This is a genomic window from Lacisediminihabitans sp. FW035, assembly GCF_054880895.1.
This window is the reverse complement of the sequence record NZ_CM142187.1, coordinates 1,977,140-2,033,800: the sequence shown is the minus strand read 5'-3', so window position 1 is coordinate 2,033,800 and position 56,661 is coordinate 1,977,140. Positions and strand designations below refer to the sequence as shown.

Annotated in this window: 52 protein-coding genes and 1 pseudogene (2 of these 53 only partly in view); 31 read left to right on the top strand and 22 right to left on the bottom strand. The window is 67.2% G+C overall.

What is annotated here, in order from left to right:
- The 4 genes from ACVXZ4_RS09745 to ACVXZ4_RS09730 form a co-directional block, all read right to left on the bottom strand.
- Nucleotides 1-1,905: the 5' portion of a glycoside hydrolase family 65 protein gene (locus ACVXZ4_RS09745; RefSeq protein WP_461794659.1), read on the bottom strand. 471 nt of this gene lie to the left of the window's left edge; only the first 1,905 of its 2,376 coding nucleotides appear in the window; it begins with the start codon at nt 1,903-1,905; its stop codon lies beyond the left edge, outside the window.
- Nucleotides 1,902-2,660 (bottom strand): HAD family hydrolase, encoded by a 759-nt coding sequence (locus ACVXZ4_RS09740; RefSeq protein ID WP_461794658.1) that lies wholly within the window; start codon nt 2,658-2,660, stop codon nt 1,902-1,904. Before ACVXZ4_RS09740 ends, ACVXZ4_RS09745 begins: the two co-directional genes overlap by 4 nt.
- 47 nt (nt 2,661-2,707) lie before the next feature.
- A complete protein-coding gene (locus ACVXZ4_RS09735; protein ID WP_461794657.1) occupies nt 2,708-4,099 on the bottom strand; it encodes an NAD-dependent succinate-semialdehyde dehydrogenase in 1,392 nt (463 codons plus the stop codon).
- A gap of 110 nt (nt 4,100-4,209) precedes the next feature.
- Complete coding sequence (locus tag ACVXZ4_RS09730) at nt 4,210-5,208, bottom strand: zinc-dependent alcohol dehydrogenase family protein (RefSeq protein ID WP_461794656.1); 999 nt, start codon at nt 5,206-5,208, stop codon at nt 4,210-4,212.
- Nucleotides 5,209-5,385: 177 nt separating this feature from the next.
- Here ACVXZ4_RS09730 and ACVXZ4_RS09725 point away from each other — a divergent pair, with 177 nt between their 5' ends.
- The 9 genes from ACVXZ4_RS09725 (at nt 5,386) to ACVXZ4_RS09685 (ending at nt 13,393) form a co-directional block, all read left to right on the top strand.
- Nucleotides 5,386-6,663 carry a Rossmann-fold NAD(P)-binding domain-containing protein gene (locus ACVXZ4_RS09725; protein ID WP_461794655.1) on the top strand — a complete coding sequence of 426 codons (1,278 nt, stop codon included), beginning with the start codon at nt 5,386-5,388 and terminating at the stop codon, nt 6,661-6,663.
- A complete protein-coding gene (locus ACVXZ4_RS09720) occupies nt 6,660-6,989 on the top strand; it encodes an NAD(P) transhydrogenase subunit alpha part 2 (RefSeq protein WP_461794654.1) in 330 nt (109 codons plus the stop codon). Before ACVXZ4_RS09725 ends, ACVXZ4_RS09720 begins: the two co-directional genes overlap by 4 nt.
- Nucleotides 6,986-8,407 carry an NAD(P)(+) transhydrogenase (Re/Si-specific) subunit beta gene (locus ACVXZ4_RS09715; RefSeq protein ID WP_461794653.1) on the top strand — a complete coding sequence of 474 codons (1,422 nt, stop codon included), beginning with the start codon at nt 6,986-6,988 and terminating at the stop codon, nt 8,405-8,407. The genes ACVXZ4_RS09720 and ACVXZ4_RS09715 overlap by 4 nt, the downstream gene beginning before the upstream one ends.
- Nucleotides 8,408-8,455: 48 nt before the next feature.
- Entirely contained in the window at nt 8,456-9,529 is a 1,074-nt protein-coding gene (locus ACVXZ4_RS09710; protein WP_461794652.1) for a 2,3-butanediol dehydrogenase, read from the top strand.
- Nucleotides 9,519-9,965: a pyridoxamine 5'-phosphate oxidase family protein gene (locus ACVXZ4_RS09705; RefSeq protein WP_461794651.1), complete on the top strand. Its 447-nt coding sequence runs from the start codon at nt 9,519-9,521 to the stop codon at nt 9,963-9,965. The genes ACVXZ4_RS09710 and ACVXZ4_RS09705 overlap by 11 nt, the downstream gene beginning before the upstream one ends.
- 125 nt (nt 9,966-10,090) lie before the next feature.
- Nucleotides 10,091-10,777 (top strand): MSMEG_4193 family putative phosphomutase, encoded by a 687-nt coding sequence (locus tag ACVXZ4_RS09700; RefSeq protein WP_461794650.1) that lies wholly within the window; start codon nt 10,091-10,093, stop codon nt 10,775-10,777.
- Nucleotides 10,778-10,812: 35 nt separating this feature from the next.
- Complete coding sequence (locus tag ACVXZ4_RS09695; protein WP_461794649.1) at nt 10,813-11,376, top strand: DUF3090 domain-containing protein; 564 nt, start codon at nt 10,813-10,815, stop codon at nt 11,374-11,376.
- A gap of 2 nt (nt 11,377-11,378) precedes the next feature.
- Nucleotides 11,379-12,146, top strand: coding sequence for an SCO1664 family protein (locus tag ACVXZ4_RS09690; protein ID WP_461794648.1), 768 nt, complete (start codon nt 11,379-11,381; stop codon nt 12,144-12,146).
- Nucleotides 12,147-12,181: 35 nt separating this feature from the next.
- A complete protein-coding gene (locus ACVXZ4_RS09685; RefSeq protein WP_461794647.1) occupies nt 12,182-13,393 on the top strand; it encodes an ankyrin repeat domain-containing protein in 1,212 nt (403 codons plus the stop codon).
- On the opposite strand, the gene ACVXZ4_RS09680 is transcribed toward ACVXZ4_RS09685, so the two are convergent.
- The 6 genes from ACVXZ4_RS09680 to ACVXZ4_RS09655 form a co-directional block, all read right to left on the bottom strand.
- Nucleotides 13,387-15,426 carry a vWA domain-containing protein gene (locus ACVXZ4_RS09680; protein WP_461794646.1) on the bottom strand — a complete coding sequence of 680 codons (2,040 nt, stop codon included), beginning with the start codon at nt 15,424-15,426 and terminating at the stop codon, nt 13,387-13,389. The genes ACVXZ4_RS09685 and ACVXZ4_RS09680 overlap by 7 nt on opposite strands.
- Nucleotides 15,419-16,804 carry a MoxR family ATPase gene (locus ACVXZ4_RS09675; protein ID WP_461794645.1) on the bottom strand — a complete coding sequence of 462 codons (1,386 nt, stop codon included), beginning with the start codon at nt 16,802-16,804 and terminating at the stop codon, nt 15,419-15,421. The genes ACVXZ4_RS09680 and ACVXZ4_RS09675 overlap by 8 nt, the downstream gene beginning before the upstream one ends.
- 48 nt (nt 16,805-16,852) lie before the next feature.
- A complete protein-coding gene (locus tag ACVXZ4_RS09670; protein WP_461794644.1) occupies nt 16,853-17,782 on the bottom strand; it encodes an aldo/keto reductase in 930 nt (309 codons plus the stop codon).
- A gap of 31 nt (nt 17,783-17,813) precedes the next feature.
- Entirely contained in the window at nt 17,814-18,239 is a 426-nt protein-coding gene (locus tag ACVXZ4_RS09665) for a GNAT family acetyltransferase (protein WP_461794643.1), read from the bottom strand.
- Nucleotides 18,240-18,570: 331 nt separating this feature from the next.
- Nucleotides 18,571-19,212 (bottom strand): response regulator, encoded by a 642-nt coding sequence (locus ACVXZ4_RS09660; RefSeq protein ID WP_461794642.1) that lies wholly within the window; start codon nt 19,210-19,212, stop codon nt 18,571-18,573.
- The gene (locus ACVXZ4_RS09655; RefSeq protein WP_461794641.1) at nt 19,209-20,927 is read right to left on the bottom strand and encodes a sensor histidine kinase; all 1,719 of its coding nucleotides are present in this window, start codon (nt 20,925-20,927) and stop codon (nt 19,209-19,211) included. The genes ACVXZ4_RS09660 and ACVXZ4_RS09655 overlap by 4 nt, the downstream gene beginning before the upstream one ends.
- Nucleotides 20,928-21,108: 181 nt before the next feature.
- On the opposite strand from ACVXZ4_RS09655, the gene ACVXZ4_RS09650 reads away from it, so the two are divergent.
- Genes ACVXZ4_RS09650 through ACVXZ4_RS09625 form a run of 6 tightly spaced genes read left to right on the top strand, consistent with a single transcriptional unit; the run spans nt 21,109 to nt 28,298 of the window.
- On the top strand, nt 21,109-22,020 hold the full coding sequence (locus tag ACVXZ4_RS09650) for a universal stress protein (protein ID WP_461794640.1): 912 nt from the start codon (nt 21,109-21,111) through the stop codon (nt 22,018-22,020).
- Nucleotides 22,017-23,426, top strand: coding sequence for a cytochrome ubiquinol oxidase subunit I (locus ACVXZ4_RS09645; protein ID WP_461794639.1), 1,410 nt, complete (start codon nt 22,017-22,019; stop codon nt 23,424-23,426). The genes ACVXZ4_RS09650 and ACVXZ4_RS09645 overlap by 4 nt, the downstream gene beginning before the upstream one ends.
- Before the next feature lie 9 nt (nt 23,427-23,435).
- Complete coding sequence (cydB, locus tag ACVXZ4_RS09640) at nt 23,436-24,470, top strand: cytochrome d ubiquinol oxidase subunit II (protein WP_461794638.1); 1,035 nt, start codon at nt 23,436-23,438, stop codon at nt 24,468-24,470.
- Nucleotides 24,471-24,474: 4 nt separating this feature from the next.
- Nucleotides 24,475-26,112: a thiol reductant ABC exporter subunit CydD gene (cydD, locus tag ACVXZ4_RS09635; protein ID WP_461794637.1), complete on the top strand. Its 1,638-nt coding sequence runs from the start codon at nt 24,475-24,477 to the stop codon at nt 26,110-26,112.
- Nucleotides 26,105-27,814 carry a thiol reductant ABC exporter subunit CydC gene (gene cydC, locus ACVXZ4_RS09630; protein ID WP_461794636.1) on the top strand — a complete coding sequence of 570 codons (1,710 nt, stop codon included), beginning with the start codon at nt 26,105-26,107 and terminating at the stop codon, nt 27,812-27,814. The genes cydD and cydC overlap by 8 nt, the downstream gene beginning before the upstream one ends.
- 40 nt (nt 27,815-27,854) lie before the next feature.
- Nucleotides 27,855-28,298 carry a pyridoxamine 5'-phosphate oxidase family protein gene (locus ACVXZ4_RS09625; protein WP_461794635.1) on the top strand — a complete coding sequence of 148 codons (444 nt, stop codon included), beginning with the start codon at nt 27,855-27,857 and terminating at the stop codon, nt 28,296-28,298.
- Nucleotides 28,299-28,322: 24 nt separating this feature from the next.
- On the opposite strand, the gene mgtA is transcribed toward ACVXZ4_RS09625, so the two are convergent.
- The 5 genes and pseudogenes from mgtA to ACVXZ4_RS09600 all read right to left on the bottom strand — a co-directional run.
- Entirely contained in the window at nt 28,323-30,755 is a 2,433-nt protein-coding gene (gene mgtA, locus ACVXZ4_RS09620; protein WP_461794634.1) for a magnesium-translocating P-type ATPase, read from the bottom strand.
- Between the two features lie 189 nt (nt 30,756-30,944).
- The gene (locus ACVXZ4_RS09615) at nt 30,945-31,490 is read right to left on the bottom strand and encodes a universal stress protein (RefSeq protein WP_461794633.1); all 546 of its coding nucleotides are present in this window, start codon (nt 31,488-31,490) and stop codon (nt 30,945-30,947) included.
- 41 nt (nt 31,491-31,531) lie between these two features.
- A complete protein-coding gene (locus tag ACVXZ4_RS09610; RefSeq protein WP_461797953.1) occupies nt 31,532-32,308 on the bottom strand; it encodes an ABC transporter permease in 777 nt (258 codons plus the stop codon).
- Between the two features lie 26 nt (nt 32,309-32,334).
- The gene (locus ACVXZ4_RS09605; protein WP_461794632.1) at nt 32,335-33,105 is read right to left on the bottom strand and encodes an alkaline phosphatase family protein; all 771 of its coding nucleotides are present in this window, start codon (nt 33,103-33,105) and stop codon (nt 32,335-32,337) included.
- A 64-nt stretch (nt 33,106-33,169) separates the two neighbouring features.
- Nucleotides 33,170-33,679, bottom strand: a pseudogene (locus ACVXZ4_RS09600) (alkaline phosphatase family protein); the annotation flags it as partial.
- A gap of 282 nt (nt 33,680-33,961) precedes the next feature.
- Between ACVXZ4_RS09600 and ACVXZ4_RS09595 the strand changes: the two are divergent.
- From ACVXZ4_RS09595 to ACVXZ4_RS09565, 7 genes are all read left to right on the top strand, one after another.
- On the top strand, nt 33,962-35,233 hold the full coding sequence (locus ACVXZ4_RS09595) for an APC family permease (protein WP_461794631.1): 1,272 nt from the start codon (nt 33,962-33,964) through the stop codon (nt 35,231-35,233).
- A gap of 51 nt (nt 35,234-35,284) precedes the next feature.
- Complete coding sequence (locus ACVXZ4_RS09590) at nt 35,285-36,013, top strand: VIT1/CCC1 transporter family protein (protein WP_461794630.1); 729 nt, start codon at nt 35,285-35,287, stop codon at nt 36,011-36,013.
- A gap of 52 nt (nt 36,014-36,065) precedes the next feature.
- Nucleotides 36,066-36,710: a response regulator transcription factor gene (locus ACVXZ4_RS09585; RefSeq protein WP_461794629.1), complete on the top strand. Its 645-nt coding sequence runs from the start codon at nt 36,066-36,068 to the stop codon at nt 36,708-36,710.
- 2 nt (nt 36,711-36,712) lie between these two features.
- Nucleotides 36,713-38,062, top strand: coding sequence for a sensor histidine kinase (locus tag ACVXZ4_RS09580; protein ID WP_461797952.1), 1,350 nt, complete (start codon nt 36,713-36,715; stop codon nt 38,060-38,062).
- Between the two features lie 65 nt (nt 38,063-38,127).
- A complete protein-coding gene (locus ACVXZ4_RS09575; RefSeq protein WP_461794628.1) occupies nt 38,128-39,549 on the top strand; it encodes a ferredoxin reductase family protein in 1,422 nt (473 codons plus the stop codon).
- Nucleotides 39,546-40,040, top strand: coding sequence for an FMN-binding protein (locus ACVXZ4_RS09570; RefSeq protein ID WP_461794627.1), 495 nt, complete (start codon nt 39,546-39,548; stop codon nt 40,038-40,040). Before ACVXZ4_RS09575 ends, ACVXZ4_RS09570 begins: the two co-directional genes overlap by 4 nt.
- A gap of 4 nt (nt 40,041-40,044) precedes the next feature.
- A complete protein-coding gene (locus ACVXZ4_RS09565; protein ID WP_461794626.1) occupies nt 40,045-40,800 on the top strand; it encodes an FAD:protein FMN transferase in 756 nt (251 codons plus the stop codon).
- Nucleotides 40,801-40,977: 177 nt separating this feature from the next.
- Here the strand turns inward: ACVXZ4_RS09565 and ACVXZ4_RS09560 are convergent, their stop codons facing one another.
- On the bottom strand, nt 40,978-41,838 hold the full coding sequence (locus ACVXZ4_RS09560; RefSeq protein WP_461794625.1) for a TetR/AcrR family transcriptional regulator: 861 nt from the start codon (nt 41,836-41,838) through the stop codon (nt 40,978-40,980).
- Nucleotides 41,839-41,991: 153 nt separating this feature from the next.
- Between ACVXZ4_RS09560 and ACVXZ4_RS09555 the strand changes: the two genes are divergently transcribed.
- The 3 genes from ACVXZ4_RS09555 to ACVXZ4_RS09545 all read left to right on the top strand — a co-directional run bounded on the left by ACVXZ4_RS09555 (nt 41,992) and on the right by ACVXZ4_RS09545 (nt 43,923).
- Nucleotides 41,992-42,453, top strand: coding sequence for a MarR family winged helix-turn-helix transcriptional regulator (locus ACVXZ4_RS09555; protein ID WP_461794624.1), 462 nt, complete (start codon nt 41,992-41,994; stop codon nt 42,451-42,453).
- Between the two features lie 131 nt (nt 42,454-42,584).
- Nucleotides 42,585-43,445 carry a universal stress protein gene (locus ACVXZ4_RS09550; RefSeq protein ID WP_461794623.1) on the top strand — a complete coding sequence of 287 codons (861 nt, stop codon included), beginning with the start codon at nt 42,585-42,587 and terminating at the stop codon, nt 43,443-43,445.
- 34 nt (nt 43,446-43,479) lie between these two features.
- Complete coding sequence (locus ACVXZ4_RS09545) at nt 43,480-43,923, top strand: DUF2269 family protein (protein WP_461794622.1); 444 nt, start codon at nt 43,480-43,482, stop codon at nt 43,921-43,923.
- A 40-nt stretch (nt 43,924-43,963) separates the two neighbouring features.
- Here the strand turns inward: ACVXZ4_RS09545 and ACVXZ4_RS09540 are convergent, their stop codons facing one another.
- Nucleotides 43,964-44,245, bottom strand: a complete 282-nt coding sequence (locus ACVXZ4_RS09540; protein WP_461794621.1) for a hypothetical protein — start codon at nt 44,243-44,245, stop codon at nt 43,964-43,966.
- Between the two features lie 151 nt (nt 44,246-44,396).
- Nucleotides 44,397-45,086, bottom strand: a complete 690-nt coding sequence (locus ACVXZ4_RS09535; protein ID WP_461797951.1) for an endonuclease/exonuclease/phosphatase family protein — start codon at nt 45,084-45,086, stop codon at nt 44,397-44,399.
- A 239-nt stretch (nt 45,087-45,325) separates the two neighbouring features.
- On the opposite strand from ACVXZ4_RS09535, the gene ACVXZ4_RS09530 reads away from it, so the two are divergent.
- On the top strand, nt 45,326-45,505 hold the full coding sequence (locus ACVXZ4_RS09530) for a hypothetical protein (protein WP_461794620.1): 180 nt from the start codon (nt 45,326-45,328) through the stop codon (nt 45,503-45,505).
- Nucleotides 45,502-45,687, top strand: coding sequence for a hypothetical protein (locus ACVXZ4_RS09525; protein WP_461794619.1), 186 nt, complete (start codon nt 45,502-45,504; stop codon nt 45,685-45,687). Before ACVXZ4_RS09530 ends, ACVXZ4_RS09525 begins: the two co-directional genes overlap by 4 nt.
- A 55-nt stretch (nt 45,688-45,742) precedes the next feature.
- On the opposite strand, the gene ACVXZ4_RS09520 is transcribed toward ACVXZ4_RS09525, so the two are convergent.
- Together ACVXZ4_RS09520 and ACVXZ4_RS09515 are read right to left on the bottom strand one after the other, a co-directional pair.
- Complete coding sequence (locus ACVXZ4_RS09520) at nt 45,743-49,150, bottom strand: TM0106 family RecB-like putative nuclease (protein ID WP_461794618.1); 3,408 nt, start codon at nt 49,148-49,150, stop codon at nt 45,743-45,745.
- Between the two features lie 82 nt (nt 49,151-49,232).
- Complete coding sequence (locus ACVXZ4_RS09515; protein ID WP_461794617.1) at nt 49,233-50,075, bottom strand: phosphotransferase; 843 nt, start codon at nt 50,073-50,075, stop codon at nt 49,233-49,235.
- Nucleotides 50,076-50,216: 141 nt separating this feature from the next.
- Between ACVXZ4_RS09515 and ACVXZ4_RS09510 the strand changes: the two genes are divergently transcribed.
- Both ACVXZ4_RS09510 and ACVXZ4_RS09505 read left to right on the top strand, forming a co-directional pair.
- Nucleotides 50,217-51,842: a DUF2510 domain-containing protein gene (locus ACVXZ4_RS09510; protein ID WP_461794616.1), complete on the top strand. Its 1,626-nt coding sequence runs from the start codon at nt 50,217-50,219 to the stop codon at nt 51,840-51,842.
- A 36-nt stretch (nt 51,843-51,878) separates the two neighbouring features.
- Nucleotides 51,879-52,562, top strand: coding sequence for a DUF2510 domain-containing protein (locus ACVXZ4_RS09505; protein WP_461794615.1), 684 nt, complete (start codon nt 51,879-51,881; stop codon nt 52,560-52,562).
- A 26-nt stretch (nt 52,563-52,588) separates the two neighbouring features.
- Here ACVXZ4_RS09505 and ACVXZ4_RS09500 read toward each other — a convergent pair whose 3' ends face one another.
- Nucleotides 52,589-53,506 carry a J domain-containing protein gene (locus tag ACVXZ4_RS09500; protein ID WP_461794614.1) on the bottom strand — a complete coding sequence of 306 codons (918 nt, stop codon included), beginning with the start codon at nt 53,504-53,506 and terminating at the stop codon, nt 52,589-52,591.
- A gap of 223 nt (nt 53,507-53,729) precedes the next feature.
- Between ACVXZ4_RS09500 and ACVXZ4_RS09495 the strand changes: the two genes are divergently transcribed.
- Nucleotides 53,730-54,227, top strand: coding sequence for a glutathione peroxidase (locus tag ACVXZ4_RS09495; RefSeq protein WP_461794613.1), 498 nt, complete (start codon nt 53,730-53,732; stop codon nt 54,225-54,227).
- A 48-nt stretch (nt 54,228-54,275) separates the two neighbouring features.
- Here ACVXZ4_RS09495 and ACVXZ4_RS09490 read toward each other — a convergent pair whose 3' ends face one another.
- Nucleotides 54,276-54,728: a hypothetical protein gene (locus tag ACVXZ4_RS09490; protein WP_461794612.1), complete on the bottom strand. Its 453-nt coding sequence runs from the start codon at nt 54,726-54,728 to the stop codon at nt 54,276-54,278.
- Nucleotides 54,729-54,913: 185 nt separating this feature from the next.
- On the opposite strand from ACVXZ4_RS09490, the gene ACVXZ4_RS09485 reads away from it, so the two are divergent.
- Nucleotides 54,914-56,661, top strand: the 5' portion of a protein-coding gene (locus tag ACVXZ4_RS09485; RefSeq protein WP_461794611.1) for a RecQ family ATP-dependent DNA helicase. The gene runs 349 nt beyond the window's last position; only the first 1,748 of its 2,097 coding nucleotides appear in the window; it begins with the start codon at nt 54,914-54,916; its stop codon lies beyond the right edge, outside the window.

Here is a 56,661-nt window from a genome sequence, read left to right as displayed (position 1 = left end):
CGATTGCACACTCGACGACAGCGACGAGTCCCGCACCGTGATGGCCTCGTAGTACTCGAAATTCCGCACCTTCTGATCGGCAGTGAATGCGTCCGATCGAACATGCATCGCAAAGACGAGATCGGCCTGTTTGACCACCTGCTTGCGATACAGGTCGAAATAGGGAAAGTGCAACAGCAGCGGATACTGATCCGCGCCGGTGTGCTCGAAGTCCCACTTCTCGTGTCGGGTGAATCCCTCGGACTGAGGATGCACGCCCAATTGGGCGTCGTACGGAATGAACATCTGCCCTGCCGCTCGAGCCCACGTTTCCAACTCGTCCGCGGTGATTTCCAGGCTATCGGCAAGATCCTGATGGCGGCCGACCGCATCGACCGCCGCCGTCAGGTTTCTTTGGGCCATCAGGTTGGTATACACATTGTTGTCCGCAACCGCACTGTATTCGTCAGGCCCGGTGACACCGTCGATACGAAACGCGCCGGATCCGTCGAAGTAGCCCAGCGAGGCCCACAGCCGCGCGGTGTGAACGAGAAGGTCAACTCCCACGGCTCGCTCGAAGGGGGTATCGCCGGTCGCATTCATGTAGCGCAGCACAGCGTCGGCGATGTCGGCATTGACATGGAATGCGGCTACTCCTGCCGGCCAATACCCGGAGCATTCCTCTCCGTGGATGGTGCGCCAGGGAAAGGACGCGCCGCGAAGGCCCAGTAGCCGAGCGCGGATGATCGCTGCAGGCAGCGTTCCGTGGCGCCATCGCAAGGCATGCGCGGCTGCGTCCGGTGCGAGGTAGGTCAGAGCACCCAGCACGTAGCTCTCCATGTCCCAGAAGACATGCCCGTCATACCCCGGGCCGGTCAGCCCCTTCGCGGGGATGGCGACTTCCTCGGCCCGTGCGCCTGCCTGCAGAACGTGGAAGAGCGCGAAACGTGCCGCCTGCTGCATGCGAATATCGCCCCCGATCTCGACGTCGCAGTGTTGCCAGAAATCGTCGAGATAGTTGCATTGCTCGGCAAGGAGCCCGATCCAGCCCGTGGATACCGCGCCCGTCAGCGCAGCGTCCGCTTCGGCCTGCACCGCGGGGAGGGAGCGGGTTCCAGACCAGGCGAAAGCCACTACTTTGAGCAGCCGGAGCTTTTGTCCAGGAACGAGGCTCGCCGCGATGTTCACCCGCCCCAGGTTTGCTGAGCTCTCGCAACTCACCTCGATGCCCTCTGGCCCGAACACCTCATGATCCATCGTGGCAGCGACGGTCAACCCGCTGCGACGAGTTCGGTGAGTCAAGGCCACCCGCAGCCCTTCGCAGCGATCGGAGACACCGGTCAGCACATCGGTCAAGCCCCAGTAACCACGCGGATCGGACTCTGAAGAAGGCAGGGGCTCGTTAGCGACCAACTCCGACTGCAGCACCACCCGAGCGGCACCTCCCAGAACCTCGACCTCGTAGTTCACCGCGGCGACCGAACGCTGGCTGAACGAGATGATTCGTGACGATGTGATCCGGATCGCTCGACCCGCCGGAGACGCCCACTCCGCTTGGCGACGCAACTCGCCGGTACGAAAGTCCAGAGTCATCCGGTGAGCGTAGAGGATGCCGGAGCGCACATCGAACGGCTCCCCGTCGACCGACAGTCGGATCAGCTTGCCGTTCGTCACATTGACGACACTCTGCCCGGACTCCGGATAGCCGAATCCCGCCTCGGCATACGGGAGCGGATGCGTCTCGAATACGCCATTGAGGTACGAGCCCGGTAGCCCGTGCGGCTCCCCCTCGTCGAGATTGCCGCGCCACCCGAGATAGCCGTTCGACAGGGCGAAGATCGATTCGAGCTGGGCCAGCACGCCCAGATCCAGGGCATCCGCGCTCAGGCTCCACGGCTCTGGCGTGAAATCCGGGTGGTTGATCACTGTGAGACCAGTAGCTCGGCAAGGTCGGTCACCACGATCGAGGCACCGTGGGCGCGCAACGCCTCTGCTTGCCCCACCCTGTCTACCCCGACCACTTGGCCGAAACGCCCGGCACGGCCTGCTTCCACCCCGGCGATCGCGTCCTCGAAAACCACGCAGTGCTTCGGGCTCACCCCGAGTGATCGTGCGGCGAACAGAAAGGTGTCTGGCGCGGGCTTCCCCGGGAGATTCTCCCGCCGAGACGTTACGCCATCGACCTCGAGCGCGAACAGACTAGTGATACCCGCGGCCTGCAGCACAAGGGTGCAGTTGGTGCTCGACGATACGACGGCGCACGGGATTCCCAGACTGCGGACGGCGTGCAGATACTTCACCGATCCCGGGTAGACCGTCACGCCATGCTCGCGCAGGCGCCGCTGCAGAAGCTCATTTTTTCGGGCACCCAGCGCTCGTACGGTCTGTGCGCCGGGGTCCTCGCCGAGCTGTCCATCGGGCAAAACGATCGCTCGCGATGCGAGGAAGGAGCGGATGCCTTGTTCCCGTGGTTTGCCATCAACGTAACGGTCGTAGTCACCGTGCGCGTCGAACGGCGCGAAACGCACACCGTCGCTGCGGGATCGCTCGCGCAGAAAGGCGTCGAAGGTCTCCTTCCAGGCGGCCGCGTGAACTGACGCCGTCTGCGTCACCACCCCATCAAGATCGAAGAGGCACCCGCCGATATCGCCTGCAAGGCCGATCGACCCGAGGTCGGCCACCCGGCCCACTGAAACTGCACCGTCCATCTGCACTCCCCTGGCCCGGATCAGAACCCGGCGTTGATGTCGACGACGTCGATGACCTTCTTGTTGATGAATTCCTGGATACCCAGGTTGGTCAACTCGTGACCGTAGCCGGAATGCTTCACTCCGCCGAACGGGATATCGGCCTTGACCATCGTCGGGTGGTTCACGTAGACCATTCCGGTCTCGATCTTGCGGGCCACCTTCTCCCCGTTCACGGTGTCCGTGGTGAACACGGATCCGCCGAGGCCGAACGGCGAGTCGTTGGCGACGGAGATTGCCTCTGCCTCGTCCTTCACGTTGATGATGATGGAGACCGGGCCGAAGAACTCCTCGTAGTAGGACGGGTTCGCGTTGGTCATTCCGGTGAGGATCGTCGGCTGGAAGAATGCGCCAGTTGCGGGCACCTTCTCTCCCAGAGTCTCGGCGGTGGCGCCTCCGGCGATGGCCTTCTCGACCTGAACGGCCAGCTTGTCCGCGGCTCCCTGGGACGAGAGCGGGGCGAGAGTCGTGTCCGGATCCATGGGATCCCCCATCTTCAGGGCTGTGACGCCGGCACGGTACTTCTCCATGAACTCGTCGAAGACCTCGTCGACCACGATCAGTCGCTTCGCGGAGACGCAGACCTGCCCGGCATTCCAGTGGCGACCGAACACGGCCCACTGCACTGTTTTGTCGATGTCTGCATCGCGCAGTACCACGAAGGCATCCGAACCACCGAGCTCGAGGGTGCTCTTCTTCACCGCTTTGGCGGCGTAGGCGGCGATGATCGCTCCCGCCTCTTCGCTGCCGGTGAGTGCGACGCCGCGAACGCGGGGGTCATCGATCACGTGTTCGGTGAGGTTGTGCGGGAGATAGAGGTTCTTGAACGCGCCGGCAGGAAGACCCGCACGCTCGAAGAGATCGTCGAACATCGCGGCCGCCTGCGGCACGTTGCTGGCGTGTTTGAGCAGGATCGTGTTGCCGGCAAGCAACTGCGGGCCAGCTACGCGAACCACCTGGTAATACGGAAAGTTCCACGGCTCGACGCTGAGAAGTACACCGAGCGGTTGACTCACGATCTCGACCTCACCCTCCGCGGCGAGAGCCACGGGTACCGTGACCGTTTGGAGTAGCGACTCGCCATGTTCGGCGTAGTACTGCAGGATGTCTGCCGACAGGTCGACCTCGGCCTCCGCCTCACCGATCACCTTTCCCATCTCCAGGGTCAGCAGCTCCGCATAGCGGCGGCGGTCGGCGCGCAGCAACTCGGCTGCCCTGGCGAGTACGGCGGTCCTGGTCGAAAACGGGGTCTCCCTCCACGTGAGGAACGCACTGTGGGCGGCCGCTATGGCGGCGTCGACCTCTTGAAGCGTCGCATCCGGGAACGATGCGAGCACTTCGTTGGTGTAGGGATTAATCGTCTGGTACGTCATGTCGAAAGACCATTTTCTGCAGCGGCGCTGCGTCGTCTTCGAGCCTCCCATCGCTGTTGGACGCGACCAGGGACTTTGGGCCCTCAGGTGCGGCGCTACTCAGCTGGGTGTCAGGAACACGAGATCACGAGCGAGCCCGATGCCCGGCCGGCTCGGAGGTCGTCGAGCGCGACATCGACCCTGGCGAAGGGGTAGACGGTGACCTCGGGCGCGAGCGCGAGGTTGTGGGCGATCCGCAGGAAGGCCTCCCCATCCGCCCTCGTGTTCGCCGTCACCGTTCGCAGATCGCGCTCGTAGAACAGGTTCCGTTCGTAATTCATAGCGGGGATATCGAACAGGTGGATACCGGCGATCACGACGGTGCCACCGCGCTTGGTGGCGGCAAGGGCCTGGGGAACGATCGGGCCGGCGGGCGCGAAGATGATCGCGGCGTCCAGCGGTTCGTCGGGAACCGCATCCTGTGCCCCGACGAAGTCGACGCCGAGCGAACGCGCGAGCTCCTGGTTCGCCGCACCCCGCGTGACGGCTGAGATCCGCGCTCCGGCTGCCTTCGCGATCTGCGCCGTGAGGTGGGCACTGGAGCCGAATCCGTACAGGCCAAGATTGCCTCCCGGGGGAAGGTCCGCACGTTGAAGCGCACGGTAGCCGATGATCCCGGCACAGAGCAAAGGTGCGGTGGTGATGGGGTCGGTGCCTGCGGGGAGCAAGTAGGCGAAAGCGGCAGGAATCGCGAGGTACTCCGCGTAGCCGCCATCGGAATCCCAGCCGGTGTACGTGGACTCGGGGCAGAGATTCTCCCGCCCGGATCTGCACCACTCGCACAAGCCACACGTGCTGCGAAGCCAAGCCGCACCGACGAGATCGCCCGGGGCCAGGGTGTGCACCGCCGACCCGACCGCCGTCACCTGCCCCACCACCTGATGTCCCGGGATGACCCGGTCACGGTGCACCGGCAACTCGCCGTCGACCACGTGAAGGTCGGTGCGGCACACGCCGCACGCGATCACCCTGAGCAGTACATCGTCCGGTGCGGGAGTCGGTCTGTCTACCCGGCCGAGCTCGATGGATGTGTCGCCTCGGTTCGAGCGCCATGCGTGCATGTCGGTCATCGGTTCTCCTTCGCCATCGCCCATTACAGGGTCAGAAGGCTCCCGATGGTCAGGACCTAGGTCCCTCGACTTGGGTGGTCTCGGGCTGTTGGACTGAGAGCCGTTCACCGCCGAGACAGCGGGCGATCAGTCGCCCGAGTCGCCGGTGAAACGCATCGCCACCCAACAAGGGATCCCATGGAAACGTCGATCACCGCTACTCCACGCACCACTCCAGGGAGCACGGCGGAGCCCACTTCAGACGCGACAGCCCCGACGGCCAGCGCCACCCCGGCTCTGACCGTCGGGGTGTTGAAAGAATCCGCCGCCGGGGAACGCCGGGTCGCCCTCGATCCGACCGCAGTGAAACGGCTCACCAGCGGCGGTCGAGTCGTCTCCGTCGAGTCGGGTGCGGGAGCGCGCGCAGGATTCGCTGACGCGGCGTATACCGATGCCGGCGCGATAGTGGTTTCACGAAAGCAGATCATCGCGACGTGCACGGTGATCCCCGTCCTTCGGTTTCCCGACGATACTCTCGCCGAGGCACTGCGATCCGGACAGATGCTTGTGGGGCTTATCGATCCGCTCAATCATCTCCGCGGCATCACGGATCTCGCGGGCCGGGGCATTACCGCGGTCGCCCTCGAACTGCTTCCCCGAACACTCAGCCGCGCTCAATCGATGGATGCGCTCAGTTCGCAGTCGAGTGCGGCCGGCTATCGCGCTGGCATCGTTGCGGCGGCGGCCTACGGTCGCTATCTCCCGATGATGATCACGGCATCCGGTACCGCGACACCGGCGAAGGCCATCGTGATCGGCACCGGGGTCGCCGGGCTCCAGGCCATTGCCACGCTGAAACGCCTGGGCGCCGTGGTCACCGGATACGACGTTCGGGCGGCATCGCGCGGTGAAGTCGAGTCGCTCGGCGCCAAATTCCTCACCTCGTCCGTCGCCCAGGGGGCCGGAAATGGGGGCTATGCGCGCGCGATGACCGATGCGGAGCAGGTCACCCAGCAGGCCGAACTCGCGACTGCCCTGGCGGACTTCGACATCATCATCACGACGGCAAAGGTTCCCGGGCGCACTCCCCCGGAACTGGTGTCCGAAGCCACGCAGAAGAACCTGCGCTCCGGAACCGTGTGCGTCGACCTCGGATCGAGCGACAAGGGCGGAAACGTCGCCGGTTCCGTCGACGGTACGACCACGGTCACCGAAGGCGGGGTCACGATCATCGGAGCGGGCGAACTCGCCTCCGACCTTCCGGCTTCAGCTTCCCAGATGTACGGGCGAAACATCATTGCCGTTATCGCCTCCCTCGTTCCGGCAAACCTCGTCGTGATCGTCCCGTCGGACGACGTGCACAAGAACATCGTGGTGAGTCATGACGGCACCGTCACAAACGCGGCAGTGCGCTCGGCTTTGAAGCTCGACGCTCTGCCGGCCGACCTTGAACCATCGAAAGCGAAGGCATCATGATCGAGACACTGTTCGGCAACCTGGCCATCTTCATCCTGAGCCTCCTGGTCGGTGTCGAGGTGATCAGCAAGATCCCCTCCACTCTGCACACCCCGATGATGTCGGCAGCGAACGCCATCCATGGTGTGGTCATCGCGGGCGCAATCGTCATCGCGTCCGTGGCGAACAGTCCGGCTGCCTATGTGCTGACGTTTATCGCCGCAGTGCTCGCTGCCGCGAATGTGTTCGGCGGTTTCGTTGTCACCGACCGCATGCTGAAGATGTTCACCCGTCCGCACCCCGCTCCCACAACTGCCGCCACTGCCCACGAGAAGGTCGCATCATGAGCATGTTCGAATTCCTTGTCGGAATCTTCTATCTAGGGGCGGCGACACTCTTTGTCGTCGGGCTGCATAAGATGCGCGCACCCTCTACCGCCCGGCAGGGCAACCTGATCTCCGCGGGAGGCATGACCGTCGCAGTGCTGACCACCATCGTGTTCGCCCTCGTCGACTTCGGCGGCAACTGGATCGGCTGGGGCGCGCTCGTACTCGGGGCCGCAGTCGGTGCGACCTACGGGGTAACCCGGGCGCGCTCGGTGAAGATGACGGCAATCCCGCAACTGGTGAGCATCTTCAACGCGGTCGGAGGCGGAGCCGCAGCGGCTGTGGCATTCGCGGACTTCGTTGCCAACCTGAGCCGGGCATCCCTTGAGCTCACCATTTCGATTCCGATTGTGCTCGATGTGCTCATCGGCTCGATCACGTTCTCCGGTTCGCTCATCGCGGCGGGCAAGCTCCAGGGAATAATCTCCGGCAAGCCGCTCACCTTCCCCGGTGCGCGAGTGCTGAACGTAATCGTCGCCGTGATCGCAGTCGGCGCGGGTGTGCTTCTGCTCCTCGTGCCGCCGAACCTGCTGCTCCTGTTGGTCGTGCTGACCGCATCGCTCGTCTTCGGAGTGCTCATGGTGCTCCCGATCGGAGGGGCGGATGCCCCGGTCATCGTCTCTCTTCTCAATGCGTTCACCGGTCTCGCCGTCGCCATGGCCGGCTTCGCAATCGACAATCAGGCTCTCATCATCGCCGGTGCGCTGGTCGGCGCTGCCGGCACGATCCTCACCCTGCAGATGGCGAAGGCCATGAATCGTTCCGTCGGAGCGATCATCCTCGGTGGATTCGGCACCGGTGACACGGCCACCTCGGGTGGAGCCGCGGCGGTCGATCTCACGAACGTGCGTGAGCTCACCGCCGATGACGTCGCCATCCAGCTCGCCTATGCCCAGCACGTGATCATCGCCCCCGGTTACGGGCTTGCCGCCGCGCAGGCCCAGCACGAGGTCGCGGAATTGGCCAAGCTACTCACCGATCACGGGATCGACGTCAAGTACGCGATCCACCCCGTCGCGGGGCGGATGCCGGGCCACATGAACGTGCTTCTCGCGGAGGCCAATGTGCCTTACGAGCAGATGCTGCAACTCGACGAGGCCAACGCGGCCTTCGACAACTGCGATGTCGCTCTCGTCGTCGGTGCGAACGACGTCTGCAACCCCGACGCGAGAAAGCCAGGAAACGCAGTCTCCGGCATGCCGATCCTCGATGTCGACCACGCAAAGTCGGTAGTGGTGGTCAAGCGGTCGATGCGCCCTGGCTATGCGGGCATCACCAATCCGCTTTTCACCGACCCGAAAACCGGCATGTTCTTTGCCGATGCAAAGAAGGGTCTGGCCGACATCACGACGGCGGTCAAAGAGTACGTCGCCGCCTGACCCACGCCAAATTCACGACGACATCATCGCAAGAGGAAGCAGAATTTCATGAAAGCCGCACGATTCCACGGACGCAAGGACATCCGCATCGATGACATCCCGGAACCGGAGCTGAGAGCGGGAGCTGTCGCCATCGACGTCGCGTGGTGCGGCATTTGCGGTACCGACCTGCACGAGTACCTCGAGGGCCCCATCTTCATTCCCCCCGCCGGTCACCCCCATCCGCTGACGCACGAGCAGGAGCCCGTGACGATGGGCCACGAATTCTCCGGAACTATCTCCGCACTCGGAGACGGAGTCACCGATCTCCGCGTGGGAGAGAATGTCGTCGTCGAACCGTATTTCGTCTGCGGTGAGTGTGCACCCTGTATAGCGGGCAACTACAACCTCTGCACGAAAATGGGTTTCATCGGTCTCGCCGGAGGCGGAGGCGGACTCAGCGAGAAAGTCGTCGTGGATCGACGGTGGGTGCACCCGATCGGCGAGATCCCCCTCGACCAGGCCGCCCTGATCGAGCCACTGTCGGTGGGGCACCATGCCTTCGTGCGCAGCGGTGCGAAAGCCGGCGATGTCGCCTTCGTCGGAGGTGCCGGACCGATCGGGCTCCTCCTCGCCGCCGTACTCAAGGCCGAGGGGATCACTGTGATCATGTCCGAGCCCAGTGCCGCGCGAAAAGCGAAGGCCATTTCGACCGGGGTCGCGCATCACGTGATCGACCCGACGACGGAGGATGTGGTCGCTCGGGTGATGGAGTTGACCGACGGTGTCGGAGCCGATATCGCGTTCGAGTGCACCAGCGTCAATGCGGTGCTCGACCAACTCTTCGACCTGGTGAAGCCCGCAGGCGTGATCGTGAACGTCTCCATCTGGAGCAAACCGGCCACCATCGACATGCAGAAGCTCGTGCTCAAGGAGATAGACCTGCGAGGCACCATCGCCTATGTCAACGACCACCCCGCGACGATCGCCCTTGTGCAGGCCGGCAAGGTGGATCTCGCGCCGTTCATCACGGGCCGCATCACCCTCGACCGGCTCATCGACGGAGGATTCGACACCCTCATCAACCACAAAGAGACCGCGGTCAAGATCATCGTCAGCCCTGAGGTATCCGATGTCCCATGACACGACGGAAGATGGATGGTCACCGCAGGGCACAGTCGAGGAGCTATCCGATGCGGCGAGTTGGGATCTGCTGCGGGGCCGGAATTTCGGGCATCTGGGGTTGAGCGAGGGCGACCGACCGGACATCTATCCGGTTAACTACCTCTGCGACGGCGAGACGATCCTCTTCCGCACCGCTGAGGGGTCCAAACTCCGCGAGCTCACACACAATCGGCACGTCGTCTTCGAAGTGGATGCCGAGACGGACGGCGGTGTCTGGAGCGTCGTGCTCAAGGGCCGCGCGGCCCACCTGGAGATCGACCCCACGCTCACGGATCAGGAGCTGGATTCGCTGCCGCCGTGGGTGCCGATCCAGACTTTCGTCTACGTTCGGATCACCCCCGATACCCTGCGCGGACGGCTGTTCGAACATCGCCTGCCGATCGGACACTTCTAGCCCCGCCATCGATTCGGGAGACGATGTGACTTGGCCTCGGTGAAGACCGCAACCACTCCCGACTCGATTCGGTATCCGGCGTCGACCGGTCACTCGGCCCGGGGAGCATGCTTAGGCTTGACCGCATGGCCACAGTCATCCTCGTTCGACACGGACGCACCACCGCGAACGTCCTTGGCATCCTGGCCGGCCGGGCTGCCGGGGTGCGGCTGGACCCGATCGGTCGCGAGCAGGCCGCAAGAGTGGGTGAGCGGATGGCCGTCGTTCCCGTGGTCGGTGTGGTCTCGAGCCCGCTGGAGCGCTGCCGGCAGACCTCGCAGGCGATCGTCGGTCGGCAGGTCGACGCGCTGGTGCCCCTGATCGACAGGGGCCTCACCGAGTGCGACTACGGCGAATGGCAGGGCCGGGCACTCAAGGATCTCAGTACTGAACCGATGTGGTCGGTCGTGCAGTCCCAGCCGTCCGCGGCCGTCTTTCCCGGGGGCGAGTCGATGGCGGCGATGCAGGCCCGGTCGGTGGCGGCGATCCGGCGGCACGATGCGGCCTTCGAGGCGTTGCACGGTCCCGGCGCCGTGTGGGTGGCCGTGAGCCACGGCGACGTCATCAAATCGATTCTGGCGGACGCACTCGGAATGCATCTCGACCTGTTCCAGCGCATCAGTGTCGGCCCGGCATCCGTCTCGATCGTGCGGTACGGAACGGGACGGCCGAGCGTCATCGCGACGAACACCGACTCCGGCGATCTGTCCTGGCTGCGCGCGAGCGCTCCTGCAGAGGATGCGCCCGTCGGGGGCGGCGCCGGCAACCTCTGAGGAACCGCCCACGTACCGCTCGTAGAATGTTGACTATGCCAACCATCATCCACGGGTTCGACTGGCCGGATCGGGTGGTCGTCGGCACAGTCGGTGAGCCCGGAGCGCGCACGTTCTACCTCCAAGCTCGCGCCGGCAGGCGGATCGTCAGCGTCTCGCTCGAAAAGCAACAGTCTGCCCTGCTGGCGGAGAAAATCGAAGAGATCCTCGACGAACTGATGGACCGGGATGGCAACCCCGCGAGTGTGCCGGCGGTGACACCGGTCGAGCTCGTCGACAACGATCCGCTCGAGCAGCCGGTCGAGCCGGAGTTCCGTACCGGCGTGATGAGCCTCGGCTGGGATCCGTCAACGGCACAGCTGGTGATAGAGGCCTTCCCCCTCGTGCTGGTCGAGGCGGATGACACGGATCCGGGGTTCGACGACCCGGTCGAGATCGAGCCGGAGGAGATGCTGGTGGTGCGGATCCCCGTCGGCACCGCCCGGGCATTCGCTAAGCGCACGCTCGAAGTGGTGGGGGCCGGCCGGCCGATTTGTGAACTCTGCGGCACTCCGATCGACCCGGACGGTCACGTGCACGCACTACCCGACGACCTCTGACAATGATGGATGGGGACCTCGTGCGCGGTGAGCTCGAGATCACCGGTCGCATCACCACGGCCTCGAACGCCACTTTTCTCGCAACGATCGGCGACACCACAGTGGTCTACAAGCCCATTGCCGGGGAGCGCCCGCTCTGGGACTTCCCCGACGGCGATCTCGCGAGCCGCGAGGTCGCCGCGTGCCTGGTCTCGGAGGGCTTCGGCTGGAACATCGTGCCCCGTACCTGGCTGCGTGACGGCCCATTGGGTGCCGGCATGGTGCAGCTCTGGCAAGACATCGATCCCGACCAGAATGCCGTGGACCTCGTCGCCTCAGACAGCGTGCCGGAGCAGGGCTGGCGCCACGTGTTCGACGGCACGGATGGCCGGGACCGACCGGTGTCGCTCATCCACGAGGACTCCCCCGCGCTGCGGCGCATGGCCGTCTTCGACATCGTGGTGAACAATGCGGATCGCAAGGGTGCCCACGTGCTCGCGATGGCGGACGGGCATCGCCACGGAGTCGATCACGGACTGACCTTCCACGTCGAGCACAAGCTGCGAACCGTGCTCTGGGGCTGGCTCGGCGACGAACTCACGGCCGACGAACTGGACGGCATCGATCGGGTGCACGCGCAGCTAGAAGGCGAACTCGGCGAGGGTCTCGCGAAGTTGCTCACTCCCGACGAGATCGGGGCGTTCGCCGCGCGCTGTGACCGGCTGCGGCTTGAGGCGCGCTTCCCCGGCCCGCGCGGTGAAATGCCCGCGATGCCGTGGCCGTTGTTCTGAGCCGGTTTGCGATTCTGATGGAGGAAGGAGACATCATGTCCCGAAACGACTACGACCTGAGCCGCTTCTCCCGCCCGATGGACGCGGAGTCGGATGACGATGAGCCGACCGACCGGTTCCTGCGGCTGGCCTGCCTGAGCTACACCGAGCCGGAAATGGCCGCAATGGCTTTGGCGATGCTCGCGGAGGACCCCCTGCTCGCTTCGGCATCGCCGTACGCGCTGGCGGCCTGCGGTCGCGCGGAGGCGTTAGCGACATGGTTAACCGACGACCCGGCGGCAGCAACTCGCGAGGGTGGACCGCACCGGTGGCCGCCGCTGCTGTACCTCTGCTACTCGCGGCTCGCGCTCGGCGATGCCGTCGCGACGATGAGCGTGCTCCTCGAGGCGGGCGCCGATCCGAACAGCGGTTTCCTCTGGAAGGGACTTACTTCGCCATTCACCGCGCTCACCGGTGTACTCGGCGGCGGGGAGCGCGGCGAGTCGATGCATCCCCAGGGGGTGGCGCTCGCCGGGCTCCTTCTCAATGCCGACGCCGACCCGAACGACAACCAGGCCTTGTACAACCGGATGTTCCTCCCGGACGACGAACACCTCGACCCGCTGCTCTCCTCTGGAGCGGGCCGACCCCATGCCAGCCCGTGGCGGGAGCTGCTCGGCGCAGCGTATCCGTCGCCGGAGGAGATGATGGGCGAACACCTGCGATCGGCAGCGGAAAAGGGCTTCACCGCGCGAGTCCGCCGCTTGCTTGAACACGGAGTCGATCCGAACACCGTCGGCTACCATCCGATCCTCGGCGACGCGACGGCTTACGAGATCGCGGTACGCAACGGCCACCCCGAGGCGGCCGAGCTACTGGCTCGGGCCGGTGGGCACAGCGACCGGATCGAGCTCGTCGATGTGGTGCTCTCGGCCGTGCTCTCGGGCGGCCCAGTGCCCGACGAGGTCACCGATCTGCCTTCCGCACGGCCGGATGCGATGCGCCTCGCCGCGGAGCAACACGGGATCGACGCACTCGAACGGCTGCTCGCCCGGGGGTACGACGTCAGCACCCCCGGCCAGTACGGCACGACGGCGCTGCACGAGGCGGCCGCCCGCGGCGACACCTCGATGGCGCGCTGGCTGGTCGCACACGGCGCCGACCTGGGCGCGGAGGACGACCGGTTCGGCAGCACCCCCTCGGGATGGGCGTCTCACCTCGGTCATCCGGAGCTGTCCGCCGAGCTGTCGCCAGGGGCTAGTCAGTAGCCCCAGCCGCGTCCGAACATGCCGTCGAATTCCCCGCCCGACGGCCCGGCGCCCCGACGCGCTCCGAGATACGAGCTCACGACGGCGGCTCCGAGATCGTCGAGCTCCGGGGCAACGACCGTGCCGCCGACGCGCCGCGCCATCGAATCGATGAACCGGGCAAGTCCGGGATCGTCGCCGAGGCGGAAGAACGTGGTCTGGGCGCCGAGGCGCATCGAGTTCTCGAGCTCGCGCACGGCGTAGGCAACCGTGAGCGGATGCGGCGGATAGCTGAAGAAAACCTCACCGCTGGCTTCGAGGTGAGACGTCGGCTCCCCGTCGGTGACGATGAGCAGCACCGGCTGCGCATTCGGGTGCTTGCGGAAGTGACGGTTGGCCAACAGCAGCCCGTGGTGCAGGTTAGTGCCCTTCTCGTAGAGCTCCTCGAGCCCGGTGAGCTGTTCGATGTCGATGACCGACGCCGCCCGCCCGAAACTGATCAACTGCAGGTCGTCCCCGCGGAAACGGCTCGTGATGAGAGTGTGGAGGGCGAGCGCGGTGCGTTTCATCGGCACCCAACGTCCGTCCATCACCATCGAGAACGAGGTGTCGACCAGCAGTGCCACGCAGGCCTGGGTGCGTGCCTCGGTCTCCTGCACCTCGACGTCGCCGATCTCGATGCGGATGCCGGAGCCGGTATCGCCGCCCTCCCCCGCCGTGCGGGTCAGCGCATTCGTGATCGTGCGGGTGACGTCCCACGCCTCCGTGTCGCCGAAGGCCCACTCGCGGGTGGCCCCGGAACGCTCCCCCGCCGCCCCGGCCTGGCGCAGGTCGCGGTTGCCCTGGCGGCCGGAGAGACGGCCCGCGACATCCTTGAGCAGTGCCTTGCCGAGTTGGCGCATCGCCTTCGGGGTGAGTTTGAGCGTGCCATCCGAGCCTCTGCGAAGGGTGCCCGAGTCGCGAAGAGCCTTCTCGAGCGCCCGGAGGGTGCGGGCGTCGACCGCCGCGGCGTCGCCGAGTTGCCGGGTCAGTGCGTCGAGGTCGAGATCGTCGAGGCGCGAACCGTTGTAGGACTGGCCGAGCTGGTCGGCGAGGGCGTCGAGCTCGGCGATGTCCTGGAACACGCCGGTGCCGTCGCCGAGACCGAGGCCTTCCGATCCGTCCATCCGCTCCGATCCTCCCCAGTCCTCCCCGGGCCGGAGGCCGCGAAGGGAGCCATCGAGCTTGGCGAGCGACTGCATGAGCTCCGGTGATCCGAAGGCCTGCTGTGCAAGAGCGTCGAGCTCGTCGCGCTGCTCCTGGCTCATCGAGTTGCGCATCCGCTGCGCGGCGGCGGCCCGCTCGGCGAGCGAGTCGAGGAGCTCCTCGATGTTCTGGGGGTCGTCAGGGAAGTATTGCCCGTGTTTCGCCATGAATTCGTCGAACTGCTCGGGGGTGTCTTCGCCGCGGGAATGGGCGTCGAGCAACCCGTTGAGGTCGTTCATCATCTCGGTGATCGCCTCGCGATCGGCGTCGGTGGCATTCTCGAGCGCGCTCTTCATGCCGGCGAATCGCTGGTCGAGCAGTTCGCGACCCAGTAGGTCCTTGATCTTCTCGAAGTCGGCCCGCGCCTCGCTGCTCTTCCAGTCGTAGCCGTTCAGTTCGCTCACGGCCGCCGCCGGGGAGGCGGGCAAGTTATCGAGCTGCATCTCGGCAAGCATGCAGTCACCGTCATCCATGGTCGCATCGCGCGCCAATTGCTTGCGCTCGGCGAGAACAGCCTTCTCGAGGAGCGCCGTTATCTCCTGCAGGGTGCCATCGAGGTTGTGCTTCCTCGTGAGCTCACGCCGGCGCTCCGCGACCCGGCGGGCAAGGTCGTCGAGCCCGGCCTGGTCCTGTCCACCACGTCGGAGGAACTCGCGCATCGCGCGTTCGGGGGACGACCCGGCCATGACGTCTTCACCGATGGCATCGAGTGCCTCGGACAGGTCGACCGGCGGGGCGAGCGGATCTGGCCCTCCGTCATACCTGCCATAACGGGACGCGCGCGTCAACCGCCGATTGGTTCTAGCCATAGATGACCTCGCCGCCGCCGCTCTCCTTGCTGATTCGGCGCATGAGGTAGAGCCCCTCGAGGGCAAGCTCGATGGCGCCGGCCCGCTGCCCGTCGTTGGTCGCACCGAGGCGGTCGCAGATCTGGTCGTAGAGGTCGGACTCGCCAAGCACCGGTAGTCCGGCGAGGAAGTCTCGGGCGGTGACCTGTTCCCCGGTCGTGACCATAACGCCGCTCTCGATGGACTCGACAAGCACCGAGAAATCGAGGCCACGGAAGTGGGCGCGCACGGTCTCGGCCGTGGCGGTGCGCAACAGGTGGTCGAGGATCTCGTCTTCTCGCCCCTCCTCGCCTGACTCGAACTCGATCTTGCCGCCGAGCACGTCGACCGCCGTCTCCAGGTCGACCGGCCGGGCCACGGCATCCGTCTCGCTCTGGCGGGTAGCGCGGTGGATGGCGGCAGCCGCGATCGTCTCAGCGCCGGCGATCGCAAAGCGGGCGCTGACGCCGCTGCGCTGATCCACCGCGGTCGATTCGCGGAGCGCGCGGGTGAACCGGGCGAGGATCTCGACCAGGTAGTCGGGAACGTCGGCAACGAGATCCGACTCCTGGCGGATGATGGCGATCTCGTCGGCCAGCTCGGTGGGGTAGTGCGTGCGGATCTCGGCACCGAAGCGGTCTTTCAGCGGGGTGATGATGCGCCCGCGGTTGGTGTAGTCCTCGGGGTTGGCGCTCGCGACGACGAGCACATCGAGCGGCAGGCGAAGCACGTAGCCCCGGATCTGGATGTCGCGTTCCTCCATCACGTTGAGCATCGCCACCTGGATGCGCTCGGCGAGGTCCGGCAACTCGTTGATGGCAACGATGCCGCGGTGGCTTCGCGGGATAAGGCCGAAGTGGATGGTCTCCGGATCTCCGAGACTGCGCCCCTCGGCGACCTTCATCGGGTCGACATCACCGATCAGGTCAGCCACGCTGGTGTCGGGGGTCGCGAGTTTCTCGGCGTACCGCTCGTCCCGGCCGCGCCAGGCGACCGGCAGGTCGTCGCCCAGTTCGCCCGCGCGGCGCAGGCTCGTGGTGGTGATGGGTTCGAACGGATGCTCGCCGAGCTCCGACCCATCGATGACCGGTGTCCACTCGTCAAGCAGCCCGACCATCGTGCGCAGCAGTCGCGTCTTGCCCTGGCCGCGCTCGCCGAGGAGCACGATGTCGTGACCGGCGATCAGCGCACGCTCGAGCTGCGGGATCACCGTCGCTTCGAAGCCGTGAAGCCCCGGCCACGGGTCCCGGCCCTCGCGCAGGGCGGACAGGAGATTCTCGCGGATCTCGACGCGGAGCGTCTTCTGCTCATGGCCCGAGGACCGGAGTTCGCCGACGGTGGTCTGGGGTGGACGTATCACCCCAATAATTTTACGCCCGCCCGGGCGGCCACTTTCGGGTGTAGCCCGCTACGGGAGCACGTGACCGGCCGCGGTGAACAGGCGGTACCACTCCGGGCGGGTGAGCGGCAGGTCGGACCCGGCCGCCGAATCCCGTACTCGACCGATGTTCGTGGTTCCCAGCACCACCTGCATCCGGGCGGGATGGCGGGTGATCCACCCCACCGCGATGGCGGCAGGCGGCACGTCGTACTTCGCGGCGAGCTCGTCGATCACATCGTTCAGCTCGGCGTAGTTCTGCCGGTCGCCGAGGAAGACACCGTCGAAGAATCCCTTTTGGAACGGCGACCACGCCTGCAGGGTGATGCCCTTGAGGCGGCAGTAATCGAGGATGCCGTTGTCCCGATCGATCGACTGGTCGAGGCCTCCCATGTTGGCGGAGACCCCGGCCGCGATGAGGGGTGCGTGGGTGATGCTGAGCTGCACCTGGTTCACGACGAGAGGCTGGTTCAACGATGCGGCGAGCAGTTCGATCTGTCCGGGAGTGTGGTTCGACACCCCGAACTGCCGCACCTTACCGGCGCTGTGAAGGGTGTCGAATGCCGCGGCGACCTCGTCGGGCTCGACAAGCGCGTCCGGGCGGTGCAGCAACAGCAGGTCGAGGTAGTCGGTCTGGAGGGCGGCGAGGGATTCGTCGACGGACCGGAGGATGTGCTCTTTCGAATAGTCCCAGAAGCCCGAGCGGATGCCGACCTTCGACTGGATCGTGATGGCCGACCGCTCCGCCGGGGTGAGGGTGACCGCGTCGCCGAATCGTCGCTCGCATCCGTGAGTGGTGTCGCCGTACACGTCGGCGTGATCGAAGAAGGTGATGCCGGTGTCGATCGCGGCGCCCACCAGGGCGCGGATCTCGGCGTCGGAGAGCGGTTCGATCCGCATCAGTCCGAGGATGACGTTGGGAACTTCGACGGTCGAATTCAGGAGAGTCTGTGTCTTCATCCGTCAAGTCTGCGCCTTCGTGTGCGCGGGATCAGTCCGCCGGGGTGGGCCCCAGCCACTTGGAGCGCACCCGCACGTCTTCATTCCGGTAGCCGAGGTGGTCGTAGAAGCCAAGCACGGCTTCGTTCGTCGACCGGACCATGAGTTGCACCTTCACCACGCCGCGATCGCGCAGCCAGTTCTCCGCGGCATCCATAAGTCGGCTTCCCAGGCCCGTGCCACGTTCGGCTGCATCCACCGCGAGGTAGTAGATCCAGCCGCGATGGCCGTCGTGGCCGACCATCACCGTGCCGAGCAGGCGGTCCGCTTCAAAGGCTCCGAGTACGGTCGAGGTGGATCCGTCCAGCGCCCGGTGCAGATCGACCGCGGGCGGGTTCCATGGGCGGGTCAATCCCGATTCGTGCCAGAGGGCTGCGGCGGCATCGACGTCGGCGGGTGTGAGATCGCGGAGCTGCATGTTCCCAGACTGCCCCACTTCCTGCGGCAGCATCGCGTACGAGTGTGCGGAATCGACTCGGTAGTTGTTGCGAGTTTCGCGCGGGCAGAGTTGCAACGACTACCAACTCGATTGGGATGCCGAGCTGGCGGCATCCAGTCGGGAGACGTTGCGACTTCCTCGCGGGTCAACCCGCACCTACTCCCGACTCGATCGCGGGGCCCCGAGTTTGCGGATTCCACTCGGGAGAACCTGCGGATTCATCGCGGCTTAAGCCCTACTCCCGACTCGATTGCGGGCGGAGGCCGGTCGCCACGGGTGTGCACGGGGCGCCTGCGACAGACGCGCCGCATCAGCCCTCGGCGACCGGATGCGCTCCGAGGTGCAGGATCGCGGCCTGGGTGCGCCGCTGAAGCCCCAGTTTGGCCAGGAGGCCCGACACATAGTTCTTGACGGTCTTCTCGGCGAGCGAGAGCTCCGTGCCGATCTGGCGATTGGTGAGACCGGCGGCGATCAGGGAGAGGATCTGCGTCTCGCGGGCCGAAAGGGACCCGAGGCGCGGGTCGGTGTCCGTGCGGGTGTGGATGCGCTCGATCACCTTTCGGGTGAGCACCGGGTCGAGCAGCGAGCGGCCGGCCGCCACCTTGCGCAGCGAATCGACAAGCCCGCTGCCCCGGACATCTTTGAGTACATAGCCGGATGCCCCTGCGATGACGGCCGCGGAGAGGGCCTCGTCGTCGTCGTAGGCGGTGAGGATGAGGCATTTCACCTCGGGGTTCTGGGAACGCACATCCCGGCAGACGTCGATGCCGCTTCCGTCGGGCAGGCGGACGTCGAGCAACACCACGTCTGGCAGCGTCGCCGCGATGCGGGACCGGGCTTGGGCTGCGGTGCCCGCCTCACCGATAACCTCGAAGTCACCCTCTGCCGCGAGCAGCTCGGCGATGCCGCGTCGCACGATCTCGTGGTCGTCCACCAGGAATACGCGGATCACGATGCCACCCTTCCGTCGTCCGAGCCATCGATCGGAACGATCCAGCCGAGCCGGGTGCCGTCGGGCCCGGTATCCACTACGAAGGTTCCGCCGCGTGCCGTCGCCCGCGCCTCGAGGTTGGCGAGGCCGCTGCGCCGCGAGGTGTCGCCGATGCCTCCCCCGTTGTCGGAGATCACCAGCCGGATCATGCCGTCGACTACGTCGAGGGTGACCCCGGTCTGGTCGGCGGAGGCATGCTTTGCCGCATTCGCCAGGGCTTCCCGGGTCACCGCGACCACGTCATCGGCGAGTCCGCCGGTGACCACCAGATCGACGGGGCCGGTGAAGGCGACGGTCGGGCTCTTCTGGAGGCCCGAGCTGAGATCATTGGCGAGATCCAGGATGCGGTGGCGCACCGAATCGCGGGTGTCCTGGCGGGCGGAGAGCGCGAAGATCACCGTGCGGATCTGGGTGACGGCGGTGTCGAGGTTCGTGACCGACCGGAGGATGCGCTCGCGGTCGACCGGCGACTCGATGGATCCGGCCACGCTCTGCAACTCGAGACCGGTGCCGAACAGCTGCTGGATCACATGGTCGTGGAGGTCGCGCGCGATACGTCCGCGATCCTCGAGCAGCAGCATCCGCTGTTCGGATGCCCGGGCGCGTGCAAGTTGCATCGCCAGGCTCGCCTGGCCGGCGAAGTCGGCCGCCATCTCGAGATCGGACGGGGCGAAGCGCAACCCGCCGGCCATCCGGGCCACCAGCAGTACTCCTTCCGCCCTGCCGGAGGAGATGAGCGGGAAGGCCATCATCGGACCGAGCGGATGGTCGGTGGAGAAGAGCTCGGAGTCGGGACTGCCATCGCCGACGAGACGGGGCTGTTTGCCCTCGAGAACGCTGCCCGCAAGGGTGCCGGCCGACGGGAAGGTGCGCCCGACGAGGTCGGACTCTCCCTGGCCACGGGCGAGCTCCACGACGAGCGTGCCCGGGTTCGGCCCGGGAAGGATCATACAGACCAGGTCGCTCTCGGCGAGCACGAGCACGCGGCTCACCAGCGTCGACAGGGAGTCCGACTGGTCGGACGCGAGCATCGCCGCCGTGATCTCAGCCGAGGCGGCGGACCAGGCCTGCCGGTGCCGGGTCTCGGCGAACAGCCGAGCATTGTCGATGGCGAACCCCGCGGAGGCCGCGAGGGATTCGACGAGTTGCTCGTCTTCCCGGCTGAACGATCCGGAGGCCTGATTGCTGAGATACAGGTTGCCGTAGACGGAATCACGCACCCGGATCGGCACACCGAGGAAGCTCTCCATCGCCGGATGACTGGCGGGGAAGCCACTCGACCGGGCGTCGTCGTGGAGGTGCTCGAGTCTTATGGGTCGCGGGTCGTCGATGAGGGCACCGAGGAGTCCGTGTCCCTCGGGCAGATGGCCGATGACGGTCGCCTCTTCCGGCGGGATGCCCACGTGGATGAATTGCTCGAGTCCGCCGCCCGGAGCGATCACCCCGAGGGCGCCGTACTGCGAACCCACGAGCTCCACCGCGGCCTGCACGATCCGTTCGAGCACCACCGGAAGCTCGAGGTGCTCGACGACGGCGAGATTCGCCCGAAGCAGGGCGCGGAGGCGCCCCTGCGTGGCGAGAACATCCTGGGCACGGTCGACGAGATCGGCGAGAGCCCTGTCGAGCTCCGCGCGCGGTTCGTCGGGGAAGGTGAGCAGTTCGTCGTGCGATGCCACGTGACTCCTCTGCCGACACTGATCGCGGCCACCCGATTCGATCCGAATCGACGTGACTGCCGGCACGCAAGAGCGTAGCGCCTGAGCATGCGCGAGCGTTCAGGGAAGGCGGGACTTTAGGCCCCTCGGGTCACCGGGCACCGCTCCATGCTGGGAAAGACAGGGAAGTAGGGGCAGCGTGATGAACGGAATGATCCTGGTCGGCGTCGACGGGACTTCGGCATGCCACGCGGCGATCCGCTGGGCGGTCGGGCGCGCCGTGAGGCTCAAATCCCGAGTGACGCTCGTGCATGTCGTCGATGACGAGTGGGGAATGGTCGGCGAGCAGTCGATCTCCGAACTGCATCCCTCCGCTTACGAACTCGCGGAGAAAGAAGCGCTCTTTGCCCGCTCGATCGACTCGAGCGTCATCGTGACCACCAGGGTGCTGCTCGGGGATCCGATGGTCGAGCTCGGCGTCGCTTCCCGGGAGGTCGACCTCGTCGTGATCGGCACCCACAAGACCGGCTTCCTGCACGGGCGAGCCTTCGGCTCGCGCAGCCTTCAGCTCGCCGCGACGGCGTGGTGCCCGGTCGCGGTGATCCCTGAGGGATCGACCACCGAGCGCCATGGCATCGTCGCCGGCGTCGACGACTCCGATGCCGCACGTGCCGCCATCCGTTTCGCCGCGATGGAGGCGCACCGGGTGCACGAAGAACTGGTGCTGCTGCGCGCCTGGACCTCGGGTCCCCACGGTTCCGGTGCGGATGCCGAAGCGGGAGAGCAGCGCGCCCGGGACGCTCTCGAGACGCTCGGCTCCGATTCCGTGGCTCTGGCCCGCAGCGTCAGTGACACACTCCTCGTACGCACCCGCACCCTGCGTCGACCCGCGGCGGAAGCGCTCGTCGATGCCGGGATGTCGGCGGAGCTGCTGGTGATCGGCAGTTCCCGCCGACACGGCGCCCAGATGTCCGCCCTCGGCCCGGTGAGCCATGACGTGCTGCTCAACATCGCCGGGCCCACTCTCGTCGTGCACGGTGACACCGTCGCCGAGCCCGACCTCACAGCCGCCGAACTCTCAGCCCCTAGCCAACCGATCCGGAGACATCAGTGAACGACATCCTCAGTCCCCTCGTACTGTCGCAGTGGCAGTTCGGGCTCACCACGATCTACCACTTCCTGTTCATCCCCATCACGATCGGCATGGCCACCACCACGGCGGTCTTCCAGACGGCGTGGTATCGAACGGCGAAGGTGAAGTACCTGCACCTCACGCAGTTCTTCGGCAAGATCTTCCTCATCAACTTCGCGATGGGAGTGGTGACAGGCATCGTGCAGGAGTTCCAGTTCGGAATGAACTGGTCAACCTACTCGCGATTCGTCGGGGACGTCTTCGGCGCCCCCCTCGCGATGGAGGGGCTGCTCGCCTTCTTCCTCGAGGCGACCTTCATCGGTCTCTGGATCTTCGGCTGGGACAAACTGCCCAAGGGAGTCCACCTCGCCACGATTTGGCTCACGGCGGCCGGCACCATCCTTTCGGCCTACTTCATCCTTGCGGCGAACGCCTTCATGCAGAATCCGGTCGGCTTCCGCATCAACGAGGCCCGAGGCCGGGCCGAGCTCACCGACATCTGGGCGGTGCTCACCAACAAGGTCTCGCTCGCGTCGTTCCCCCACACGATCGCCGCGTCGTTCATGGTTTCCTCCGCGCTCGTGATCTGCATCGCAGCCTGGCACCTCTCCCGCAAGCAGAATCTCGACACGATGCGCCCGGCGATGGTCTTCGCACTCTGGACGATGATCGGTGCGGGCATCCTCACGGTGCTCACCGGCGACCAGCTCGGCCTCGTGATGGTGCAGACGCAGCCGATGAAGATGGCTGCGGCCGAAGCCGCGTACAACACGGTGAGCGGGGCGGATGCCTCGTTCTCGATCTTCACCCTCGGAACGCCCGACGGGGTGAGCGAGCTGTTCTCGATACGCATCCCCTACCTGTTGTCGTTCCTGTCGACGCACACGTTGACGGGCACGGTCGAGGGCATCAACGAACTGCAGGCCCAATACCGCACGCTCTACGGTCCCGGTGACTATGCGCCGGTCGTCTGGGTCACTTACTGGGCGTTCCGTTGGATGATCGGGCTCGGCATGCTCTCGGTGCTGTTCTCTGTGGCTGGCCTCTGGCTTCTGCGCAAGGGCCGTCTCCCGAAGAACAAGTGGGTCTGGCGGGTCGCGATCTGGGCCTTCCCGCTGCCGCTCGCCGCAATGATCATGGGCTGGATCTTCACCGAGATGGGTCGCCAGCCCTGGATCGTCTTCAGCCTGCTGAAGACCAAGGACGGGGTCTCCCCCAACCTCACCGGTCTCGACGTGCTGATCTCGATCGTCGCGTTCACCCTGATCTACGGCATCCTCGCGGTCGTCGAGTTCCGACTGCTCAAGCGTGCCGCCCAAAAGGGACCGGAGGGTGCGCCGGTCACCGACGCCTCCGACGCCCCCACCGCAACCGTGACTGTGTACTAGGAGACAATGATGGATCTCAATATCCTGTGGTTCTGGATCGTCGGCTTCTTCTTCATCGGTTACTTCGTGCTCGACGGTTTCGACTTCGGGGTCGGGATGGCGCTCCCGTTCCTCGGTCGCGACGACATCGATCGCCGGGTCATGATCAACACCATCGGGCCGGTCTGGGACCTCAATGAGACCTGGCTGATCGTCGCAGGCGCCTCTCTATTCGCCGCGTTCCCCGAGTGGTACGCCACCCTGTTCAGTGGGTTCTATCTCGCCCTGCTGCTCATCCTGCTCGCGCTGATCGCGCGCGGTGTCTCCTTCGAGTACCGGCACCACCGGCCGGAGTCGCGGTGGAAGAAGTGGTTCGACGGCATGATCGTGGTCGGATCGGCCGTGCCGGCACTGCTCTGGGGAGTCGCCTTCGCGAACATCGTGCAGGGGGTCGCGCTCGATTCCGGGCACAACTACACCGGCACACTGTTCGACCTCCTGAACCCTTACGCGCTGCTCGGCGGGCTCACCACCCTGATGTTGTTCTTCACCCACGGTGTCGTCTTCATCTCGCTGAAGACGGATGGCGACCTGCGGTTGCGGGCGCAGAAGCTGGCGGTGCGGTCGGGTGCACTCACGATCGTGGTCGCGGCGGTCTTCCTGCTCTGGACGAACCTCGCTCACGGCCAGGTCGCCTCCTGGCTGCTCGCGCTCCTGGCGGCGGTCCTGCTGATCGGCTCGTTCTTCGCCAACCTGCGCGGTCGCGAGCGCTATGCCTTCGGCCTGATGGCCGGAACCATCGCCATAGCCGTAGCGAGCCTGTTCGCCGCGCTCTTCCCCGATGTGATGCCCGCGAGCAACGATGTGGCCAATAGCCTCACCATCGCGAACGCCTCGAGTACCCCGTATACGCTCTCGGTGATGTCGTGGGTAGCGCTCGCAGTGCTGCCGTTCGTGCTGGCCTACCAGGCCTACACGTACTGGGTGTTCCGCAAGCGCATCACCCGCGCCTCGATCCCGGAAGAGACGCAGCCACTCGCGGACGCGACAGTCGTCGGCGGCTGAACCGATGCGTCCCCTCGATCCCCGGCTGCTGCACTATGCGGCCGCCGCCCGCACCTTCTTCGCAGTCGGCGTCGTGCTGGGGATCGTGCGGACGGCGAGCACTCTCGCGTTCTGTTTGCTGCTCTCGCAGGCGATCGTGGGGGCGATCGAGGGGCGGACGTTGGGGGAACTCGCTCCGGGCATCCTCTCCCTCGCCGGCGTGGGAATCGTGCGGGCGGGCGCGGTCTGGGCGACGGATGTTGCATCGGCTCGCGGCGCAGCCGTGGTGAAGAGCCAGCTGCGTCGGCGTCTGGTCGCCGGCCTCGCCCGGCTAGGTCCCGGCTGGCTGAGCACCCGCAACCGCGTGGATGTCGTTACGACGGCCGGCCCCGCACTCGACGCGCTCGACGGATACTTCTCGCTCTTCCTGCCGCAGCTCATCCTCACCGCGATCGCCACGCCGCTCGTGATCGTGGCGATCTTCTTCCAGGACATGCTGAGCGGCATCCTCGTGGTCGTCGCGCTGCCGCTGATCCCCATCTTCATGATCCTGATCGGACTGGCGACCCAGGCGGTGCAGCGCCGCCAGTGGTTGGTGCTCGCTCACTTGTCGAGTCGGTTCCTGGATGTGGTCGCCGGGCTCGCCACCCTCAAGATCTTCGGTCGCCAGCAGCGACAGGCTGCCCGCATCGCGACGCTCACCGAGGACTACCGCGTCGAGACGATGAAGGTGCTTCGCCTGTCATTTCTCAGCGGGTTCGCCCTCGAGCTGATCGGCAGCCTGTCGGTGGCGTTGGTGGCCGTCTCCGTCGGTCTGCGCCTCATCGACGGCAGCCTCACGCTTCCGGTCGGACTCTTCGTGCTGCTTCTCGCCCCCGAGGCCTTTCTGCCGTTGCGCCAAGTGGGTGCCAACTATCACGCGGCCGCCGATGGGGTCGCCGCCGTGGAGGACGTCTTCGACATCCTCGATTCGGCGCAGGCACTGCCGCCCGAGTCCGCGACGACTGTGGCATCGTGGGGCACCCTTCGCCCGTGTGACCTCCGATTCGATGAGGTGAGCGTGCGCTACGACGGCCGTACCGCGGTCGACAGGTTCTCCGCGGTGATCCGGACGGGCCGGGTGACTGTCTTGGCTGGCCCCAGCGGATCGGGCAAGTCGTCGCTGCTTGCCGCCCTGCTCGGATTCGTACCCTTCGATGGGACCATCGAGATCGGCGATGCCGGCTCCACAGCGCACCGACGATCCCTCACGGCCTGGGCGGGCCAGGGGGCGGCCCTCCTCGAGGGCACCATCGGCGAGAACGTGACTCTCGGGGATGCGGTGCCGGATGACACGATCGTGCGCCGCGCCCTCGATCTCGCAGCCCTCGGACGGCTCGATCCGCGCCGCCCGGTGACGGTGACCGGCAGCGGGCTCTCCGGCGGGCAGGCCGAGCGAGTCGTGGCCGCCCGTGCGATCTACCGCGGGCTCGTCCGAGGGTGCCCGGTGCTCGCCTTCGACGAACCGAGCGCCGCCCTCGACGCGGATGCTGAAGCAGGGCTGTTGCGCGGACTGCGCAGCCTCGCCGACGAGGGCTTCACCGTCCTGGTGGTCAGCCATCGACTGGCAGTCATCTCCGCTGCCGACGACGTGATCGAGCTGGGGGCCGTGGTCCATGTCTGACCGCCGTGACTCCGATTCCGCCGCGGCCGTGCTCCGGCTCGCCCAACCTCCCTTTCGCCGATTCGTGCCCGGGGTGTTCTTCGGCGTGGTCTCCGCCCTCAGCTCGGTCGGGCTGCTCGCGACCTCTGCGTGGCTGATCACGCGCGCGGCGGAGCATCCGCCGATCCTCTTCCTCGGCGCGGCGATCGTGGGGGTTCGCGCGTTCGCACTTCTTCGGGCCGCTTCCCGCTATGTGGAACGCCTCACCAGCCACGACGCGGCCTTCCGGCAGCTCTCCGCCCTTCGAGTGGGCATCTACCGCCGCCTGGTGCCGCTCGCTCCCGACGGATTGCGGGGCGGCGTCGGCGGCGCCGGCCGAGGCGACCTGCTGACGCGGCTCGTGAGCGACGTGGACGAACTGCAGAACCTTCCGTTGCGCGTGGTGCAACCCCTGGTGGTCACCGCCGTGACGGCCGTACTCAGCGTGATCGGCGTGAGCATCGTGCACCCCGCTGCGGGCGTGACGCTCGCGGTGACCCTCGTTCTCGCCTTCAGCGCTGCTACCGTCGTCCAATCCCTGATCGCCGGGCGGGCCGAACGGGCCATCGCCCCGCTGCGCGGGGTGCTCTCCGACCGGCTGCTCGACTTCGTGTCGAACCTCGACCTGTTCGTCGCCTACGACGCCGTGCCTGAGCGGACCGCAAACGTCGAATCGGCCGATCGCGCGCTGCGGATCGCGACCCTCGCCCGGGCCGGTGGCGCTGGTGCGACATCCGCCATCCTCTCCGCGCTGGCGACTCTCGCCTCGGTCGGTGCGCTCCTTGTCGGCATCCCGGCGCTCGGCCACGGGCTCCAGGGACCGGCGCTCACCGTGATCGCGCTGGTGCCGCTCGCCGTCTTCGAAGTCGTGGCCAGCGCACCTCTGGCGCTCGGTGCCTTCCGGCAGGTGCGTGCGAGCTCGTCCCGGGTGGCGGACGCCACCCCGGCGACGGTGCCATCGGAGATCCCCGACGACACCGCGGCCCCGCACCGCGCAATGGCCTCGACGCCGGGCGCTCCCATACTCCAACTGACATCGCTCGGCGCGCGCTGGCCGGGCAGCCCGGACGCCGCGTTCCGCGGTCTCGACCTCAGCCTGGTTCGGGGCGATCGTGTGGTCATCGAGGGAGCATCGGGCTCCGGCAAGACCACCCTCGCCCACGTGCTCGTTCGCTTTCTCGACTACAGCGGCAGCTATCGGCTCGGCGGCGTCGAAGCACGGGATCTCAGCACTGACTCGGTGCGCTCGGTCGTCGGACTCTGCGAGCAATCGCCCTATCTCTTCGATGAGGATATTCGCCAGAACCTGCTGTTCGCCCACGATTCGGCGACCGACGCGCAGCTGATGGCAGTGCTCGCCAGGGTCGGCCTCGCCGACTGGGCGCGCGAACGCGGCGGCCTGTCGGCTCGCGTCGGCGACGACGGGGCTCTCGTCTCGGGCGGACAGGCCCAGCGCCTCGCTCTCGCCCGCGCGCTGCTCGCCGACTTCCCGGTGATCGTGTTCGACGAGCCGACCGCCAATGTGGATCCCGAACGCGCTGCGGGACTGATGCGCGACATCCTCACCGCAGCCGTCGACCGCCCCGGCGAGGATTCGCGCACCGTCATCGTGATTTCCCACACACCGGTGCCCGACGACCTGGTCACCCGGCGCGTGCGTGTCGGCCTGCCGGTCACCGCCTGAAAGTAAGGCCCCGCTTCACGACAAAGGAAAGAGCACCATCATGAACGCTGAAGACGGAACCGAACAGACGGGTGAGGGCGCGGTCCACGTGCTTTCCGAGGCCGAATGCTGGCAGCTGCTCGACGGGTCATCATTCGGCCGGCTCGCCGTGAGTGTGGGCAACCAGCCCGAGATCTTCCCGGTCAACTACTACGCCGATGGCCGAACGGTGCTGTTCCGCACCGCAGAGGGCACGAAGCTGCTCGAGCTCACGATCAATTCCCTTGTGGCATTCGAGAGCGACTCCTACACCGACACCGACGCCTGGAGCGTCGTCGTGAAGGGCCGCGCCCGGGTGATCGAAAGCCAGCCGGAGATCTTCGCCGCCGACCAGTTGCCGCTGGCGCCGTGGATCCCGACGCTCAAGTACGTCTACGTGCGGATCGAGCCGACGGAGCTGAGTGGGCGTCGCTTCGATCGCGGCCCGGAGCCAGACCGCTACTGACGGTGGCGCGGGCGCTCTCGCGCGCTACGGATGCCGCGTAGCGTCGGCAAGCGATTCCGGGCGGTTGCGGACACTCCGGGCCGGCGTGCCGGCCCGGACGGACCGCATAGGCCCGGAAAGCGGCTCGGACGAGGGCGGGGTACCTCGGTCGAAGCCCGACCAGGGTGCTCGCTTCACGAGCTCGAGGCTTGCGAGGTAGACGGCCGCCAGGCCGAAGAGCACCAGCACCATGCCGACGGGCGGGGCGGTGAACCCGATCGCTCCCGCAAACGGAAGGAAAGGGATGGCGAGAGTGAGAAGGGCGATGCCGAGCACCGCAGCCCCGAAGAGCGCATCCGGGCGGCTGCGGAAGAATGCACGCCGGGTGCGGAGGGAGATGAGCACGATCATCTGGGTGAGGGCGGACTCGATGAACCACCCGCTCTGGAACAAGGATTCCGTGGCGTGGAAGACGGTGATGAGCAGGGCGAAGGTGGCAAGGTCGAAGATGGTGCTGAGTGCGCCGAAGACGATCATGAACCGGCGGACGGATCGGAGGCTCCACCGCCCCGGTCGTTCGAGACGCTCCGGATCGACGCGGTCGCGGGAGAGCAGCATGCTCGGGAGGTCTGCGAGGAAGTTGAGCAACAGGATCTGCCCCGGCAGCATGGGCAGGAAGGGCAGCACCGCCGACGCGATCACCATGCTGAGGACGTTGCCGAAATTCGAGCTGGAGGCGAACCGCACGTACTTGAGGGTGTTCGCGAACGTGCGGCGCCCCAGGCGCACGCCGTCGGCCACCACCGCAAGGCTCTTCTCGGTGAGCACGATCGCGGCGGCTTCGCGAGCGACATCCGTCGCCCCATCGACGGAGATCCCGACGTCTGCCGCGTGCAGGGCCGAACTGTCGTTGATGCCGTCGCCGAGGAACCCGACCGTCTGGCGACCCTCCTTCAGTGCGGTGACGATCTCCTCCTTGTGGCGTGGTTCCACTTCGGCAAAGACGTCGCACTCGGCCACGGCCCGACGCAGCCGGGCGGGACTCATCCGGTCGATCTCGGCACCGGTGACGACGAGGCCGGAGCGCAAGCCGATGCGGGATGCCACCGACTGCGACACGAACCGGCTGTCACCGCTCACCATCACGACCCGCACGCCGAGCGCGGAGAGGTCGGCGATCTCGAGGTTCACGTCGTCCTTCACGTCGTCGCGGAAGGTGAGGAGCCCGGTGAAGTCGAGGGCGGATTCTGCGGTGATGGTGATGGCCTCCCCCGCGGCGAGAGGGCGCGTCGCGATTCCGATAGCACGGAATCCGTCGGTGCCGAGCGAACGGTACTGGTCACGTATCCGCTGGAAGGCGGCGTCTGAGCTGTCGCCTCGCACGCTTCGACAGGCGGACAGCACCGACTCCACCGAGCCTTTCGCCAGGAGTGTCGGCACGCCGTCGAGCTGAACGCCCACCGACAGCCGCTTGCGCGCGAAGTCGTAGGGCACCTCGCCAAGCGAGGTCGCGGGCGCCGGCTGGTGCACCCGCAGGATGGCGTCGTCGAGCGGGTTGCGGTAGCCCTTCTGCAGCGCGGCGTTGATGCTTGCGAGTTCGATGAGCCGGGAATCCGCGCTGCCGTCCGGGGCGAGAGCACTCGAGAACTCGACGGTCCCTCCCGTGAGGGTGCCGGTCTTGTCTGTGCAGAGAACGGTGAGGGAGCCGAGATCCTCGATCACATCCAGCCGCTTCACGATCACGTGGTGCTTCGAGAGCGTGCGGGCGCCCGCCGAGAGGCTCACCGACACGATGGCGGGGAGCATCTGAGGCGTCACCCCCACGGCGAGAGCGAGCGAGAACAACAGTGCGTCGATGAGCGGGCGGCCGAGCACCAGATTGATCACGAAGACCGCGATGGTGAGGGCGATCGTCACCTGGAGAAGCAGGATGCCGAATCGGCTGAGCCCGTGCTCGAAGGCCGTCGGCGCCGGATGACGCACCAGCCTCGCGGCGACCGCCCCGAACTCGGTGTCTCGGCCGGTGTACACGACCAGTGCCACGCCGGTGCCGCTCACCACATGGGTTCCGCGGAAGACGCAGTTGGTGCGGCCCGCGAGCGGAGTGCCGGGGGCGAGGGAATCCGCCGCCGCCTTGTCGACGGGGATCGCCTCGCCGGTGAGCGCGGATTCGTCGACGACGAGGCTCTGCGCGGAGATGACGCGGCAATCGCCCGGCACGACATCCCCGGCCGACAGGTGCAGTTCGTCGCCGGCCCGCACGTCGGCGAGCACCAGGGTGAGCGTCTCCCCCTCGCGTCCCACTTCGATGGTGGACGACACACTGGCGAGCAGCAGGTGCACGTCCCGCGAGGCGCGAAGCTCCTGAGCGAAGCCGAGGCCGGCGCTCGCAAGCACGATGACACCGATGATGATGCCGTCGGTGGAGTCCCCGACGGCGATCGCGACCGCCGCGGCCATCACGAGGATGAGTGTCACCGGCGACAGGAACTGCCGCAGCGCCAGCGCCGGCCAGGACAACCGGCGCGGAGGGAGAGGCTCGGTTCGCGGGGTCGCCGCGATCTCCCGGACGCGCGGGACGGGCGCACTCCACAGTGCGGAGTGCGCGGCTGCGCCGCCGGGCTCGATCACCGGGTCGCGGGTTCGGTCACCGGGTGAGACCAGGGATCAGTGGACGACAAGAACGGGGCAGTGCGCCTTCTCCGCACAGGCCGAGCTGACCGACCCGAGCAGGAGCCCGACTACTCCCCCGTGGCCGCGGCTGCCCACCACCAGCATCTCCGCTCCTTCGCTGGCGTCGATGAGGCGCTGTGAGGGGCTGCCTTCCGCGGATCCCGTGGTCACCCACGGGGGGACCGAGGTGCCGAACTGATGAGCGAGGGCCTCGCTGAGGATCTCTTTCGCATCCTTTTCCGGTGACCAGTTGGTGACGCCGATGTCGTTGTACTCGGTGAAATATTTCCAGGTGGTGACCACCTCGAGCCCGGTGTTCAGCGAGCCCGCGAGGTCCAGCGCCTTGGCAAGGGCACGGAGGGACGCCGAAGAGCCGTCGACGCCCACGACGATGCGCCCGACGCGGGCAGACACGGCTGTCGGCGCGGCGGCCGCATCCGGGCTGTGACGCTGGAGAACGTCCGACTCATAGCGGGCGCCATCGGGATCGGCCACGAAGTGGGAGGGCTGAGTGGCGGCGGTGTCGCTGATCGGTTGCATGACACCAGTTCACGCCAGGGTGGCCCCCGCGCCTAGGGACCTTAGGCCCGATTCGTCGAGGGTGTTCGGCGACCACCGAGTGGACGCTCGTCCAGCGGCAGCACCGCCGGCGCCCCGAAGACTCCGGTGAACGACGCGGCGGTCAGCGCGCCAGCGGCGAGGATAGCCGCGAGAACGACCACTTGGAACTGGGCCGCCTGGATCGGCGATGCCCCGGCGAACACGGCTCCGACGAAAGCGCCGGGGAGCGTGACGATGCCCGTCGTGCGAGTCTGGTCGGTCGACGGGATGAGCGCCGTCGAGGCAGCGGACCGCACGGCTCGCAGGGCGGATCGGCGAGCGGTGGCGCCCAACGACAACCAGGCCTCCATCTCGTCGCGTTGGGACAGGTAGAGCGATCCGAGAGAGCGACCCATCAGCGTGCAGACCGTCATCGTGTTGCCGACGACGATTCCCCCGAGGGCGAGAAGGTACCGCGGGCTGAACGCCACCGCTCCGGTGGAGAAGACGACCACGAGGGGGATCGCGGATGCCACGACCACCGTTGCGGCGATGGGCAGGAGGTAGCGCGCCGGCACCCGCAGTCGCCGGTAGATCACCCAGGTCGCCGCTGCGACCATCACCGCGAGGAACACGGCCACCCACCAACGACTGCTGATCACGCCGCCGAGGATCAGGCTGAGGATGCCGAGCTGCACGACGGCCCGGAGTATCGCCCACGGCTGAAGCCAGGGATTCTCGAGCCGCAGGGCGAGCACAACCGCCAGGGTGATGGCGGCGAGCAATACGAGGGCGATGATCGTGACGACAGGGGTCATGGGCACCTTCCTCCTTGTCTGGACATTTAGGCGCCGAAAAGCCGGCGGCCGCGTTTTTCGAGCAGCTCGTAGGCATCACTGTAAGTCTTCGGCAACGGATCACCCGGTTGACCGTACTTCGCCAGCAACAGGCTGAGGAGAGCGACAGCGGGAGGGCTCAACGCCGAGTCGTTGTCCGCCGTCGGTGCCGGGGCATCCGCCTCGGGGTTCGGAGGCACGTAGTGCGCGGTTGTGACGGGCCAGGTCGCCGGATTTCGTGCCGACGTCAGAGTGACCGCTCCCGCGAGCGACCTCGCATTGCGGTCGCGGCTCGTCAGGTGCGGCAGGTCGTACTGGTTGCACAGTGTGCGGATGACCGCACCGTGGTGCATCTGCTCGTTGAGGACCGCACCGCTGGGGGTGTAGGCGGAGATTGCGATCGTCGGCACGCGCACACCGAGCCGATCGAATCCGAAGTCGAGCTCACCGGGAGGGCCGGGTGCCGCAGCCGCGGGTGGGGGTACGTGGTCGAACGTTCCGCCGGTCTCGTCGAACGTGACGAGCAGCATCGTGTTCAGGGCGTGGGAACCGTCTTTGACGGCGCTTGTGCGAATCGACGTGTACACCTCGTGGAGCAGTTGCTCTCCGGCCCGCACATCGGAGACCGCTCCCCCGGAGATCACCTGGCCGTCGACTTCGGCGACTGTGAGATTGCCGATCGGCGGGTGCATGTCGTTGTGGTTGTAGATCGTGCGCGGCTCGATGAAGGCGTAGGCGGGCAGCGTTGAGCGTCGGGTCGATCCACTTCGCGAACCCACCCGCGCCCTTGTTGAGCGTGAACCCGTGCGAGGTTGACGCGTGGAAGAACGATCGGTTGGCGAAGGTCTGCGACGGCACCGCGCAGTGCCAGTGGTCGTAGACGGCGAAATGCCGGGCAAGGGTGGAGAATACCGGCACCATGGCTGGGGTGTAGCCGCCCATGATGACGCGGTACTGCTCAGGAGTCGGCTCGGCGCCAGCGCTGTGGAACCGGTAGTTGTTGATGTAGTCGACGACGAACCCGGACATCGTCGCAGCAGCGCCCTCGGCTGGGGCGTTGTACGGGGGCGCCATCGCATCCGCCGCTATCGAGGCGTTTCCCGGTGGGTCGACGACACCGAACAATTGGGTGTTGATGCGGGGGTACTCTTCGCCCGCATTCGGCGAGGGGCTGGACATTATGGTGTCCGTGGAACCGGTGTAGGGGTGCGCGCCAACCCTGCTGCCGTCCGGTGCGGTGTTCGCGTAGTCTCCGCCGTCGAGACCGTCGAACCTTTGGCCAGCGGGCACCGGTGTGCCGGCGGCGGAGTAGAGATAACCGAGGACGTTGTCGAACGAGCGGTTCTCGAACATCAGCACGACGAGATGATCGAAGCCTGGCCCTTCGGGCCGCTCGGGCAGCGTCGTCGACGACCGGATCACGGATTGCACCGCCGCCGTTCCCCCGACGCCGGCCACTACGCCCGCCGCACCCCACGCGGCACGGCGAAGGAAACGACGCCGGGCCGGCGACTTCGGCTCGCTCGAGCCGGGCGCGCACTCATCCGGGGAGGTGTCGTCGTCCATCGTGAGGGAGAATCTATCCCACACGACTCGCGCCACTTCGCGTTCACCGTCATGCCGTACAGTGCGCCCGTGACTTTCCCCGCTTCCCTCGTTCGCCGACTGGGCCTCGGGGACGCGGTGTTCATCGGCCTCGGCTCGATGATCGGCGCGGGCGTCTTCGCCGCTTTCACACCGGCCGCGCGAGCGGCGGGGAGCGGGCTCCTGGTGGGACTGGTCGTCGCCGCTGTCGTGGCGTTCTGCAACGCCACTTCCTCGGCCCAGCTCGCGGCGGCCTACCCCACCTCCGGCGGCACCTACGTGTATGGGCGCGAGCAGCTCGGACCGTGGTGGGGATTCTTTGCCGGCTGGAGCTTCGTGATCGGCAAGACCGCGTCGAGTGCGGCTATGGCCCTCACCTTCGCGGCGTACGCGGTGCCGGCCGCGTGGCAGCGCCCGACGGCGATCGCGGCGGTGGTGCTGCTCGCCGCGGTCAACTATCGCGGCGTGACCCGCACCGCCACGCTCATCCGTGTGCTGGTGGTCTTCGTACTCGTGGTGCTCGCCGTCGTCGTGGCCGCCGGAGTCTCCTCGCCGCGCCTGGGCGTCGATCCGATCGGAGACGTCGCGAGCCACGGATGGTACGGCGTGCTCCAGTCCGCAGGAATTCTCTTCTTCGCTTTCGCCGGTTACGCGCGAATCGCGACGATGGGCGAAGAAGTGCGCGACCCCCGGCGAACTATTCCCCGGGCCATCGTCATCGCGCTGTCGATCGCCGTCGCGGTCTACGCGGTCATCGCCGTGGTCGTGCTCGGTTCCCTGGGAGCTGTGGGGCTCGGCATGACGCCGGCTGCGCTGTCCGGGGTCATCGGTGCGAGTGGCTGGAAATGGGCGGCTCCTCTTGTGGTGATCGGCGCCGCTGCCGCGTCGCTCGGGGCCCTGCTCGGGCTCATCGCCGGCATCGGGCGCACCGTGCTCGCGATGGCTCGGGAGGGCGATCTGCCGAGATCGCTGGCCGTGATCCATCCACGATTCGGTGTGCCCCATCGCGCAGAGGTGGCGCTCGCCGTGGTGGTGTGCGCAATCCTTCTCGTCGTCGACGTGCGTGGTGCCATCGCGTTCTCCTCGTTCGGCGTGCTGTTGTACTACTTCGTCGCCAATCTCGCGGCATTCACCCAGAGCCGCGCGCACCGCCGATTCCCGCGAGCGGTGCAGATGCTCGGAGCGGTGGGGTGCTTCGTCCTGGTAGTCACCCTCCCCCCGAGCGGGATCATCATCGGGATCGGAGTGGTCGCCGTCGGGGTCGTGGGACGGGTCGTCGTGATCGCTCTGCGGCGACGGAAGGCGCGCCGCACGGAGGTGTAGGAGAGCCTTCCCTTCGTGGAAATCGCGGAACAAAGAGGGTTGCATAGGGGCATGACCAGTGAGATCGCCCCGAACCAGCAGGCTGCCGAACCTCACATGGGCGGCGTCGCTCAGCGCCTCAATTGGCTGCGCGCCGGCGTTCTCGGAGCGAACGACGGAATCGTGTCAGTCGCGGCGATCGGTGTCGGAGTCGCCGGTGCGACCACGGCGACCGCCCCCATCCTCACCGCTGGTCTCGCCGCCCTCGTCGGCGGAGCGATCTCGATGGCTCTCGGAGAGTATGTCTCAGTGAGCGGCCAGCGCGACAGCGAGCACGCCCTGATCGAGAAGGAGCGCCGCGAGCTCGAGGAGACACCCGATGAAGAGCTGGCCGAGCTTGCAGGGCTGTATCAGGCGAAGGGGCTGAGCAAGGAGACCGCACTCACCGTCGCAACGGAGCTCACCGCGCATGATGCGCTTGCCGCTCACCTGTCCATCGAGCTGAACATCGACCAGGACGATGTGGTGAGCCCCTGGCACGCCACCTTCGCCTCGGCCGCCGCTTTCCTGGTCGGCGGCATCATCCCGTTGCTCGCGATCCTGCTGCCGCCGCAGAACCTTCGCGTGCCCGTGACATTCATCGTGGTGCTACTGGCGCTCGCCGCCACGGGCCTGATCAGCGCCCACCTCGGGGGCGCCGGCCGCGTGCGGGCAGCGGCCCGCGTCGTCATCGGCGGTGCGCTCGCGCTCGTGGCGACGTTCACCATCGGCGCGCTTCTCGGCACGACCGGCGTTGTCTAGCCCGTCGCGCGTCGCCCGGGCCCGGATCCTCGTTGTCGAGGATGACGAGGCGATGGGCGCCCTCATCGAGCGCGGGCTCACCGGCGAGGGCTACGACATCACGCTGGTGTCCAATGGGATGGAAGCGCTCATCGCGGCCGCCAACGAGGATTTCGCGGCCGCAGCGATCGATGTGATGATGCCCGAGATGACAGGTTTCGAGGTGTGTCGGCACCTCCGCCAGCATGGCAGCACCCTGCCGGTGCTGCTCATCACCGCCCGGGATGCCATCGAAGACCGGGTCTTCGGCCTCGATTCGGGCGCGGACGACTATCTCACCAAACCGTTCGCTTTCGCGGAGTTCAGCGCCCGCATCCGTGCCCTCGTGAGAAGAGACGCCTCGACGCCCAAACCCGTGCTGCGACTGGGGGCGCTCTCGCTCGACACCGCAGCCGTCAGGGCCTCCATCGACGACCGGCCGCTGCCCCTCAGCACGAAGGAGTTCTCGCTGTTGCGGTACCTCGTGTCCCGCCAGGGCGAGACCGTCTCCCGCACCGACATCCTGCAGGAGGTCTGGGGCACCACCCGTCATATCGACCCCACGATCGTCGACCAGTACGTGCGGTATCTGCGACGCAAGCTCGACCCGGTGGAGGCGGGCATCACCATCGTCACCGTGCGCGGATCCGGCTATTCCCTCGTCGCGGACGGTGGTTGACCGTGCTGCAGAGCCTCACCATCCGTGCGCGGATCACCATCGGCAGCGTGCTCGTCGCGGCGGTGATCTTCGCGATCGCCCTGTTCGCGGCGCACGCGCAGGTCGTTTCGATCCTGTCCGCATCCGATGCCTCCCTCGCCCGCGCCGACCTCGACTCCTATGCGGCCGAGATCGTCGCCGATCCCTCGGGACTCGTGGATGACTCCGGCAAGGGCCTGCTCGTCTTCGTGAGAGATCCGAACGGCCAGGTGAAGCTCGACACCCTCCCCCACGACATCCGTGAGACCGTCGAGCGCCGGGACGGTCGTGACGAGACCTTCACGTCCGGCGAAGACGGCACCTCTTTCGTCGTGGTCGGCAGGCTCGTCGAGACGAAGACGGGCGAGTGGTCACTGTGGGCCGCACGCAGCACCGCCTCGAGCCAGCTCGCCATGCGGAGCCTCGACACGGCGTTCGTCATCGGTGGCATTGCGCTGCTCGCAGCCTTCGGGTTCGCCTCGTGGTTGCTGGCCTCCGCCGCGCTCGGACCGGTGCGACGGATGCGGCAGAAGGCCGAGTCCCTCGGGATGGACTCGACAGCGGTGCTTCCGGTCGGCCGGGCACGAGACGAACTCTCTGAGCTCGCCACGACGCTCAATGCCTTCCTCGGCCGGGTGCGGGCGTCGAGCGCGCGGGAGAAACAGGTGGTGTCGGATGCCGCCCATGAGCTGCGCACGCCGCTCTCGGCGCTGAAGACCCAGCTCGAGCTGGCCCATGACGACTTCGGCGATGCCGCCGCCCTCGGCGCCCAGGTCATCGCTGCGGAGACCTCTGTCGCGCGCCTCTCGTCGCTCGCCACTAACCTGCTCGAACTCTCCCGACTCGATTCTCACCCCACACCCGTTCGCCCGAGTTCCGCCGACGAGCTCGTCTCCGAACTGATGGGCAGCATCGACCGGGCCCGACTGATCGGGCTGGAGAAGGGAGCCGAGGTGGGATTCACCGTCTCCCCCCTCGATGCCCGCGCGCGTTTCGCCCTCAGCGCGGAGAGTTTCGCCAGGCTGGCCGACAACCTTCTCGCGAACAGCCTCGCGGCGATCGCCGCCGAGGGATCGGTGGATGCCGACCTCACACAGGATGCCGGGACACTCGTATTGCGGATCACCGACACCGGCCCCGGCATGCCGGAGGGCTTCCTCCCCCACGCGTTCGATCGGTTCTCGCGACCCGACGACTCCCGCACGGCGAGCACCGGCGGAAGCGGCCTCGGACTTGCGCTCGTGCAGGCCATCGCCACGGCCGCCGGCGGCACCGTCTCGCTCGAGAACACCGGCTCCGGACTGGCCGCGACAGTGTCGATCCCCAAGATGTGAGAACTCACGCGGGAGTCTTGTCCCGTTCACGGCAAGCGCATAGCAAACCGCCAGAAGCTGTAGACATGTCAGCGAACACCACCTCCCGTCCCCCGGTTGCACCGGGGCGGACGCGGGTTGCGGCGCCGGATCGGCGCAAGCAATACCGTCATCGTGCGCGCATCGCCGACGTGCTCGTCACAGCTCTCTGGGCCTCGGGAGCAGCTGCGGCAGCCCTCTTCCTCGCGGCCGGTGGCGCGGCGAAATTCGGATCGGTGGCGGATGCCGTCACCAGTCTCGGCATCATCACCGGACTCATCGGTACCGACTTCATCCTCGTGATGATCGTGCTCGCGGCCCGCATCCCGGTCATCGATCGCACTGTCGGCCACGATCGGGCGATCGCCGTCCATCGATCCCTCGGCAAGCCGGCCCTGTACCTGCTGCTCGCACACGGCCTGCTGCTTCTCGTGGGGTATGGGCTGAGTTCCGGCATCAACTTCATCGCCGAGATCGGGCCGATGCTCGCGATCCCCGACATGCCCCTCGCGTTCATCGGCCTTGGGCTGCTTGTCGTCGTGGTCATCACCTCCCTCGTCGCGGTGCGGAAGAAGTTCAGCTACGAGGGCTGGCACATCGTGCACATGCTGAGCTACATCGCGGTGCTCGTGGCGGTTCCCCACCAGCTCAGCGTCGGCGGCATCCTCGCGGCTGGATCCGTCGAGCGGGTCTACTGGATCGCGCTGTACGTGCTCGCTTTCGGATCGATCGCCACCTACCGTTTCGCCGAACCCGTGATCTCGACCATCCGTCACCGCATGCGCGTCGAGACGGTCGAGAACGTCGCGCCGGGCGTCGTGTCGATCCATCTCTCCGGCCGCAACCTTCGCTCGCTCGAATCCGCCGGTGGCCAGTTCTTCGTCTGGCGCTTCTGGACCGGACGCACCTGGTGGCACTCGCACCCGATCTCGCTCTCGGCGGTTCCCACCGAGAAGACCGCCCGCATCACGGTGCGGGACCTCGGCACTGGAAGCAGCGCCATCAGCTCTGTGCGACCGGGCACCCGCGTATCGTTCGAAGGCCCCTACGGCATGTTCACGGATGCGGGACGCACGGCTCCGAAGCTCGCCATCGTGGTCGCCGGCATCGGCATCACCCCGGTGCGCGCGTTCCTCGAAGACTCCCGAGTGAGGCCTGGCGAGACGACGATCCTGCTGCGGGCGTCTACCCAGGACGAGACCTACCTCTGGAACGAGATCTCCGAACTCGCCAGCAAGAAGGGTGCACGCCTCTACACGATGGTCGGCAGACGGGCGACGCAGGGGCCGGGCTGGATGCCGCAGGCGGATGCCTCCCGCGGAGTCACCCTGGGCAGCGTCTTCCCCGACCTGAAAGACTCCGACCTCTATATCTGCGGTCCGACCGCGTGGCTCGACCTCGTCGAGCGCGACGCGCGCCGCGCCGGAATCCCTGAGCATCAGCTCCACACAGAAAGGTTCGACTGGTGAGAACACGCGCAACCCTCAGCGGCATCTTCGCCTCCGTCGCCATCCTCGTCGTCGGCTGGCAAGCCGGCTCCGCCGCAGTCACGGCCGCCAACACGACCGCGAGCTCCACAACGAGCTCAGGTACCAGCACCACATCGACCGGAACCGGCACTCCCTCCTCCACCACACCGGCGCCGGCCGCATCGAGCGCAGCGACTCCCGCGAAGACCGCGGCCAGCGGCAGCTTCACTGGTTCGAGCGTCGACACCCGTTTCGGCAGCGTGCAGGTGCAAGTGGTGGTGTCCGCCGGCAAGATCACTGATGTGAAGGCCCTGCATCTCACTGATGACGGCGGTCGTTCGGTGCAGATCAGCAACTATGCGGCGCCCATCCTGCGGTCGGAAGTGCTCAAATCCCAGTCAGCGCAAGTCTCGACAGTCGGGGGTGCGACCTACACCAGCGATGCGTACCTCACCTCGCTGCAGTCCGCCCTCGACCAGGCCGGTATCTGACTTCGTGACCATCGACGTCTTCGAAGCGATGGGCACCGTCGTGTCCCTCGCTCTGGCCGACGCCTCGGACCGTGGCGCGGTCGATGCCCTGGCCGCGGTTGAGCGCCAGTTCGCCGCCCTCGACCACCGGTACAGCCTGTATCGGCCCGACTCGGAACTCTCCCGGGTCGCTCGGGGTGACCTGGCGCTTACCGCGTCGAGCGACGAGTTGAGAGCGACCTACGCCGCCGCCCTTCGCTGGCGGGACGATACCGGAGGCGCCTTCACCCCGCACCGCCCCGACGGAGTCATCGATCTCAACGGCACCGTCAAGGCGTTGGCGATGCAGGCTGCAGCCGATGAGCTCCTCGATGCCGGGTACTCGAACTGGTGCCTCAATGCCGGGGGCGATGTGCTCTGCGCCGGTAACCAGTCGGATGGCTCGGCCTGGCGGGTCGGTGTGGTCGATCCTGCTGACCGTTCCGCCCTGCTCTTCTCCATTCCGGTGGAGGGGAGCCGTCGCGCCGTCGCGACCTCGGGAAGTGCTGAACGCGGAGATCACATCTGGATGGCCACCGCGATCGACCGCACCTACCTCCAGGCCACCGTCGTCGCCGACGACATCGAGACTGCGGATGTGCTCGCCACCGCGATCATCGCGGGAGGACCGAACGCCCTGGCATCCCTGGCGGAACGATGGTCGATCGACGTGCTCACGGTGGCGAGGGACGGCTCGCTTTCGGCGACCCCGGGCCTCACCGCCGCTCTCGGCAGGGCCTGAGATGCACGACGCGACTGAGCCAATACCTCACAGATCGTGTGGCTAGATAGCTAAGCCAAGTCAACTATGATGACGGGAGTGCCTTGGGCGGCGCCGCTGGAGGCCGTTCGGGATGGCCTCCAGCATCCCCCTCCGGTGGCAGGAGCGGGAGGCCACCCGGCACATTTCGCCAAGGGATCAGAGCAGGTCGAATTCGTAGCCGAGCTGATCGCCGAAGTCCGCGGGGCGGCCCGAGCCCGGCGGGACCGGCACGGGCGTGATGGTCGCCGACACCGCGACAATGTCGGCCTGCACCGCGCCGCGCCGCCCGAGCAGGTCATCCCATTCCGTCCAGTCCGCGACCGTCTCGTCGTGCGCCAGTCCCCGGTGCTCGAAACCGATTCCGTCCACGGGCTCCCGCTGTCCGCCGTGCTCACTGATCAGCGCGCGGGCCATGGCCTGTGCGCGACGCGCGGCCTTGCCGTCTCCCTCGGTCGCGGAGATGATCGAGCCCTTCATCAGGATGTGCCAGGAGCGGGCGAATTCGGCGGGATCGCGAAGACCCGCCTCTTCTGCGAGCGTGGTCACGATCTGGCGGATGTGCACGAGATACTCGATGCTCGCCTGGCCGAGCGGGTGGGCTGCCCCCATCTCGATCAACACGTTGATGAACGAACAGGCCTCGAAATCGTCGCGCTGGAACCAGTCATCGAACACGTCGAAGATCGCGAGCAGCCGTTCCTGGGGTGTCGCCCCCCTCTCGCGGGCGCCCGCCTCGATGGTGCCGATGGTCCAGTCGCGCTCGCGACGAGCGAGGAAATCGACTGCGGCGTCGTCCCGCGAGGCGTAGACGAGCCCATGATGTTCGGCCGCGACTCCTGCCGCTCGTTCGATCTCTTCAAGCGTCACATCCCGGATGCCACGCCGGGAGAAGAGCGGGTAGGCCGCTTCGGTGAGCCGTTCGCGCAACGAGGTGCTCAACGCGACATCGGGTAGTGCGCCGGCGAGGACCTGGCCATCGGTGCGGGCGGTGGATGCGGTGTCATCGGAAGGGAACATCCCGTTCCTCTCGGTCTGGTGCGGCAGCTGATTCGGGTGCTTCAAAGTAGAAGCCATTCAGGATATGAAACAATAGACCTTGACAATCAGCACGATCGGTACTCGTCCGGACTTCGATCCGGTGCATTCCGTCTCGCGGACGAAGGGGCTCGCATGTACAAGAAATTCGGCGCAGCACACACCCTCGACGGATTCCCGGCCGCGGCTCTGATCTTCCTGAGGTCGCTCGACAGCAACCGCCACCGCATCGCGCGCGAGTCGGGGGTCACCGCAAGCGAGCTACGCGCCCTCTCCCGTGTCGCCGAAGCCGGGAGCATCACTCCGAAGGACCTGGCGGAATCGATGGAGATGACGACAGGGGCCGTTACCGCGATCTCCACCCGCCTTGTCGACGCAGACTTGATGCGAAGGGTCGATCATCCCAGTGACCGGCGGAGTCTGTTCCTCGAGCTCACGCCGGCCGGCGACGAGATCATGAACCAGATCTACCGTGAGTTCGACGACGCCCTCGCTGCAGCGACGCGCGGAATGCCGGAAGACGACCTCCGCGCCTGCTCGGCCCTCCTGCTCTCGGTCTCCGAAGCACTGGTACCGGTCGACGCTCCCGGCTCCTGAGCGTCGCGAGCAGCCCTGCCCGACCCGGATCTCTCGGGCCTTTAGTCCCGGATCACCGTATCGTCTGTCGGGCATCCTGATCACACGCATCCGCTGCAGGAGCGGACGCCTGTACCGGGAGGGGGCCCGAAATGCCCGAGAGAATCGTTCTGGTCATCGACGGTGGGGCGGCGAGTGCCGCAGCCCTCGCCTGGACCCTCGCCCGCGCTGCCACGGTGCACCTCGATGTGCGGCTTACCGCGATCGATGATTCGGGCTCGGCGCACGCGCAGCCAGAAAGGCGTCTCGACGACGCCAAGGCGCTCGGCCGGGCCGCGGCACGATTCGCCGAAGCCTCACCCCGATCGACGGTGGAGATGGTGATGCTGCGCGGTGGTGCGATCGACCGGCTCGTCCGAGAGTCTGAGGCCGCCGATGTGGTGGTGGTCGGATCCGACCGGGTCGGTGCTCTCGCGGGGATGTTCAACGCGACGGTTGCGCTCGGGCTCGCGCCCCGATCCTCCTGCCCCGTGGTGATCGTGCCCGCGACCTGGTCGCCGTCACCCGGGCCGGTGGTCGTGGGCGTCGATGAACCGACTTCGGTGGCCGCCCACGAGTTCGCAGCGCGGGAGGCGGAGCGTCTCGATCGGCCGCTGATGCTCGTTCGGGCCTGGGAGCTGCCGCCGATGGTGACCGCCGATCTCTTCGGAGGCGGGGCGGTCGACGATGCCATCCGGGACGCCAACGCCGAGTTGCTCGCGACGGCCGCCTCCGCCGTCGAGCGACGACATGGCTCGGTCTCGGTGAAGGAAAAGCTCAGGTACGCGACGCCGTCCCGTGCCCTCGCCGCCGGTGCCGAGAGCATGGAGATGGTGGTGATCGGCACGCACCACCGGCATATCCTGACCGAATGGATGCTCGGCTCGGTCGGTCACGACCTCGTCACGCACCTGCCCTGCCCGGTCGCGATCGTGCCGCCGGACGATTCCGGCGACACCTCGCCCACAGCCTGACCCCGACTCTCCCCCACCGCCCGGAAAGGCCACCATGGACACCCTCTTCGCCGTTCTACATGTCGTCACCGCCGTCTTCATCGTCGGGCCGATGGCCATCCTGCCGATGACCGCAATGCGGGCAGCGCGTGCCCGGAACGGCGCGCAGGTATTGTCGCTCGCCAAGGCGACCTCCACCTTCTCACTGCTCTCGCTCGTCGTCTTCGCGCTCGGTTTCGCGCTCCTCGGCGTGAGCGACCCGAAAGACCATTTCTCGTTCGCGTCGGGCTGGATCATCTGGTCGATCGTCCTGTATGTCGCGGCCCTCGCGGTCAACCTGTTCGTGACGGTGCCGGCGATGAGGAAAGCCTCCACCGCGGTCTCTGCGGGCGCCACAGGCACCGCGAAACCCGCCGGTTACGGTGCGATCGCCGGTGGATCCGGGGTCGCCTCGCTGCTGCTCGTGGCGATCGTCGTGCTGATGGTCTGGAAGCCGTAGCATCCACGGCCGATTTCGCACGGATCGGGCCCCACAGGGATCAGGCCGCGCGAAGGCCCCGACGCAGGATGTGCCGGACGGCGGACCGCCAGTTGTCGAATCGATCCAGCTCGCCGCCCTCGTCATCGATGGTCGCGAATGTCGCGTCGTCGGCTACGAACTCGCCCACGACCGAGCCGGTGGACTCGAGAAGGCTCCAGGCGGCGTCATCCGTGGCGATGATCTGGTGCCGCACATTGCCGCTCCAGAACTGCACCGGCGAATCCCCCGGCGTGGGCAGTCCGGAGATCTCGCTCAGTTGGGCCTGGTGGGAATACTGCATGGGGGTGCCTCCGAAGGTGCCTGAAACCGGTGCGCACCAATCGTGCGCCGGTACCAGCCAACCGTCTGCGCGGGGGCACGTCAAAGGGCTTGCGTCCGGCGCCGGGACATGCTGTGCCCGCGCTCGGCCGGATTTCAGGGGGTTGTGCCGGTCAGGCTGCGGCGACGGCGTTCGCGCGGTACGAGGCACTGACCATGATGGGCATGTGATCTGAGGCCCCACGCTCGAGGGTCTCGACGTTGTCGATCCCCAGACCGACGGATGTCGCGAAGTCGAAGTGCCCGCGGAAGAACTTGTACCGCGTGTAGGTGCGACGGTCGCTCAGCGAGAGGTCGTAGCCCGACTCGTTGACCCTCTGCGTGAGGCTCGTGTGGAAGAGGGGGTAGTTGTAATCCCCCACCATGAGAGTGGGGAGCCCGTGGCCGAGGGTGAGGAGCAGTTCGTGCGCCGCGCGGATCTGCTCCCGGCGCAGCGAGTTACGGGCGGTGAGCGGCGCGGCGTGGAACGAGGCGACCACGAGCTCGCGGTCGGTCTCGTGGTCGACGAGGCGGGTGCCGATCAGGCGCTCATGCGCGGGTTTCAGCACCATGTCGTGCAGCGACTTCTTGAGGGCGAAGGCCTGAGTCTCTAGCGCGCTGAAGCGATCGGTGCGGTAGTAGACGGCGAGTCCGAGCCGGTTGCGCTTGGTCGAGTCGGCCAGCCGGAGGTGACCCACATCGGCGGGCAGATCCGTCGTGTCGCATTCCTGGAGGCAGAGCACGTCCGGGCTGAACTTCTCCACGAGCTCGATGAGCTCGCCACTCGCGTGGTTCTTACGCAGGTTGTAGCTGATGACTCTGATCACTGGGATCCCGCTCGACTCGCCCACCGGGCACTCCGAACAGAGGCCACCGCAAAAGCCTAGGGGTCGGGCGCCGGGTCGGTGACCCACATCGCCTGTGAGATGGCTGGATCGCCCAGTGATGCACCTCGTCGATGGGCAATGGGGGGTAGCAATCACCGGCGGTCTGCCTATCGTTGATGGGGCGACGGTGTTCACGAGGCGACAGTGCCGACACGGTCGCTCGAGGAGGATCGCCGATGAGCAGCCAACCGGACAGCCGATCGCAGGCCGACGCCGTCTACGGAGACGGCGAATTGCCGGGCGATGCAGATCTCGTCGCTCCCGGCGCGGACGGTGGGAGCGCCGCGTCGCCTGCGGCGGAGTCCGCTCACGACGAATCCACCACCAACGAATCAACCAGTACGGAGGAAGAATGACTGACAACGCAGATACCACCGGCGGCGCGGGCGAAACTGAGCCGGACGGAAAGTTCACCGACGAGGAATTCGCCGATGGCACCCACACTTCGGAGCGGGCAGCGGGGCACGCCCAGGAGGGTGAGTACACGGATTCGGAACTGTCCGAGACGAAGAAGGACCGCACCGAGCGACACGACTGAGTGGGTCCATATCGGCCCCGGTGCCCGCGAGATTTCGCGCGGATCCGGGGCCGCTCTATTCGTCGGAGGGGTGCGGATCGACCAGGGTGATGAACGCGCTCAACTGGGCGAGGCCGTCGACGCTGGAGGGCAGCGACTCGGTGATCGCCGGTGAGTAGAGCAGCCATGCGGCCCACTGGGCCCGGGAGATCGCCACGTTGAGACGGTTGGCCAGGAGCAGGAACTCGAGGCCGCGGGGCACATCGGCCGCCGACGATGCCGCGAGCGAAACGATGGCGACCGCGGCCTCCCGTCCCTGGAACTTGTCTACCGTGCCGACGGGTACTGACTCGAACCCGGCAGCATCCAGCACCCGCCGCAGCAGCTGGACCTGGGCGTTGTAGGGGGCGACGACGATCACGTCGCTCGGAGAGAGCGCGGTGGTGCTGCCGGCCGAGGTCCACGCGCGGCCGACGACGTCGCGCACGATCGCGAGCACGGCATCCGCCTCCTCGGGCGACGAGGTGGAGTTGTCGCTCGCCACCACCGGCACCGCATGCAGGCCCGGGACTATGCCGGCGAGGACGCGGTCCGAGCCGACGGAATGCAGGCGCCCCTCGTAGGAGAGCGCCGAGACGGGCGCGCAGACAGCCGTGTGCATGCGGTGACTCCGGTCGAGGAAGAAGCCGAACTCCGGGGGGAGCACGTCGTGCCCGTCGCTCAGCCAACCGAGGGCCGAGACATCCACCGGCTCGGGATGAGTGCCCTGGCTCACTTGCGGAAGTTGCTGCGGATCGCCGAGCAACAACAGTCGCGTCGCGGAAACCGAGGCCGCGATCGTCGCCGCGAGCGAGAACTGGCCGGCCTCGTCGATCACCAGCAGGTCGAGGGATCCGCGGGGAATGCGCGCCGCATTGCTGAACAACCAGGCGGTGCCGCCAACCACGAATCCCCCACCGTCGGTGAACCCGGCGAGGGAGGAGGCGCTGAGCCTCATCCACGAGGAGGGCTCGGACTCCGCCCCGGCACGCGGTATCTTGCCGACGCGCGCGGGCTCGAGCCCGGCCTCAACGATCGCGGTGAGCATGTTCTCCACGGTCGCGTGGGACTGGGCGACCACTCCGACCCGCCAGCCGTGATTACGCACGAGGTCGGCGATCACCCGTGCGCCGTTCCAGGTCTTACCGGTGCCCGGTGGCCCCTGCACGGCGATATACGAGCGGTCGAGGCGGAGCAGCGCATCGCGCATCCGCTCGGCGACGGTGAGATCCGACTCCGGCCTCGCCGTCAGTTCGGCATCGAGCCCGCGCGGCGGCACCCGCCGCAGGATGTCGAGGGCAGAGTTCGGCAGCAGCTGCGGGTAGCCATCGAGAACGGCGCGTCCCCACTCGGAGATCGCCGTGACCTGGGTTCCGGGATTCGGCGGCGAGCTCGGCATCAGGGCGAGCGGAAGCTGGTCGTACGGGGCCGCGCCGGAGCGGAGGCGCTCGGTGAGCAGGAGCGAGCCGTCCGGCGCCACGGAGATGCTGGTGCGACAGTGCGTGACCCGGGCGCCGGGATCCTGACTGGCGTCGATCGGCGGGAACGGCGGGTCGTAGACCACCCACGGGGCATCCGATCCCCCGAAGGAACTGCCGGGCGCGGCCGTTCCCGTCAGTCGGAGCTGCCGGGACTGGGTGCGCGCCCGCCCCTCGATACCCCAGCGGCGCACGACCTCCGCGCTCTCCACCACGAACACGTCGCGGGTGTCGGCCCAGTCCTCGAGCGGTGCGACGAGCCGGGCGAAATGGTCCCACCAGAAGCTCTTGCCCTCTCGCCGGTGGTAGTCGATCGCCGCGGAGGCGAGGGCGAGCGCGGACTGGTCTGCCGTGCGCTCCCCCGCGGGGAATCCCTCCACGATGGCCGCGAGCTCGAGGTAGACCGGGTCCGGGTCGGGCAGCGGCACATCGAGCTGTAGCGCGTCCACTCCCGCCGGCGCGATCCCGTGCTCTGCGGCGCGGGCCAACAGCCAGTCGCGCAGAACCAGGGTCGAGATGCAGTCGTACTCGTTGTAGCTGGCGATGTCCGCAAGCACGCGAGCCGCTTCATCCCCGTCACCGGAGTCGAGAAGGGCGCGGGACCGCACGTATTCGGTGATCGAGTCCGCGGCGGTCGCCACACCCGAACGGGCGCGATCCCCCATGTACAGCGGCTCGAGCTTCTTGAGGGAGTAGCTGCGACTTCCGACCCGCAGCGACTGCTTGACGATGGGATACAAGTCCACAAGCACGCCGTTGCGCAACAGGTCGTCGACGGCGTCCTCCCCCACTCCGTGACGCGCGGCGATGCTGAGGAGATGCGTCCGTTCGTAGGAAGCGTAGTGGTAGATATGCAGGGACGGATGGCTGCGCCGCCGTTCCGCGACATAGCCGAGGAAGTCGACGAGCGCCTGCTTCTCCTGCGCGAGGTCGTGGGCCCAGAATGCCCGGAACGTCTCGTCGGACTCCACGAGTCCGAAGAGGTAGTCGAGCCCCCAGGCCGTGCCCTCCTGGTGGAGAGGATCGCCCTCGAAGTCGAAGAAGATGTCTCCCTCGTTTGGAGCGGGGATGGCCGCGAGTGCCGTCGGGGAGATGATCCGCCAGGCCAGGCCAGGGGCGAGCTGCACCGCTGCCTGCTCCCTTAGCGCGGTGACCACGGCGTCCGACAGGCCGGAGACGCTCGCCGTCGAGACGGCCAGTTCATCGATAGTGGTGATGCCCGCGTCGATCAACCGGGCACGTTGAGTGACGCGGAGGCCGGACACCAACAGCAGGTCGCGATGGAGTTGCACCTGCTCGTCGCAGACCTCGCACCGCCCGCAGGCCAGGTAGCGCGGGTCCCCCCAGGGTGTCGGGGCGGTATCGGCGACCCGGCCGTCCACCAGGGATTCGAGCCGGGCGCGCCGCCGGCGATAGACCGGGAGGATGTCGACGAGCCGGTGTTCGCTGACGCTGTCGTCTCCGAGCACGAGCGAGACCGTCTCCCCGGTCGGGATTCCGAGTCGCTGGAGCTGCTCGCCATAAGCCGCGAGCTGGAGCAGTGCGGTGATCTTCGCGTGACGCGCGAGCTTGGTGTCGTAGACCTCGTAACGGCCCTCGGGGGTGCGCACGATGAAGTCCGCGTAGCCGAGGAACCTGCCGTCGAAGAATGCGGCCTGGTAGACCGCCGCGGCACCGCCCCCGAATGCCGCGGTGGTGAGCTCGACGACCAAGGACGGATCGCTCGGGCGCTCTGGCCGCGGGATCTCCACCACCTCCATGCGCGAGTGCAGCTGCTCGAGGAATCGCTGCTCATGGCGGTCGCCGAGTCGAGCGGCACGGTCGAGCATCTCGTCCGTCGACGCGGGAGGCGCATCGATCCGGCCGAGGCGCGCATCCAGCCTGCGCATCGCCGCCCACTCGCAGGCGGCGGCCGCGGTGAGGTCGGACGCCGAGTAGACGACGGTGCCGTCGGCGAGCAGGAACATGGGGCATCCTCGTGGTGGGAGACGGCACCGGTATCTCCGGGCTGGGTTTCAGGTCAGCGTCTAGGCCAAGTATGGACGGCGCTCACGACAGCAGGGCGCGGACGATGGCGTCTTCGTGGCCGATCAGCCAGAGCCGGCGCCGTTCGATGAGATCGCCGACGCCCGCCTCCCACATCCGAGCCCAACCGCCTCCGCTCTCGGCGCGCAGCTTCATCCTCTGGCGACTGAGGGATGCCCGCTCGGCGGCGAATCGCGGCAGGCCACGGCGCTGGGGGTCCGTCCAGCCCGAGGCATCCGCGAAGATCCTCAAGCGGGCGAGCCGGTCGACATCGACGGATGACGCGGGCAGGTCCACGGGATCGCAGAGGGGAACCCAGTGCATGGCCGTGTTCAGAGAGTCGATGAAGCGAGTGCTCGGCCCGGCCAGGTCGAAGTCGAAGAGCCCCACCGCGCGTCCGTCGCGCACGACGACGTTCTGGGGCGTGACATCCAGGTGGGTGACGAGCTCCGCCGGATCTTGGGTGATCTCCCGCGGCGGAAATGGCTCGGCGACGGGATCGAAGCCCGCGGATGCCTCGTGGAGCCGGGTCACAAGCACGGCGACAGACTCGAGCAGGGCATCCGTCTGCGTCCAGGGCTCGAGCACCGCTCCGGCGACCTCGCCCGGAAGGAAGCTCAGCGTGTCACGACCCGCTGAATCGAGCCCGAGGAAGCGCGGGCTCGCCGGGGATCCGTCGATGGTGAAGCCGACGGATGCGAGGTGGTCGAGGTAGGCGGCCACCGCCCAGGACTGTTCCTGGTGCGGCCGTCGCACGGTGTCTCCGATGCGGATGACTCCGACCGTGACATCTCCGGCCGGCAGTTCGAGGACGTCACCGCGTCCGTCGTCGACGTATCTCCTCGTGCGCACGCCCGCTGGATCCATGGAAATCGAACCTATCAGCGGTGTCGCTCATCGACGGCTGACCCCGCGTACTGGGGTACAGCGAAGCCTAGATCACGCTGTATCCCCGCTTGTAAAATCGGAGTCTGCCCAGTCCAGGCGGGTCTACCCGGGGGAATCATCGTGTCACTCACTCTGCAATCGGATACCGAGGCGCAGGTCGCTGCGCCGTCACGAAGGAGCGCGTTGCGCGAAGTGCCGCCGGTGCCCGGCCAGTCCGCTCCCGAACCGGGGACCACCACGGTGACTCCGGGCTGGTACGCCGACCCGATGGGCAGCCCGCAGTCGCGCTGGTGGGATGGCACCGCCTGGACCGCCGAACTGACAAGCGACGCACCGGAAGCTCCGATCGTCGATGCTGCGGCCGAAGTCCCTGCCGCCGCACCCCTGAGCCGTCGCCAATTGCGCGAGCTCGTCGGGCCGCTCACCACCGGGCCCGTCGCAATCGACGTCGTGGAGGGCTCGGCCAATGCAATCGTGGCTCCCGTCGCTCCTGTCGCTCCCCTGGCTCCGGCGGCTCCGGCGGCTCCCGCGGCTCCCGCGGCTGTCGCGGCTGTCGCGGCAGCGCCCCTTGCGGCCTCCGCCCCGCACATCACGGGTGCCCGCTCGCCCTTCGAAGCGCTTTTCGAGTCTTCTCCCGCCGAGCGTGCATCAGCCGAACCGACGGTGTTCGATGCGACGGCGTTCCTCCACCCGGCCGACGTCTCCGACTCCACGGTCGCGCGACCGTGGATCGGTGCTGCCGCGCCCCTCGTGCCCGCATCATCCGCCTTCGCCCCGGTCGCGGTGCAGCCTTCACCCACGGGTCCACCCGCTGCCGTGACGACCACCTCCAAGCCCAGCTTTCCTGCGCCGTCGGGTTCAGCGGTGTCGGGTCCTGCTCCGTCGGGATCTTCGCCCTCGTTTCCTGCTCCGTCGGTTTCTGCGCGGTCGTCCGCCGCGCCCACCTTCTCCAGCGGAGCTCTCGGATTCACGCTCCCGCCCGATCCCTTCGCCAACTCGGCTGTACCGACCGAAGCGACCGCTCCGCCCTTCGTTCCCCTCATGCGCGCCGCCGCAGCGACGGGGCCGATCCTTGCGATCTCGGCCCGATCGACGACGGTCGCCGTCTGGCTCTTCGCCCTGCTCCCGGTTGTTCACGCGGCCGCGATCTGGTCGGTGCTCGGGTTCCTCGATCTCGGCGGCGACCTCGTCATCCGCTATTCGGTGCTCGGTGGCCCCCTCTTCCTGTACCTGCTGCTGGCGCTGATCGACGGTCGTGTACTCCGCGGCCGCGGTTTCCCGCGCACCGCTTCCGCGGCGTTCGGACTCATTCCGCCGCTGTACCTCCTTGTGCGGGCCATCCGGGTCGGAACCGCCGGAGTGGTGCCCCTCCTGATCTGGCTCCTGCTTCAGACAGCCGCCTTCTCGTTCGTGCTACTCCAGCTCCCGGCGGTGTTCGCGCTCGTGCCCCTCACCGCGCCGGCCGCGACGACGCCCGCCGTCGTTGCGAGCGGACCGATCACCGATGCCCAGCGCGCGGCCGAACTGACCCCCAGCGGCATGGCCGCGGAACTCACCCGCCAGACGCTCGCGAAAAAGCTCACCTTCTCCTCGATCAGCTGCCCGCCGATCCCGGTGACCCTCGACGGCACCACGGTCTCGTGTGTGGGCACGCTCGACTCGGTGAAGATGAACCTCAACGTGGTGATCGACTCGACGCTGCCGAATTCAGCGTTCGCCCTTGTGAGCGAAGCACCGGCAGTCTGACCGTGTTCTCGATGCGGTGCGAGGTGGTGAAGCGCGGTGGCTGAGGTGCGCCTCGTCGCGGCTCCGCCCGGGTGGTTCGCCGATCCGGTCGGCGGCAGCGGCCTTCGCTGGTGGAGCGGTGCCGAGTGGACGGACCACGTCGCGCCGAATCCGGTCATCGGTGCGGTGGGTGCCGCGCGCGCCGATGATCTTCGGACGAGTGCTTCCCCGGCTGTCCCCCTCCCGGGCACTTTCGTGCCGAACCATCCGGAGACCCCGGCATATGTGCCCTTCGGCGGCGACCGTTCCGGCGCGACGGCCGATGACGTCACGACCGGATCGTGGGTGCCGATCGCGCCGACGCGATGGAACACCGGGGGCGCCTGGGCGCTCAGCGCGACACCGCTCATCGCGGTGGTCAGCGGCATCGGCATCGCGTTCGCGGCGATATTCTCTGTCTGGCTCGCGCTGGTGATCGCGTTCCTGCCGTTGTTCTGGATGATCGCCGCGGCCACACGGGATCGCTCGACACTCGACTCATTCGGGTACCGCCGCCTGCCGAGCCGCTGGTGGTTGCTTCTCGGCCCGCTCGGCTATCTCATCGCTCGTACTGTGGTGGTCGGACGGCAATCCGGGCGCGGATCGGCTCCGCTGCTGTGGTTCGTCGGCATCTCGGCGGCGCTCACCGTCATATCTATCGTGCTGCGACTCCTGGTGACCGGTATGGTTCCGACCGCCTGAGTGCTCCTTATCGGTCGGGCTGCCGCTCAGACGAAGCGGATGCCGGCCTGGAGGCGCGTACGCACGTCGAAGAGCTCGTTGCCGCCGATCACCCGTGCACCGGGTACACCGTCGCGAAGCAGGACGGGCAGCATGGACTGGCGGGCGATGACGGTCGCGGCGCCGCGGATGGCCCCGAGCACGGTGTACGGTTCGTCGAGTTCGTCGTCGGGAAGCACGATCAGCAGTGCGGTGAACTTGACCCTGGCCGCCCGGGAGACGATCTTCGCCCGCACTCCCAGGTCGTGCATGGGACGAGCTTCGCCGAGGGGTTTGCCGAGCAACTCACCTCTTCGGCTCCGTACCGGTTCGCCGTAGTCCTCGGAAAGGATAGCGAAGAGCCCGGTGGGACCGAGCACCACGTGGTCGATCTTCTCCTCTGGCGCGCCCGTACTCACGTCGTGCCAGACGGTGAACCCGATGCCGAGTGCCGCGAGCGTGCGCGCCGTTGCTTCCTCGGCGAGGGCATCCGCCAACAGGTGCCTCAATTCCATCGGCGCGGAGCGAACCAGGGCGGGGTCGTAGGGATCTTCCAGCGCTTCCCCCCGACCGACCCACTCGCGCATGAGCACGAGGTAGCGCTCTCGCCTCCAGCCTCCCGGATGCCCATAAGACCGGGCGCGCGGACGGGTGTCGGCCTGCTTCGGCCGTGACTGCGGGGCCCAGGTGAATGACGTGTCGTCCCGGGATGCCGGGCGGCCGCGATCATAGGCAGCACGGTCGTCAGGGTCGCCCACACGTTCCCAGGCGACCTGCACAGCGGTGAAGCGTGCCGCGTCTCCCCCGGTGTCGGGATGGGTTTCCCTCATCAGCTTCCGGTAGGCGCGGCGTAGGTCGTCCTGGCTCGCCGTCGAACTCACGCCGAGCACCTCGTACGGTGTGGCAGAAATCGGACTGTCGGGCATGACGGACTCTCGGCTGGGAAGGTCGTGGTGCCGCGGAATCAGCGCACCACCTGACGACGATAGCGAAACCTTGCTGGGATCGACGTGAGGGCGCTCTGGGGAAGTGTCGGGTGGCCGCGAAGAGGAGCGGTGGCCGTCCGCGGTACATCCTCCGTGCCACTCGGCTCATTCACAGCTTCCCGCGGTGGGGAATACCCGGTTTCGGACGGTAGGTTTCACTCTCATGACCCTCAGCGACAGCCCTCTCGGCGAAATCCCCCTCACGACGATCGACGGAACGTCGACGACCCTCAACGATCTCGGCGACAAGGTGTATCTCGTCGTCAACGTCGCTTCCCGCTGTGGGTTGGCGCCCCAGTACGAGAAGCTCGAAGAGTTGCAGAAGACCTATGCTGACCGGGGTTTCAGCGTCCTGGGCTTCCCGAGCAACCAGTTCCTCCAGGAACTCAGCACCGAGGACGCGATCAAGGAGTACTGCTCGACCACCTGGGGGGTCACCTTCCCGATGTTCGAGAAGACGAAGGTGAATGGCAAGAACGCCCATCCGCTCTACACCGAGCTCACCAAGTCAGAGGACTCGGCCGGTAAGGCCGGCAAAGTGAAGTGGAACTTCGAGAAGTTCGTGATCACCCGCGACGGTGAGGTTCACCGTTTCCGTCCGACGACGGAGCCGGATGCCCCGGAGATCGTGACTCTGATCGAAGCCTCCCTCCCCGCCTGATCCCGGACCGCACTTTCGCGGTTGGCAGCTCGTTTCCTTCGGCGAGATTCATTCCGGCCGAGCCGGATCGGGGTCTGAAGCGGAGTCGAATCCGTAGTCGTCGGGCGCGAGCCAGCGGATTCCCCGGCGGTGGCTCACCAGGATGGCGCGCATCGGAAGACCCGTGTCATCGAGGGCCTGGCCGAGCACGCGGGCCCACGCCCGGTCCGCCGCGGTGATGTGGGGTTCCGCATAGCGTTCGAGTACCACGATCACGGATCGGGCATCCAGGCCGTCGCCGGCCCTGGCGACCGCGTCGACGAGCTGCGGAACCCCGGGGTCTGGCATCACCGGGGGGTCGGAGACGGGGATGATGAGGGGCAGTTGGATATTCTCGCCGGTGAGGAACAGGAACCAGATCTGCCTCCGGCAAGCGCGGCCGACGAGAGCGGCGATCCGTTCTTCGATGAGGGCGTCGCTTGTGAGCGGCTGGGTGACGGTGTCTTCGTAGTGGGGTTTCATCAGGGCAGCCTGATGGCGCGCGACGTGGTCCGCGGACAGCGGCGTGACATCGGTGAAACGGATCGGCGAGAAGGTGCTGGGGAGGAGTGGCGGGTCCGCTCCTCCCCCGGCGCGAATCCCGAGGGCGCCTCCCCTGAGGCGGTCAATCGGTCCGCGCTGTCGCCCGCCCCTGTCAAGCTTGAGCAATGACCGACAGCCGCGCCGCCGCACTCGCAATCCTGCGCACCCTCGTCGGGCGGGATGATGTCCAGTTCCACGACGGCCAGTACGAAGCCATCGAGACGCTGGTGGACCAGCGCCGTCGCGCTCTCGTGGTGGAGCGCACGGGCTGGGGCAAATCCGCGGTGTACTTCGTCGCGACACTGCTCCTCCGGCAGCGTGGCGCGGGCCCGACCATCCTGGTATCGCCGCTACTGGCCCTCATGCGCGACCAGGTGGCCGCTGCCTCCCGGGCCGGGGTGCGTGCCGTCGCCATCAACTCCGCCAATGCCCACGAATGGTCGGAGGTGCTCGAGAGGCTGGCGTCCGACGCGGTGGACGTGCTGCTCGTCTCGCCGGAACGCCTCAACAACCCCGCTTTCCGTGATGAGCAGCTTCCTACCCTCATCGCCAGGGCGGGGCTCCTCGTTGTCGATGAGGCGCATTGCATCTCCGACTGGGGCCACGACTTCCGCCCCGACTACCGGCGGCTCCGCGAGCTCATCGCACGGTTGCCGGCGGACATCCCAGTTCTCGCCACGACCGCGACGGCGAACAGCCGGGTGGTGGCGGACGTCGCGGAGCAGCTCGGAAGTCACGACGCGTCGGGGTCCGCCGTCGTCACGATCCGCGGACCGCTCGCCCGCGCCTCGCTGCGCCTCGGTGTGCTGAGGCTGCCCGATTCGAAAGCCCGGCTTGCCTGGGTGCTGACACACCTTTCCGAGCTGCCCGGCAGCGGCATCATCTATGCGCTCACCGTCTCCGCTGCGGAAGACACGGCCCGATTGTTGCGCGACGCCGGGCACGAGGTCTACGCCTACACCGGTCGCACCGATACCGCCGAGCGGGAGCAGCTCGAGCAACGGCTCAAGTCCAACGGCCTCAAAGCGCTGGTGGCCACGAGCGCCCTGGGGATGGGCTTCGACAAGCCCGACCTCGGATTCGTGCTCCACCTCGGTGCGCCCTCGTCGCCGGTGGCCTACTACCAGCAGGTCGGTCGAGCAGGTCGAGCCACCGAGAATGCCGACGTGCTGCTCCTCCCCGGCACAGAAGACGAGGCCATCTGGCGCTATTTCGCCACCTCGTCGATGCCGGTGGAGCAGAAGGCACGGGCGGTGATCGAGGCCCTCGGCGCCACCGCTCTGTCGACCGCGGCGATCGAAGCGCGGGTGGATCTGCGGCGAACGCCGCTCGAGCTGTTGCTCAAAGTGCTCGACGTGGATGGGGCGGTGAGGCGAATCGCGGGCGGCTGGGTGTCGACCGGCACACCGTGGACCTACGACGTGGAGCGGTATGAACGCATCGCAGCGGCCAGGGAGGCCGAGCAGCAGTCGATGCTCGACTATGAGACGACGACCGGCTGCCGCATGGAGTTCCTTCAACGAGCGCTCGATGATGAGACGGCTGTGCCGTGCGGCAGATGCGATCGCTGTGCCGGGGTCTGGTATCCGACCGAGCTGGAGACTGAAGCGGTGGATGCGGCGGGCGCCTCTCTCGATCGGGTGGGAGTGCCACTCGAACCCCGCGCCCAGTGGCCGAGCGGCATGGATCGGCTCGGGGTGAGCGTGCGAGGAAACATCGCGGCGTCGGAGCGAAACGAACCGGGCCGGGCGCTCGCCCGGCTCACCGATCTCGGCTGGGGCGGTGCTCTGCGCGAGCTCTTCGCGCCGGGCTCGCCCGACACGAGGGCGAGCCCGGCCGTCATCGCCGCGTGCGTGCGGGTGCTCGCCGACTG

Excerpts from the sequence above, each read along its gene's own strand:
- ACVXZ4_RS09735 (WP_461794657.1), bottom strand. The coding sequence starts at position 4,099 with ATGACGTACCAGACGATTAATCCCTACACCAACGAAGTGCTCGCATCG.
- ACVXZ4_RS09730 (WP_461794656.1), bottom strand. The coding sequence starts at position 5,208 with ATGACCGACATGCACGCATGGCGCTCGAACCGAGGCGACACATCCATC.
- ACVXZ4_RS09725 (WP_461794655.1), top strand. The coding sequence starts at position 5,386 with ATGGAAACGTCGATCACCGCTACTCCACGCACCACTCCAGGGAGCACG.
- ACVXZ4_RS09720 (WP_461794654.1), top strand. The coding sequence starts at position 6,660 with ATGATCGAGACACTGTTCGGCAACCTGGCCATCTTCATCCTGAGCCTC.
- ACVXZ4_RS09715 (WP_461794653.1), top strand. The coding sequence starts at position 6,986 with ATGAGCATGTTCGAATTCCTTGTCGGAATCTTCTATCTAGGGGCGGCG.
- ACVXZ4_RS09710 (WP_461794652.1), top strand. The coding sequence starts at position 8,456 with ATGAAAGCCGCACGATTCCACGGACGCAAGGACATCCGCATCGATGAC.
- ACVXZ4_RS09705 (WP_461794651.1), top strand. The coding sequence starts at position 9,519 with ATGTCCCATGACACGACGGAAGATGGATGGTCACCGCAGGGCACAGTC.
- ACVXZ4_RS09700 (WP_461794650.1), top strand. The coding sequence starts at position 10,091 with ATGGCCACAGTCATCCTCGTTCGACACGGACGCACCACCGCGAACGTC.
- ACVXZ4_RS09695 (WP_461794649.1), top strand. The coding sequence starts at position 10,813 with ATGCCAACCATCATCCACGGGTTCGACTGGCCGGATCGGGTGGTCGTC.
- ACVXZ4_RS09690 (WP_461794648.1), top strand. The coding sequence starts at position 11,379 with ATGATGGATGGGGACCTCGTGCGCGGTGAGCTCGAGATCACCGGTCGC.
- ACVXZ4_RS09685 (WP_461794647.1), top strand. The coding sequence starts at position 12,182 with ATGTCCCGAAACGACTACGACCTGAGCCGCTTCTCCCGCCCGATGGAC.
- ACVXZ4_RS09680 (WP_461794646.1), bottom strand. The coding sequence starts at position 15,426 with ATGGCTAGAACCAATCGGCGGTTGACGCGCGCGTCCCGTTATGGCAGG.
- ACVXZ4_RS09670 (WP_461794644.1), bottom strand. The coding sequence starts at position 17,782 with ATGAAGACACAGACTCTCCTGAATTCGACCGTCGAAGTTCCCAACGTC.
- ACVXZ4_RS09665 (WP_461794643.1), bottom strand. The coding sequence starts at position 18,239 with ATGCAGCTCCGCGATCTCACACCCGCCGACGTCGATGCCGCCGCAGCC.
- ACVXZ4_RS09650 (WP_461794640.1), top strand. The coding sequence starts at position 21,109 with ATGAACGGAATGATCCTGGTCGGCGTCGACGGGACTTCGGCATGCCAC.
- cydB (WP_461794638.1), top strand. The coding sequence starts at position 23,436 with ATGGATCTCAATATCCTGTGGTTCTGGATCGTCGGCTTCTTCTTCATC.
- cydD (WP_461794637.1), top strand. The coding sequence starts at position 24,475 with ATGCGTCCCCTCGATCCCCGGCTGCTGCACTATGCGGCCGCCGCCCGC.
- cydC (WP_461794636.1), top strand. The coding sequence starts at position 26,105 with ATGTCTGACCGCCGTGACTCCGATTCCGCCGCGGCCGTGCTCCGGCTC.
- ACVXZ4_RS09625 (WP_461794635.1), top strand. The coding sequence starts at position 27,855 with ATGAACGCTGAAGACGGAACCGAACAGACGGGTGAGGGCGCGGTCCAC.
- ACVXZ4_RS09615 (WP_461794633.1), bottom strand. The coding sequence starts at position 31,490 with ATGCAACCGATCAGCGACACCGCCGCCACTCAGCCCTCCCACTTCGTG.
- ACVXZ4_RS09610 (WP_461797953.1), bottom strand. The coding sequence starts at position 32,308 with ATGACCCCTGTCGTCACGATCATCGCCCTCGTATTGCTCGCCGCCATC.
- ACVXZ4_RS09590 (WP_461794630.1), top strand. The coding sequence starts at position 35,285 with ATGACCAGTGAGATCGCCCCGAACCAGCAGGCTGCCGAACCTCACATG.
- ACVXZ4_RS09585 (WP_461794629.1), top strand. The coding sequence starts at position 36,066 with ATGGGCGCCCTCATCGAGCGCGGGCTCACCGGCGAGGGCTACGACATC.
- ACVXZ4_RS09575 (WP_461794628.1), top strand. The coding sequence starts at position 38,128 with ATGTCAGCGAACACCACCTCCCGTCCCCCGGTTGCACCGGGGCGGACG.
- ACVXZ4_RS09560 (WP_461794625.1), bottom strand. The coding sequence starts at position 41,838 with ATGTTCCCTTCCGATGACACCGCATCCACCGCCCGCACCGATGGCCAG.
- ACVXZ4_RS09555 (WP_461794624.1), top strand. The coding sequence starts at position 41,992 with ATGTACAAGAAATTCGGCGCAGCACACACCCTCGACGGATTCCCGGCC.
- ACVXZ4_RS09550 (WP_461794623.1), top strand. The coding sequence starts at position 42,585 with ATGCCCGAGAGAATCGTTCTGGTCATCGACGGTGGGGCGGCGAGTGCC.
- ACVXZ4_RS09545 (WP_461794622.1), top strand. The coding sequence starts at position 43,480 with ATGGACACCCTCTTCGCCGTTCTACATGTCGTCACCGCCGTCTTCATC.
- ACVXZ4_RS09540 (WP_461794621.1), bottom strand. The coding sequence starts at position 44,245 with ATGCAGTATTCCCACCAGGCCCAACTGAGCGAGATCTCCGGACTGCCC.
- ACVXZ4_RS09530 (WP_461794620.1), top strand. The coding sequence starts at position 45,326 with ATGAGCAGCCAACCGGACAGCCGATCGCAGGCCGACGCCGTCTACGGA.
- ACVXZ4_RS09525 (WP_461794619.1), top strand. The coding sequence starts at position 45,502 with ATGACTGACAACGCAGATACCACCGGCGGCGCGGGCGAAACTGAGCCG.
- ACVXZ4_RS09520 (WP_461794618.1), bottom strand. The coding sequence starts at position 49,150 with ATGTTCCTGCTCGCCGACGGCACCGTCGTCTACTCGGCGTCCGACCTC.
- ACVXZ4_RS09515 (WP_461794617.1), bottom strand. The coding sequence starts at position 50,075 with ATGGATCCAGCGGGCGTGCGCACGAGGAGATACGTCGACGACGGACGC.
- ACVXZ4_RS09500 (WP_461794614.1), bottom strand. The coding sequence starts at position 53,506 with ATGCCCGACAGTCCGATTTCTGCCACACCGTACGAGGTGCTCGGCGTG.
- ACVXZ4_RS09495 (WP_461794613.1), top strand. The coding sequence starts at position 53,730 with ATGACCCTCAGCGACAGCCCTCTCGGCGAAATCCCCCTCACGACGATC.
- ACVXZ4_RS09490 (WP_461794612.1), bottom strand. The coding sequence starts at position 54,728 with ATGAAACCCCACTACGAAGACACCGTCACCCAGCCGCTCACAAGCGAC.